The sequence below is a fragment of the Paenibacillus sp. CMAA1364 genome, assembly GCF_054373195.1.
This window is the reverse complement of the sequence record NZ_JBITNB010000002.1, coordinates 1-57671: the sequence shown is the minus strand read 5'-3', so window position 1 is coordinate 57671 and position 57671 is coordinate 1. Positions and strand designations below refer to the sequence as shown.

Below are 57671 nucleotides of genomic sequence, written 5' to 3'. Positions count from 1 at the left end.
AATGGTATACTTCGTGAAGCCAATATTGCGAATCAATGGATGTAGAATCATATAGTCCGCTTCGCGGTCTGCACCCGCAAGACCAAAGTAAGCATGTGAGATATCACTAAGTTCAATTCCAGCCTCCAACATCGCCATGCGTGTCGCCTCTTCGATACTGTTCTCCGCTACCATCACGTTCATCTGGTGATTACCATTACCACTCTTCCCTTTACCAAGCACGTTTCCATACTCGTCTGTGAGGAGGGCATACGTTTTCGTACCCCCACCATCAACTCCTAAATAGTAAGACAAGGATATTCAACCCTTTCATAGATAGTTATTCAGACCCTTCATTCTTGTGAAATTACTCATTTCACTATCAGTCCGATTGAGGACGTAGACTTCCTTACGATTAATTCAGGATCCACTTGGATGCCAGTTGTGCTATTCACCCAACCATCGATGCGTTTGAGCAACATATTAGCCGCAGCCACACCAATCTGATCTGCAGGCTGGCGGATGGTTGTTAGAGGTGGCTGCAATTGTGACGCTATATATTGATCATCATATCCGATGATTGACATTCGCTGTGGAACAGCAATCCCCGCTTCCATCAAAGCGTTAATAACACCAAGCGCGATATGATCATCACCAGCGAATGTTGCAGAAGGTAGAACACCATCTCTTATCCACTTACTACACGTCTCATAACCGAACTTAATCTCGAAATTACCATAGGCCATTTCAAACGGTGTCAGACCTTCTTCCCGTAATGCTTGCAGAAAACCATTCCGCCGTTCATGCGTACTCCTGAACAGCTCACTTCCGCACAAATGTGCTATTGATGTATGACCAAGATCAAGCAAATGTCTAGTAGCTGCATATCCTCCTTTGAAATTATTGATAGTCACGGAGAATTCATCATTCTCAGGCTCTTGATTATCAATCAGTACATAGGGAATATTACGTTTTTTCAATTCTTGAACGTAGCGTCCCTCATCTACAGGTGAGAGAAGAATGACACCATCAACTCGATCCTCCTGAATGAGGTAATGATCTCCATCGAGACTCGTACCCGTTGATACAGAGATCGCAAGATAATAACCATACATGGCAAATACATCGTTAAGTTCTTTCACTACCGCATCAAAGAATGAATCTTGCAACGTTGTCACAATAATACCAATAATGCCGGTCTTCCCACGTGCAAGGCTACGAGCAGAAGCATTCGGTCGATAATCTAACTCTTTCATCGTATCAAGTACCTTTTGGCGATTCTTTTCGCGTACAGACGTCGCACCGTTTAACACGCGAGAAACGGTTACAACAGATAATCCTGATTTTTTAGCCACATCAAAAATACTTGCCTTCATGATTATTTCCCCTTGCAATAGATTCCTTTCAACCAAAAGTTAAAGCGCTTTAACTTTTGGTTTGCGACTTGAGAACATCATAGTAGATTTTTATTGAATAAGCAATAACTAATGGCAATACTTATTCAATATAATCGAAAATTATACCCCGCCTAGAAGAGAATAGGTGTGTCCTAGATAACTGAACTTTTTTAGAACACACCTTATAGTCATACATTTCTACATTTATTTCAAAACATATTGTGATAGAACGCTTTGCACCTCATAGATATTAACATTCTTATTAAATGTCTTCACAATAGGAATGTTACTACTAGAGATATAAATTTTAAGCTCAGCATCCAGATCGAAATGACCTGCTGTCTCAACCGCATAATGTGAGATACTCTTGTAGGGTATAGAATGATACTCCATCTTCTTGCCCGTGATCCCTTGTTTGTCGATTAGAATTAATCGTTTATCTGTAAAAATAAACATATCGCGCACAAGTTTATACGCTCTTTCAATGACTTCTTGTGAAGCTAAAATCTGAGAATATTCCTTCTGAACGGATTGTAAATCTACTTGAGAAGCATTTCCTAGCAACCCATTCAAGAAACCCATGTTCATCACCTCTTACTGTATATTTAATCCATGTGTGATACTACAACTATCATATTACATTTCATCGCTACTTAGCATCATAAATAAGCCAGATGATATTAGGGCTGACCCTGATTTCATCTGACTTACTGATAACAGATTATGAATGACTTAATTCAAGTATACAGCCTTACCTGTTCGGGCAGATTCGTAAATAGCCTCTAGAATTTGAGAAACAACATAAGCCTGTTCAGGCGTTACTACCGGATCCTTATCCTGATCAATAGCTTCAATCCATAGTCTTGCTTCTACATCTGAATCACTCTCCGCATGTCCGTCATAGAATGCTACTCCACCTGCACTCAATTCAATTTCATTCGTATATAAACGACTATGCGACTCTCCGTTTATTCTAAGTCCATTCTTCATATCCGCGCCTGCTTCAGTCCCACTTAAGCTACATTTCGCTTCATCCACATCAAGTGAATTGAGCGCCCAACTTGATTCCAACATGATTGTTGCACCGTTCTCCATAACAATCATCCCGAATGCCGAATCTTCCACTTTAAATTTCTCTGGATCCCAAGGGCCCCATGCGTTCGCAGCATTTTCCTTCTGAGAAAGTTCATGATATTTCGTGCCTAGAACAACCTTTGGCTTATAGTTATCCATCATCCAGAGTGTTAGATCAAGCGCATGTGTTCCAATATCAATTAGTGGTCCGCCACCTTGCTTCTCTTCGTCAAGGAATACCCCCCATGTCGGTACAGCTCTTCTTCTAATAGCATGTGCTTTGGCATAATAAATATGACCAAGTTCTCCAGCTTCACAAGTTTTTTTCATGAAAAGGCTATCTTCTCTAAATCTATTATTATAGCCAATCGTGAGTTTCTTCCCTGTCCGTTTCGCAGCTTCAACCATACTTTGTGCCTCAGCAGCCGTCTTGGCCATAGGCTTCTCACACATGACATGTTTGCCCGCTTCCATAGACGCAATAGAGATTTCCGCATGTGAAATATTAGGTGTAAGTACATGTATAATATCAATGGATTGATCTTTCAATAATTCTGTATAATTCACGTAGACTTTTGCACCATCTACTCCGTATTTCTCAGATGCCTCAACCGCACGTTCCTCTACAATGTCGCAAAATGCAACAAGCTCAACATTCTTCAATTTACTTAAACTTGGCAAATGCTTTCCGTTGGCAATTCCACCACAACCAATAATTCCTACACGATACATTGTACTCATGATATATCATCCTCACTTTTCATTTGTTTGATTTCATTTCGATAGGACGCTGGAGTCTTACCTATACGCTTTCGAAACACGGTATGCAAATAATTTGCATTGGTAAAACCTTCGGCTTGCGCGATTTGCTCAATGGATAAAGACGTCTCCTCAAGCCTTTTACAGACAGCCTGCAATCGAATGTCTTCCAAGGTTCGACTGAATGTTTGTGTCGGATTCACTTGATTAAACACCCTTTGTAGCTGTCTAGAACTAAGATTAAGCTTCTCAGCTACATTCTCCAGTGTAACGATAGTGGAGTGATTGGCTTCCATATATTGAATGGCGAATTCATATCGATAACTCAGCATATCTCGAACAGGGGCTTGCGTTCCTATTCCTCCCGTATCATAGGCTCTGACTACCTTTAATAGAATGTCTATCACCAGATGTTTAATTGAGGTATAGTAACCGGCATATTTGCCTTCGCATAATGAATACGCTTCAAGAAAACACTTCATCGCTTGATGATAATCATGTGAAGGAACTAATGGTATCTCATTCAGCTTCTGCATCGTTTCGTCCGCTTCTGCTATCTCCCAAGGATCCACGTTATCCCTATATTTCTGCTCAATATCAAGATGAAGACATAATTCTTCCATAGATTCTTCTGAACTAGCCTCTTGGTAATGCATTATCCCCGGTCCCGTCACATACAGCATACCCTCAGATAAGGGATGCATGTGATCTTCGAGTATGACTACCCCTTTACCCCTTGGTATACAATGGAATTCGAATTCTGAATGATTATGGAAATCTATAATTCTCCCAGGTGGAAATGATGTTAAATGAAATCGTAGAACTCGAATCTCATAATGACCCCAAGGGATAGATATATCCAGTCTTTCAAGAATGTCTTGTCTCTCAAACATAACCTCAAAGGGAAACTTAGCCAATGTTAAATCCTCCTAAACGCACTACGAACTTCATTCGTCTGACGTAATAACCCGTCCTTCTGAAGCAGATTGATTCGCCATTTCCACTAATCTTGTCAACTCAACAGCCCTTTGAATGTTCTCAACAGCCGTTGTATTCTTCTGAATATGATCCACCCACTGATGGAAGGAACTATCTCGATTGTTCTGTAAGCTAATTTCTGTCCATTGATCGGCTTGTTCAGCTACTTTATTCGTTCTAAGAAGAAGCTTCTCTTCTGGCGTTCCATATAATAGCGTTCCTTCCGTACCGTGGACTTCTATTGTAAATGGTGAATGACTATTCACAAATCCAGCCTCAACGACACCGATCGCCCCTGATTTTGTAAATAAAGTCACGACCGCATTATCTTCAACTTCCCTACCCGTTACATAGCCATAGTTCGCACTTACCCCTGTTACTTCTTGATCTAGGAAAAGCTTTGTAAGATACATGGGATGACAACCAAGGTCTATAAGCGCACCACCTAAACATTGATCCATATGATAGAAATGTTGAGGTAACCAGTCCGCAATAGCCCCATTATGAGATAATCGAACCCTTACATAAGTAACCTTACCAAGCAATTCTTTATTTAACACATCTTGAATAGATAATGTGTACCCATCATTTAGACGAGGTAACGAGACGGTTAACTTCACTTGATTGTTGTCTACTTCCGAGATAATCTCATTTACTTCTTTTAACGTAGGCGCTATAACCTTCTCTGTAAAAATATGCTTCCCTGCCTTAGCACAAGCAACCATAATATCTCTATGTAAATTGGTAGGAGCATTCACAATAACGCCATCAAGATCATCTTGCGCTAGCATGTCATACAGCGATTCGAAATAGGGAACGGATAAGCTTTTAGCAACTTCCATCCCACGCTTAGCATCTTCATCCCAGACTGCAACAATAACCGTATCATCATGCTCCTGTGCTTGTTTCGTATAATCCCAAGCGTGGACATGCCAATAACTGATCATACCGATTCTAATACTCATTTGTCTTGACCTCCAATATATATTATTCTGACACCCACCTATAAAGTATCATATAATAGAACACTTTTTAAGTAGAACTATACGACAATACATATACAATATCACGACAACCTATTCACGAGCATCCTTAGATAACGATAGATGTATTTGTAGACTTAATATACTTCTATATTGACTAAGTAGGTATACGTCATCTACAATAAGTAGAACAAAAATTTAATAGGCAAGGTGAGTCGATCATGTCCCAAGAACAACTTGAGTACAACATATTATTGTATTATAAATTTGTAACTATTCCTGATCCTGAGCAATTTACAGCAGGGCATTTGGAATATTGTAAGACGCTTGGTGTCAAAGGTAGAATTATCGTTGCATCGGAAGGTATTAACGGCACGCTATCTGGAACAGTTGAACAAACACAACAGTATATGAAGGATATGCATGATAACCCTTTATTCTCCGATATGATTTTTAAAATAGATGCATCCCATGAACATGCATTCAAAAAGATGTTTGTCAGACATAAAGCGGAACTAGTAACTTTGCGATATGAGAAACATTTGGACCCTAATGTATATAGCGGCAAAAGATTATCTCCTGTTGAATTTCATGAACAACTTCAGCAGGAAGATGTTCTTGTAATCGATGGAAGGAATGATTATGAATATCAGATTGGTCACTTCCGTAATGCCATTCGTCCTGATGTAGAATCCTTTCGAGAGTTCCCTGAGTGGATTAGAAATAACTTGCACGATTATAAGGATAAGAAAGTACTAACTTATTGTACGGGTGGCATTCGTTGTGAAAAGTTGACTGGATTTCTAATGGATGAAGGATTTAACGATGTAGCCCAGTTGGATGGCGGCATTGTCACGTATGGTAAAGACCCAGAAGTACAAGGTCGACTCTTTGATGGCAAATGTTATGTGTTCGATGAACGTATATCTGTGCCCATTAATCATACGGATGAAGATATTGTAGTGGCACATTGTCATCATTGTGGCAATTCCGAAGATCGTTACATTAACTGCGGTTATACATTATGTCACGCCAAACACATCTGTTGTGAAGCGTGCGAGGAATTGCATCATGGATTCTGTACGGATGCCTGTGAGGAACATGCTCAGGATATGCTACACAAACAAGCTTAATGATGGAGGTCTCCAATGAATAAGCCAGCTGAACTCTCCACGCGAGACCAAATTGTTCACATGTTGAAGACAAAGGCACCTTTAACAGCAAAAGACATTACGAACGAACTCAACATTACTGAAATGGCAGTTCGTCGACATTTGGGTACACTTGAGCGAGACGGGTATATTCAATACAACATGATTCGTCAATCTATGGGTAGACCAACAGCAGTCTATCGGTTGAGCGAATTAGCAGAAGGTTTCTTTCCAAAGACTTATCATAACTTAGCGATTGATTTACTCGGTGAACTTGAATCTGAATCAGGTCAAGGAATGATTGATATTCTATTTGAACGACGTATGGCTACACTTGAGCAGAAATATGAGAGCAGTATGAGCGGTCTTACCATTTCTGAACGAGTGGTTAAACTTACACAAATTCAGAATGAGAATGGGTATATGGCGGAATATGAAGCATTAGAAGATGGGACTTATGTTATTAAAGAACATAATTGTCCAATCTCTCAAGTCGCTAATCAATATCAACATGCTTGTCGCTGTGAGTTGGATTTATTCAAATCCCTATTACAAGTTGATGTGGAACGAACCGAATGCTTGTCTGAGGGTGGAACCAAATGTTCCTATAGTATTGCAGCCTCTACAGATTAATGTGTGCACATCATAATAAAGGAAGATCCCAAGTCATGATCATGACTTGGGATCTTCTTTTATTTCAAATCTTAATCATGCTCATCACTGAAGAATACAAGGAGATACTATAGTAATTCTTTACGTAATTGTTCAGCAGATTTCGGTGACAATAGGCCAAAAGGAATATCAAATACCGTTTTTGCACCCGCCTGACCAAGTTTCGCAAGTTTATAAGCTGCACGAGCATACGCTACTAGAACACTAGCTGTAAATTCAGGATTACTATCAAGTTTCAGACCAAATTCAATAATTTGTGTATTATTGTCGCCTGTCCGACCACTGCGAAATACATTTCCTCCGTGTGGCATCGTTGCGTGCTTGTCTTGCAACTCTTCTTCCGTAATGAACGTGACCGTTGTATCATAATCAGCGAAATAGTTAGGCATCTCGATGATTTCCTTTTTAATACGTGAGCGGTCAGCACCTTCTTCAGCTACAATGTAACAATCCCGTACATGTTTGTCACGAATAGATAGTTGCGGATTCTCACCAGCGCGCACTTTCTCTAAAGCAGCATCCACAGGAATCGTATATTGAATACCATTCTTCACACCATCTACTCGACGAACGGCATCTGAATGACCTTGGCTAACGCCACGTCCCCAGAACGTATATTCTTTACCATCAGGTAATATCGCTTCAGCCAACATCCGATTTAAGGAGAATAATCCTGGATCCCAACCCGTTGATATGACATTTACATGCCCATTCTCCATAGATACAGCATCTACAGTTGCGAAATAATCAGGAATTAACGCATGTGTATCGAAACTATCAACCGTATTGAACATCTTTGCGAAATAAGGACCTTGCTCAGGTAAATCTTTAGCAGATCCACCACATAGAATCATGACGTCAATAATTCCTTTGTATTTCTCTGCTTCTGAAATCTGAAGAACTGGAACGCTTGCATTTACACCCTGCGGATCACGACGAGTAAATACAGCCTCTAGCTTCATATCTGGATTTTGCGAAATAGCTTTTTCTATCCCTTTACCTAAATTACCATACCCTACAATTCCAATTGTAATTTGTGTCATAAGTACCTCCTATTGATTATGGCCGAACAGATTAAATATACGATACTCTGTAATTCATTATATACAGAAAATAGACTGAAATCCATTTTTTTTGAACACTAGTGAATACAATATACCCCCAGCTGTAATAGCCAGGGGTACGTTATACTACAATTTATAATAAACCACTTATGATTACTTTGCTACTTGCGCCTCAACCTCTTGCACTTCTTCTCCTTCAATCGCAACACGTGGTGCTGCAACTAACGCGAGTAATAGATCTTCACTTGTTGGGACTAATGTAATGCCCTTCGGCAGCTTCACATCAGATGCCATAAGCTTGTCACCGATCTCGAGCTTCGAGATGTCGATATCAATCGTAGATGGTAAATCTGCTGGCAATCCCTCTACTTCCAATTCTGTTACTAAGTTCTGAACAACTCCGCCAAACTTACTACCTGCTGCAATACCTATGAAATCAATAGATATCGCAATTCGAAGAGGCTCTGTCTCTGAAATTCGCAAGAAGTCTACATGTGTCCACTTATCAAATTTCTTTTGATAATCTTTTATAATAACGGCAAGATCCTTCATACCTTCAACATGTAATTTGAACATCTCAGAACGGCCTGTACGAGCAACTCTCATTAATTCTTTACCTTCTACATGAACTGAAATTGCCTCTTTATTCAAACCATATACAATAGCAGGAACCCTCCCGCTTGCTCTTAAATTGCTGATTACAGATGGTGAAGCATTCTCCAATCTTCTTTCTGCTGTAAGTTCTAGTAATGTCATTATTATTCCTCCAATTATAGAATGTATTGTTACACGCCAAATTACAGGCATTCCTAACTATTACCCATACTATCATAAAATGAAACATATCTCTCTTATTCCAATGATTGTTATCTATGTAATAGTTCTGGTTGTCACAAATTTGTAGCATTTGAAACCAGTTACTCTAAGTGCAAGTATGCTGTGACTATGATATGATATCGAAGGTTGTTCAGGATTTCTGTAAAACGATCACGCACACTATTATCATTTATTTGGAGGCAACCATGTCACTTCAAGCAAAACAATCCGTACAAATTATTACAGCAGATCCTAGTGGGATAGGCCTATTTGGTCTGGCTATCGTAACACTTGTTGCATCGACACAGAAGCTTGGACTGACATCAGGGTTCAGCTATATTATTCCATGGGCTATTTTTCTTGGAGCTTTTGCACAACTGTTCGCTTGTGTTCAAGATGCCAAGCATAACAACACCTTTGGTATGACTGCTTTTGGCGCATACGGTCTTTTCTGGCTTGGCGTTGCTAGTAGCTGGTTAATGAAACTAGGTGTATTCGGTCCGCTACTCGCGGCTGACATCGATGGTAAACAGTTAGGCTTTGCTTTTCTAGGTTATCTCGTATTCACATTATTTATGACTATTGGTGCTATGGAGACACATAAAGTCCTTTTCACGATTTTTGTGTTAATTGATATCCTATTCCTAGGATTAACGTTCGATGCTTTTGGAATAGCAAGTCATGTATTTCATACCCTTGCAGCTTACGCTGAAATGGGAATTGCCATCGTATCTCTATATGGTTGTGGTGCATCCGTTCTAAATGCTCATTTCGGACGAGCCTTTCTCCCTTTAGGCTCACCTTTAGGAATTATCAAAAAAAACACGGCGAACTAAGTTCAATACTTAGTCTGCCGTGTTTTTCTTTGAACTTATAGTCATTTCATTTCTCATGCAATATCATCATCGATATTCTTGGAACCAGCACAGCATGCCCCATGATCCTACCTAATGATGTCGTTCCAGCTATTTTGTCATTGACCGTTATATTCCAGCCCTCTTTAATCTCTGGAATCCTAACTTCAACTGATTCCATGTTAGCGTTATAGATAACCACAATATTTCTCCATGTATCTTCATTCGCATAATCCTTCAGCTGATATGCAACGATGTTATGACTGCATGCTAACATTTGGCTATGCTTCTCAACTTGCACCCTTGTATGCATACGAAATGCAGGATGTTTCCTTCGCAGCTCAATCAGACCTCGATAATAATCAAATACCGGTTGAAATTTACGCTTATTATCCCAACGGATGGCATTGATCCAATCCCCACTTTGGTAACTATTATAATCACCAAATTTAGAACGAAGTATCTCATCCCCTGCATGAATTAATGGAATCCCTTGTGATGTTAATACAATCGCATTAGCAAGAATGCTTCGACGGACCGTATCACTTGTCAAAGGCTCAAGTAAATTTACACTTTGGTATGGGTTGGCAACCATAGTAGATTTCACTTCCATGCTGTCGCCAGATAACCCCCCGAAATTATATAACAATCCCGCATCCTGTAATAACCCTTGTGTCATTAAGATTTTATCCCATAAATTCAAGTTATCATGCACAGTTACGTAGTTGATTGTCTCCTTCGGTGATTCTGTGAAATCATGAATCGATCCGCATACGCCTTTCCATACTAACCATTCCTTACCGCACTCTCCTGTGGCGAACCCGCGTCCTACTCCGTCACTATCTCCTTTAATTGCGCTACGAAAGTTATCATTAAACACGGAGATGGCTGTACCTTTTTGTGTTCCTTTTAGAGTCTGCTCTATAAGTGGTGAGAACCCACCAGTCCATGGTTCTCCATAGATTAAGAGACTGTGATCCACTTCTTCATGTAGCTCTTGAGCAATTTCCTTCATCGTCTGTGTATCTATCAGACCCATAAGATCAAATCGAAATCCATCGATATGGTATTCCTCGGCCCAATATCGTAATGAATCCTTAATATATTTCCGTACCATCGGACGTTCTGTAGCAAGCTCATTGCCCACACCTGATCCATCCGAATACTTACCAGAGCTATCTACTCTGTAGAAGTAACCAGGTACAACGTGCTCAAATGGACCATCTTTGATGGTATAAGTATGGTTATAAACAACATCCATAATGACTCGTATGCCTTTTGCGTGCAAAGCTTGAACCATTTCCTTGAGTTCAATTATTCGGATCGTTGGGTCACTTGCATTGGTGGCATATGATCCTTCCGGCACATTATAATTCTGAGGATCATATCCCCAATTATATTCTAAGGTGAGGCCATCGAGAGGTTCTCTGTTCAACTCATCTACTGTTTTATAATCAAATATAGGCATCAATTGAACATGTGTTATACCTAACTCCTCTAGATGATCAATTCCAAGCTTGTTCCCGTTGGCATCTTTTACCCCAATTTCTGTAAAAGCCTTATATCCACTTTTTTGAAGTATACCTGAATCTGAATGTATCGAGAAATCACGGACATGTAGTTCATAAATGATGCTATCCGTTGGATGACACAAGGGTGGTCTTACATCTTCTTTCCAGCCAGGAGGATCTGTAGATTGAATATCAACAATTGCTGTTCTTTTTCCGTTAGCAGAGACCGCTTTTGCATATGGATCCACAACATAATGAATGGTCTTATCTTCGAACTCTGTTTTATACATGTAATACATACCATTCAAATCACCGAGACGGTATGTTGACCACACCCCATCTTGATCTATACACATTACGATCTCCATACCGTCATTATATTGTTCCACTTGACCCAACTGATTATAATGACCATCATCTTGATATATCACTAAAGATACACGCAGTGCTGTAGGTGCCCATATTTTAAATATGCTTCCATTAGGAGCATAGCAACATCCCAAATCTCCACCATCGTAAATCATTGATATGTTGACCATGTAATTTCACCACCATTGTATGTCATTGTGAGTGTCTAACGACAAACCAAACCATATGTTTTATTTATCATATGTGATCACGGACTGTAATGTTAGAACTTTCTTCATTATTCTTACCTTATATCCACATATTAAAAATCCATACCCCATAGATAGGGTATGGATTCTTCAATTAAATCATCAGACGAGTTATTCTTCGCTTGTATTCCTTAACATAGGTTCTTCTTTCAACGGTTTATCATTACTTACGATTTCTAACCCTGACAATGGAGCAGATGGTTGAACAACCGTATTCTTCTGCGTAAACCCTTTAATCAATTTCTCAATATCAAGCCCCGAGACATTCTTCAACATCGTTGGTGCCGTAGCCATCAGTTCAGTTACGTAATTACTTACACGAGCGGCACCTTCACCCTTACCTGTATCCACTACGGTTAGTGAATCAATGGAAGACAACGGTTGTGCAATCTTACCCGCAAGTTCAGGCAACATTTTCATGACAATATCTAATATGGCCGCTTCTCCATACATTTGGAATGCTTGCGCCAACTTCTCTTTCGCTTCTGCTTCCGCAAGACCTTTAAGACGGATCACATCTGCATCCGCACTTCCTCGTGCACGTTCAGAGTCTGCCATTGCCTCACCATCCAACCGCTTCTGCGTTGCAGATGCTTTGGCCTGTGTCTCAATGGAATACTGCATAGCATCTGCTTCAAGCATTCTACGAGCTTTATCTGCTTCTGCGCCGATCTCAACAGAATACCGATCAGCATCTGCCTTTTTCTTCACATCCGCATCGTATTGCATTTGGCGTACTAATATTTCCTTTTCTTGTAGGTCAATCTCACGATTCTTACGGACAATTTCTACTTGCATCTGCTCTTCAACCATAGTCTGTTTAGCACGCGCCTCTTGGATATGGTAGGCTTGATCGGCTTCTGCCTTTGCTGTATCTTGTTCTTTCTTAAAAGAAGCTACCTTTAATTCTTTATCTTTCGATGCTTCCGCAATATTCGTATCTCTTAATAGTTCTGCCTTCTGTCCCTGTTCTTCCGCATTTGCCTTTTGAATACGAGCATCACGTACGGCATCCGCTTCAGCAATTTCTGCATCACGTTTCACTGTAGCAATACGAGGTTTACCTAAAGCCTCTAAATAACCATGTTTATCACGCAAGTCTTTGATCGTGAAGGAGACTATTTGTAGACCCATTTTCTTAAGATCCCTTGCAGCCACACCCTGTACTTCTTGCGCGAATTTGTCACGGTTCTTATACACTTCTTCTACAGTCATCATACCCAAGATCGCTCTGAGATGACCTTCAAGCACTTCCTGCGCTTCACTTCTAAGCGATTCCACTGGCTTACCAATGAATTGTTCAGATGCGGTTACCACGTCTTCAATCGAGCCGCCCACCTTAATAATAGCAACACCGTCTGCCATAACAGGCACACCTTGTTCTGTGTATACTTCTGGTGTGGAGACATCTAATTTATGTGAAAGTAATGAAATGAATTGTGACTGCTGAAACACAGGGAGGATGAATGCTCCACCACCGCGGATAATTTTTATTCTACGACCATCTTCTTCTGATATATTCTTACTCCCCAAGAAAGAACCGGTTACAATCATGGCTTCATCTGGTCCTACCGTCTTATAACGAGCCCAGAATGCCAATCCAAGTACAATTATGACTCCAATAACGATTGCTGGAATAAACAAATAATCAGGTATAGATTCCATTAGACATCATCTCCTATTCGCTCTTCAAATTGAGTAACCTGCAACACACCATCCACTATTTTTACAATAACCACACGTATACCAGCGGGTATTTCTACTTTTTCAAGACTAGATGCAATATGTAATACATTCCCCGCTCCTACCTTTAACATCACTTCTCCATAACCAAGGGTAGGCAACGTAATGGTAACCACGCCAATTCTCCCTATTAAATCCTGTATGGAATATCCAGTAGAATTCTCACTATTCTCCATTGGCTTGACATACAAATAAAACACTAACACTGAGATAAATACTGCAATCAAAATGGAAAGCAGCATATTGGTCATACTGCCGAGATCTGAATAGCGTGATAGTAATATTCCGGATCCCCCGAATACCGTTATCGCACTCGTTATGACCATTGGTTTCAAGAAATCGACCGACATGAAATCAAGCATGCCATCAAGCATATCGCTAAGTATATCTCCTAGTACAACACTCACTAAGGCAAATAATACACCTCCTACCAGACAGCCTAAATATAGTGCATCCATACATGCATCCTCCTGTCAGAATTGTATGTTCATATTAATTAATACGCAGCATTGTTACATTTGTTCCAAATATATCTATATATTCAAAAAGAGGATGCACGAATAGTCACGTACATCACTACTCGAACATCCCATTAAATTATCTGCTCTATGGTCTATAATACTTACAACGACATTCTATAAATTTCAACAACAGCTTCTTTATCAAGTGAATTGAAATTACCAAACGGGCCAAAACGTAATGCCTTATCCGCCATCACTTCTATCTGGCTCTCATCTATATCGTAATCAGCTAAGCGACTTGGTGCGCCAATGCTGTTCCAGAATGTACGTAATGCTTCGATTCCTTCCAAGCCTACTTCCTCATCGCTCTTGCCTGTTGGATCAACATTAAATACCTCAATGGCAAGACGCTTGAAACGTGCTACATCGACATTATGATTATATTTCATCCAATTCGGAAACAAGATAGCTAACCCACCGCCATGTGGAATATCGTATACTGCAGAGACTGCATGCTCAATATTGTGTGTAGCCCAATCTCCATTCATCCCCATATTTATCATGCCGTTTAATGCCATTGTTCCACAATACATAATAGTAGAACGAAGTTCATAGTTCTCAAGGTCATCAATTAGTTGTGGTGCTGTGTCGATCACTGTTCGAAGAATTGTCTCACAGAATCCATCCTGAACGGGTGTATTATCTTCTTTATGGAAGTAATGCTCAAGTACATGAGACATAATATCTACCATGCCATAGACCGTCTGATCCTTGGGAAGTGTGAATGTATTTACAGGATCAAGAATAGAGAATGCCGGATAAGCATACGGACTACCCCAACCCATTTTTTCTTGTGTCGCTTCATTGGTGATGACAGAGCCACCATTCATTTCCGATCCGGTTGCAGCCATCGTCAATACTGTTCCTAATGGAAGTGCTGCTTGTGGACTAGCTTTACGTTCTATGAAATCCCACATGTCTCCATCATATTTCGCACCTACTGCAATCGCCTTCGCACAGTCTAGTACACTTCCGCCACCGACAGCTAGTATCAGTTCGATACCTTGCGTTTTACATATATCCACACCTTTATGAACGGTGGATAACCGTGGATTAGGTTCAACGCCGGCTAGCTCGACTACATCAACATTAATCTCATTCAACAAGCTGATCACTTGATCATAAAGACCACTACGCTTAATACTTCCGCCACCGTATATAAGCAATACCTTTGTTCCGAATTTAGGAACTTCCGTTAGAAGTGAAGCAAGCTTTCCTCTTCCGAAGATTAACTTTGTAGGATTATTAAATTCAAATGCTATCATTAAAGTCATCGCCTCCATTTATCTGATATCGATACAATCCTTTTTAGTATAAACCTTTGATCTCAATAGAACAAACCGCCCTCTATATGTAAGAGGACGGTTTGTAATTTATAACTATTGCTTATTATAATTCATATGTTCCAAGAAACGTATAAATGCTTGTTGTCCTGTTTCTGTACGCTTATACACGCCAGCATGACCCAGAATCTCTACGAATTTCTCTCCGACATTATTCTGGATCATTGCGATAGCTTCTTCTTTAGATCGTTGATTGCCATGTTCAGCAATGAGTAACTTAATCCAATCTAAATGTTGTCCAAGCATAGGAACTTCACCTGCTATGGCAGAAGCATATCGTACTTCATCACCACTAAGAATATCTGCAACTAAGTCTAACTCTTCCTTCAGTCTTCCAGGTAAGATAGCTAGTCCCATGACTTCGATCAAGCCAATATTCTCTTTCTTAATATGATGCATTTCTGGATGTGGATGGAATATCCCATCTGGATACTGTTCATCCGTACGATTGTTACGAAGAACTAGATCCATTTCATATGCCCCATCATCTGTACGATGTACGATTGGAGTCACCGTATTATGAGGAGTATCTTCCCCGGATTCATTCTTCGTAAATGCCATAATATCTGCCTCAATATCACTATATTGCTTCCATGATTCATAGATATCATTAGCACATTCAAGCAGAGCCTGACTGTCATGGGACGTGATACGAAGTACAGACATTGGCCATTTCACAATACTAACCGTTACACCTGTATAATTAGGATGTGTGAATGTGGCTTCTTTGGGTGCATTCTGAATTGGGAATGTATGACGCCCACCTTGGAAATGATCATGCGTTAGAATAGATCCACCAACAATAGGTAAATCCGCATTCGATCCGATGAAATAATGCGGTACCACTTCTACGAAGGATAGCAGTCTTTTCAACGTATCTTTCGTTAACTTCATAGGTACGTGATCGCGATGAAAGATGATGCAATGCTCATTGTAATAAACATAAGGTGAGTATTGGAAGTACCATGGTTCATTGTTCATCTCTATAGGAATAACGCGTAGATTCTGACGTGCTGGATGGTTGATCCGTCCGGCATACCCCACATTTTCACGACATAATTGGCACTTAGGATACACTGGAGGCGGAAGCAATTTTGCCATAGCAATTTCTTTTGGGTTCTTCTCCGGTTTAGACAAGTTAATCGTCATTTCAATATCGCCATACGCAGTGGACTGTTTCCAATATACATTCTTAGATACACGATCCATCCGAATGTAGTTAGAGTCTATACTTAATTTGTAAAAGGAATCTGTAGCCGCTTCAATGCCTTGTTCAGCTGATTTCACTTTAAAGTCTGCAATCACTTCCGAAGGGCGGGCCATCAAAAGTCCCATGATCTTAGCATCTAACAGATCGCGATACGTATCACTATTCTCAGGAATTAGCCCAATCTCATAACCATAATCAATCAATATATCTATCATGGTTTGAGGACTACTTTCAGGTGTATATACCACTTCCCCTAGAAATGGCTCACTGAAACCAAATAGATCCATCAACATATTACGGCTATAATCGAAATCTTCCTGCATGATTAAGTGATGGTTTAATGCATAGTGGACCAGCATCTCCATGGCATACAACACTTTTTCTTGTTCAGAAGTACTTGTTGTGATTTCCATGTTCATCCCCCTTATTCTTTGTACCCTTCTGGGTGAGACTGATGCCAGCTCCATGCACTTGTAATAATTTCTTCTAGATCATCATGTGTTGGATTCCAACCTAGAATCGTACGAGCTTTCTTCGAAGAGGCAACCAAGACCGCAGGATCACCCGCACGACGCTCTTGCATAACAACAGGAATATCAAGGCCTGTGACTTTTTTAGATGTCTCGATGACTTCTTTAACCGAGAATCCTTGTCCATTCCCTAGATTAAATACGTCGCTATCCTTACCGTCTCTTAAATAAGTAACCGCACAATAATGAGCTTCTGCAAGATCACTAACATGGATATAATCACGAATACATGTACCATCTGGTGTTGGATAATCTTCCCCAAATACGGCAATGTTCTCCCGTTGTTTCAAGGCAGCTTGCAATACTAATGGAATGAGATGACTCTCTGGACGATGGTCCTCACCAATACGACCGCTATCATGTGCACCAGCAGCATTGAAATAACGAAGTGCAACATATTTAATACCAAGTACCTTATCGAACCATGACATCATACGTTCCATCATCAATTTCGTCTCACCATACACATTGGTTGGCTCTGTGCGATCACCTTCTACGATAGGCACCTTCTCAGGCTCACCATACGTAGCAGCAGTGGATGAGAACACAATTTTACGAACATTAGCGGCATCCATCGCTTCAAGCAAACATAATGTACCGAATACATTATTATCATAATATTTAACAGGCTGCTGCATGCTCTCACCTACAAGAGAATTAGCTGCAAAATGAATGACTGCATCAATATTATTCTCACTGAACAGCTTCGCAAGCAGTTCCTTATCACGGAGATCTCCTTCATAAAGCTTGCCGCCTAGCAATGCATCGCGATGACCTGTTTGTAAGTTATCAATGACAACAACCTCTTCACCACGATCCAATAATGCTGCTACCGTGTGTGAACCGATATATCCTGCTCCGCCAGTTACTAGAATAGCCATATTAGTTCTCCTCCTTTAATTCTTTCACGCCGTCACCTACACCGCACACGTAGAACTCGCCTTCAATTCCAGTTCTCGCTTTGTATTGTTCTCCGACCTGTTGTAAGAATAGTTCTACAGAATCTTCATGTACTAATGATACTGTGCAACCACCAAATCCAGCACCTGTCATACGTGAGCCTAACGTGCCCGATATTTCACGTGCTTCATCAACCATGACATCTAGCTCTACGCAAGACACTTCATATAAATGTTGCAAGGAATCGTGAGATTGATTCATGTACTTTCCGAATGTCTCCAAATCATTTTTACTTAGAGCATCTACCGAATCAAGAACACGTTGATTCTCTTCAATAACATGTTGTGCACGCTGTCTTACAGTTACATCTTGTATACTATCTTGTATCGCTTCGAATTGATCTGGCTTCAAATGTGCTAGGTATTCCAAAGTTGGAACCTTTTGTTGTAGAATTCTCAATGCTTCTTCACATTGTTGACGACGTTCATTGTATGCAGAATCGACCAATCCTCTGCGTTTGTTCGTGTTTCCGATGATAAGCTTATATGCCCCAGTACGGAATGGAACATGTTTATATTCTAATGTATCGCACATTAATAGAATCGCGTGATCTTGTTTACCATTAGCAACAGCGAATTGATCCATGATGCCGGAATTCACACCAACGTATTGGTTCTCTGCTCTTTGGGATAGACGTGCAATTTCTACGGTGTCCGTTTCTTTACCTTCCATTGTTAAAAGAGCATAAGCGGTTACAACTTCAATCGATGCTGAGGAAGATAATCCTGCACCATTTGGAATTTCTCCATAGAAGTATAAATCATAACCTTTCGTTAATTTACATCCTATCTTGCTCAGTTCTACAATGACGCCAACAGGATAATCTACCCATTCATCCGTCTTATGATCACCAATACCATCCAATTCTAGCGTAGCTTCATATGGAATATTCCCAGATACTAGACGGATCTTGTGGTCATCTCTTTCGCGGATGATCAGTGTCGTTCCGAATTCAAGTGCTGCAGGCAGAACGTAACCACCATTATAATCAATATGTTCACCAATCAGATTTACTCGACCTGGCGCATTAAATACACGCTCTTGCTTCTTAGCTTCTCCATACTTACTAATGAACGTTTGCTTCAATTCTTGTATAGTCATGAACAATCACCAGTCCCTTCAACATCGTTACGATCTATACTTAGTATAAAATAATCCTTCTATTTTGATAATGCAATCATGTGTGCTTAATATGGATAAATGTGACCTTTACGTCTATAATGAACTCATATCATACACATTAATAGTAGATTGATCGTAGGTACAATGGGAGGAGCAACATTCTAATGGACATTCATTCAACGTATTCTGTCGCCGCTAACCCCGTTTACCCTGATGGGAATTCACTTCATGTCCTATATGCTGGCGAGAGCCAGACCGTTCCCCTACATGCATTGGGTCCCAAAATATATGATTATTATTTATTACATTATGTGGAACAAGGTAAGGGGATATTCAAAACGGAGCAACGCACATACGAACTACATGCTGGATCATGTTTTCTCATTCAACCAGGTCAGTTAGTTAGCTATATCTCAGATGAAGAAGATCCTTGGAAATATCGTTGGATCGCCTTTCTTGGACAAGAGGCACAGCAAAAAGTGGAAGCCTCTGGTTTCATTTCGAATCAGTGTGTCTTCACTTCTTCGAAGGATCAATCCATCATTCCTTCTGCTATAACCTTTATGCAGGAAGCATTTCATACTAAAAAAGAAAGTGCACATATGACAGCACTTGGCTATTTATATATCATACTAGCTGAGGCACAAGATGAATTGTCCAATCCATCACGTCTCACAGGCACAGAATCCCAAATACAGCGTACGGTGAAACAAATGATTCTATATATGTCCACACAATTTGCGCATCCTGTATCTATCGAGCAAATGTGTGAGAGTCTCGGATATAATCGGGCATATCTTTCTCGAATATTCAAAAAGGAAACGGGTACTTCACCCGTCACCTATCTACTAAAGCTACGAATTGATAAATCCCGTCATCTTTTACGTGAACGGCCAGAACTCTCGATTGAGCAGATCTCTTCTTCTGTCGGTCTGACCGACGCCTTATATTTCTCACGTCAATTCAAACGATTCTACGGTATCGCACCTAGTAGCTATCGGAATCAAACACTCAAACAACAAACGATCAAACAAGATCATTCATAAATATCCTAAATAGGATTTATAATATCTTACTAACCCGCTCCATCACTTTTCCAATAGGATCAGTAATTAATAAATCTGCTTGATTATCATAAAAGGTTGGGTCAATATTTAGAAGAATTGTTCGTTTCCCCTGGAAATAAGATATCAGATTCGCTGCAGGTTGTACTGTCAAGGAGGTACCCCCAATGATGAGCAAATCTGCTGCTGCGATCGCTTCCATAGATTGGTACAGTATTTGTTGATCTAACGATTCTTCGTACAATACAACATCTGGCTTAATGACTGCATGACAGGATGAACAACGTGGAACTATTTCTTCACTTGAAACGACGGCTTCCAATCCATAATACTGCGAGCAACCCATGCAATAATTACGATGAATAGAACCATGTAATTCTAATACATGTGAACTTCCAGCCTTTTGATGCAATCCATCAATATTCTGTGTAATGACAGCCATTAATTTTCCTTGGTTCTCCAGATTAGCTAACACATGGTGACAAGCATTGGGGAGCGCGTTCTCATGAATCATTTTACTGCGATAGAAATCGTAGAATACTTCTGGATGTTCAACAAAGAAATGATGACTTAGCATCACTTCAGGTGGATAGGGGGAATGTTGTTCGCTCTGATATAATCCTGCTGCAGAACGGAAATCGGGAATTCCACTCTCCGTTGACGTACCTGCTCCTCCAAAAAAGACAATGTTATGGCTTTCTTGAATCCAAGATGCCAACGTTTCAATTTTTGACATACCAGTTGTACCCCCTTTTCGAATGATCACTAACCTTATTGTTGAACGAACTCATAAAGATGTCAATATTTGAGATGCAATAATTATTTCGCAACTTAGACACATTTTTAATGAATGATAGCGTTTTCCATTGTGATATAAATCACAAGGACTATCCATGAATAATAGTAACTTTACATTAGAGATAAAAAACCCTTTGGATAGGATGATGGAGGAGACACCTATGGATGCAAGAATAACCCCACATGAGGAAACTTATTTTCTCAATTTAAGATTCCTACTTATTGTGACCGTTTTTGTTGCTAACGCAATTGAACCTTTAATACAACAGATGAGTGGCCTCCATCAAATATTTCTATGGATTCTAACTTTTCATATGCCATTATTCGTATTGGTTACAGGGTACTTCGCTAAATCTAACCTAACAGGTTCCGCTGGACGCAAGATATTAACACAAGTCGCAATACAATATATTATTTTTCAGACCATCTATTCACTTCTTGATTACACTGTGTTTCACGTACCAAACGTACATCAGTCTTTTTTCGCGCCCTATCTGTTACTATGGTTTCTAGCTAGCCATTTCTGTTGGCGTTTAATCGCAACTTGTATGGCTAAAATATCACCCATTCATCAGATCACTTTATCTATCCTGCTAGGTGTGTCCGTTGGTTATTTACCATTAGATGGTGTATGGCTCAGTATTAGTCGAACATTCGTCTTTCTCCCTTTCTTTTTTATAGGCTACCATTTAAATATTGCTAAGTTCCATGAATGGTTGTCTTTATGGATTAACAAGGGATTCTCCTTCGTTACCGTTGGGTTATTTATTATTCTAGGTGTATGGGGTTCTAATCTTCCCACGGGTTGGTTGTTTGGGAGTATGACATTTATGCAACTTGGTCACCACGAATGGTATGCCGGCCTATTTCGAATCGCTATATACATTCTACAATTCATCTCTGCAGCTGCCTTTATGGCTTGGGTTCCTAGAATCGAAAGCCGAATCACTGATTTGGGACGTCGTACGCTCTATGTATTTCTTTTACACGGATTCATTATTCGATTATTTGCTATTTCCGGGCTATATGAACATATACAGACCGTTCAAGCATCCATGCTTCTGATTATCAGCGCTGTTGCACTAACGATTCTATTAGCACAGCCTTTCGTTCGACGTCTTACACATCATATAGTTGAACCCTCTATTCATTGGATTATTCAATTGGAGAATCGAACCATAAGACGTTCCAAGGTATAGCTCCTATATTAAATTATAGGCTATGCCTTTTTTTATCTCTCATTGCTAGAAAAACCATATAACATATGATAGACTCGTTTACAACCGACTGTGTTTACTCTCTTGCACAACCGTGCTAACGTGAAAATACTAGCCATTTAATTTTAGGAGGAAATAGACAAGATGCGACCAAAAAAAATGCGTTCAGACATGATTACCAAAGGTTTCGACCGTGCTCCTCACCGTAGTTTATTGCGTGCAGCAGGCGTTAAGGAAGAGGATTTCGGCAAACCATTTATAGCTGTATGTAACTCTTATATTGATATCGTACCCGGACATATTCATCTACAAGAGTTCGGTAAGATTGTGAAACAAGCGATTCGTGAAGCTGGCGGTGTACCTTTTGAATTCAATACGATTGGCGTAGATGATGGTATTGCTATGGGTCATATTGGTATGCGTTATTCTCTTCCAAGCCGGGAGATTATCGCTGATTCCGTAGAAACCGTTGTTGCTGCTCACTGGTTCGATGGGATGGTCTGTATCCCGAACTGTGACAAGATTACACCAGGTATGATGATGGCTGCACTTCGCTTGAACATTCCAACGATATTCGTTAGTGGTGGACCGATGAAGGCTGGTAAAGATAGTAATGGTCGCTCAATATCTTTAACATCTGTATTTGAAGGCGTTGGAGCACACTCCGTTGGTGCTTTATCTGATGAAGGTCTGTTAGAGCTTGAACAATTCGGCTGTCCTACGTGCGGATCTTGTTCTGGAATGTTCACTGCCAATTCAATGAACTGTCTGGCTGAAGGACTAGGTCTTGCCCTTCCAGGTAATGGAACCATTCTTGCAGTAGCTGAAGAACGCAAAGATTTCGTTAGACAATCCGCTACACAATTGATGGAATTAATTAAGCTCGATATTAAACCTAGAGATATAGTTACCATGGATGCCCTAGATAACGCCTTCGCACTTGATATGGCTATGGGTGGTTCAACAAATACGGTATTACACACACTAGCTCTTGCACAAGAAGCTGGTCTTGATTATCCTATTGAACGTATTAATGAAGTAGCTAATCGCGTCCCACATCTAGCTAAGCTTGCACCTGCTTCAGACTGGCATATCGAAGACCTTCATAATGCAGGTGGCGTAAGTGCTATTATTAATGAACTTCTGAAGAAACCAGATGCTATCAAAGGTGACTGTATTACCGTATCAGCCAAAACACTTCGTGAAAACGTTGTGGGTTGTGAAATCCTAGATCACAATGTCATACATTCTCTAGAGAATCCACACTCAGAACGTGGTGGACTTGCTGTTCTTTTCGGGAATCTAGCGCCAGGTGGCTCTATTATCAAAGTAGGTGCCGTTGATGAATCCGTCGGTGGCTACCACAAGGGACCAGCCATCTGCTTCGATTCTCAAGATGACGCTTTACATGGCATTACCAATGGTAAAGTAAAAGAAGGACATGTCGTTGTTATTCGCTATGAAGGACCTAAAGGTGGACCAGGTATGCCAGAAATGCTCGCGCCTACTTCTCAAATTGTAGGGATGGGTCTCGGTGCCAAAGTAGGACTCATTACCGATGGCCGCTTCTCAGGCGCCTCTCGTGGAATAAGTATTGGTCACATCTCTCCAGAAGCTGCTGAAGGTGGACCAATCGCATTTGTAGAAGATGGCGACATCATTGAATTAGACCTTAACAATCGTACAATCCAGCTTCAGATTGAGGACGAAGAGTTCGAACGTCGTCGCGCACTATGGAAAGGCTTCGAACCAAAAGTGAAAACGGGCTATCTTGCTCGTTACTCCAAGCTCGTAACCAATGCAAGTTCCGGTGCTGTTCTCAAAATCTAGTTGTTAAATCGATTAAGGGGTTGCTCCCTGAGTAGAATTCTACTCAGGGAGCAACCCCTTTTATATTACAGATCTGATATTGCAGGTGGTGTACTAGTCCCTAGGGATTGTGAGGCTGTTCTTACGATATCGACCAATAACTCCGGATGTGTAGACAGCCCACTTTTATCTTCTAGGTAATGTTTAAATAGATATTCTACAGGCATAATAATCATTTTGGGAACCAGCTTTTCTGGCGATTGTTTCAATCTATCTTCTCCAGCCGGGTGAATCACACGCATCAGTATTTTCAAATAGTATGTTGTTGCTATTGCGAACCAACCGTCAGGTAATCCTCGAATGCTGAAGCCGAACTTTTCAGGACCTCGATTGATCATGCTCACCCCGTAAAGTGCTTTAATATCCTTTATGTTCTTATCTTTCTTGATCTGTTTAGCCAAGGTCGGTAATTCCTTCTCCATAGAACGTATCATCTGAATCGCCAAATGAACCATCGATCTTGATTGGATTCCCAGTTGAAATAACTTACGATTGTCGAAATGTAACTCCACGATGGATTCACCCGAGACCAAGGAAGAGCCATCATCTAGCAAGAGTGTTTCTCCTTTATATCGACGAATTCTATAATGTAGAAACGGATGCGTTGGTGTAACCGTCTTGAGTTGGAATATGAAATGGAATATAGCTTCCCATATTAACCAGAGTTTCACCATAATAAACTTCCCCATTGAAGGCTTCTTCGAAGAGGCATGCTCCCTCTCCTTGATCATCTCATCAACACGAATACTATGTAATTGTCGCTCATCTGCCTCTTCTAAAAGTTGCTTCAGCGCAATTAACATTTGCTTAGGTGCATTCACATCAGCGCCAATCGTTGAACCACAATCATGTAACAACATAACCTCACCTGGTTTTAGTTTATCTAACATTCGTCTAAATAATTTGTCTGATCCCGTTTTTTCACGCCAATCACCAAACATAGAGGACCATAAAATTATTCTAAATTCATTACGTCTATAGAAATCAAATAAATTCACAATACCCCAAGGTGGACGATAGTATGCCGTACGTTCGCCCGTAATAGAATAGATGATGTCAGCAGTTCTCTCGATTTGTTTGCGCACTGACTTAGGACGCATAAACCAATTGGACTTGTGCACGTAATTATGAATACCAATAAGATGGCCTTCCTTATGCATCCTTTGAATGAGATCAGGATGTTGTTCAGCATTTCTACCCACAACGAAAAAGGTTGCCTTGGCGCTGTACTGCTTAAGTAAATCTAATAATAGAGGCGTATATCGTGGATCTGGACCATCATCAAAGGTAAGTGCAAAATTGCATTCACTTTTCCCCTTACGAAAAACTCTAAAGCCAAATATTCGCGTAATCATGCCTGGTATAAATGCATAGAAGGATGAAATGTAAAATAACCATAACATCAAAGTTTGCACACAAATTCACCTTCATTTCTCTGATTAACATTGATCCTATAACATACATATGGCAATTCCTGATTCAAAGACACTAATTCTTATTTTATCATATTTAGCAATTAAATAGTTGTTTCAGAACAATTCATGTACAATAAGACGAACGAGTTTCATTCGAATTCCATGAAGGAGTTGAACATCAACCATGCTTCCCCTATATAAAAAGTATTGGCGTACGATTTTTGATATCGCGCTCATTGTTCTAACCGTTTACTTAATCATGTTCGTCTTCAGCAAACTATATCAATTAGCAACACCTGTATTTCTATCCTTCATTATATTCTTATTTATCGAACCATTGGCAAAGTTTCTGCATCGAAAAGGATTGAATAAGGCGGTTTCTTCTGCTATCTCGGTTCTATTATTCGTTCTGGTTATCTTAGGAATTCTGCTTGGAATTGGAGTTATTGTCGTTTCCCAGATATCGAATTTACAAGATAACCTACCTGAATATACCATGATGATTCAAAATCAATTCACCAACTCTATGGTTTTTTTACAAAGCAAAATCAATCTCCTACCACAAGATATTGTTGAAAAAGTGGATGAGTACTTTAAGTTAATCACAGATTTCGCTTCTGGATTAATGGTCAACTCATTCAAGTATTTCATTTCTATATTCAGTTCCTTCTCATCGTTTATGGCTAACTTTGGCATTGGAATTATTCTAGCATTCTTCCTCAGTGCAGAAATAGATAATTGGCGCCGCAGCGCGAAAGAGAAATCCCCTAGAACGATCAAAAAGTCCTATGCCTTTTTACAACAACATGTCTTTACATCCATTGGTTCGTATCTTCGCGCACAACTCATGATGGTGCTCATTTCCTTCGTTATTTTATATATTGGATTTCTGATTTTGAACACAGGCAATTCATTAACATTAGCTCTGATCTGTGCCGCACTTGATATTCTCCCTCTAGTTGGGGTTCCGGTTATATTCATACCATGGATTATCTATTTATTTATCGCGGGAAATACTAGCCTAGCCATTGGTTTAAGCGTTTTACTTATTATTGTTTTGATCACAAGACAACTGCTCGAACCCAAGATTTCAGGTAATTCTATCGGTGTAACCTCTGCCTTCTTAATGCTTTCCTTTATGATTATCTCATTGTCCTTATTCGGTATTGCTGGATTAATTCTTTCTCCAATACTTCTTATTCTTATCAAAGAGCTATTGCAACAAGGTTATCTCAAAAAGTGGATCCGACTTCCAAAGGAAGAATTCGAAGTATCTCCATTTGAGATGAGTGTGCCTGTAGAACCAGAGGAGAACTCTCTTTCAGACAATAATACACCCATAATTTGACCAAAGAGTGTCGTTGCTTGGTTGTTCGTTTCAGGTGTAACATTCTGTAACATCACAGCAACGGCATACTTCGGTTGATCTGCCGGACCGTATCCTATGAACCATTGATTATTCTTAACGCTTCCCTTCCATACCACTTGCGCTGTTCCTGATTTGCCAGCCAGTGGCCATTCAGCCTGAGACAAGCTCTTTCCAGTTCCCTCCGTAATGACTGTTCTCATCCATGAACTTATAAGTTGTGCCGTTACAGGTTGGATTGTATGTATGGTTCGCTCCGACGCGTGGGGTTTGAATATTCTCATCACTTGACCATTATGATAAGAGATCCGTTCTAGAATTCTGGGTTCTAATAGCTGACCTTTGTTAAGAAGAGTGACTACCAAATTAGCCGCTTGCAATGGCGTCATAGCAACATCTCGCTGACCAATGCCCGTCTGTGCTCTTACCCCTCCATCCTTAGATGAAACATTAAATATTCTACCTTCCTCCTCATTATCCAAAGGTTTAAACAAGGGGTATCCAAGAATATCTCGCTCTTCCCATCCCACTCTTCTTCCCATACCTAGTGCTCGTGCAGTCTCTTCAATCTGGTTAGATGTAAGTCTCTCAGCAAGCGTTGCAAACACAATGTTACAAGATTGTGCATAAGCTTGTTCAAGCGATAATATGCCATGTCCTCCCTCTTTCCAACAAGACAGTCCATATTTCCCGTAATCGCCATTACACATGAACTTCTCTTTCGCAGATGTGACACCAGCTTCTAATGCAGCGGCTACAATAACTGTTTTGAATATAGAGCCTGGTGTTGTAGATTGGATTGCTTTGTTATTCCAAGCTTCTTGCTCAGGATGAATATCTAATGGATGATAGAACGGCTTAGACATCATGGCTAAGATATCTGCATTATTCACATCTAGTACAACTACAGCACCTTGCTTCATGCCCGATTGGATAGAAAGTTGCTCAATTTTTTTTTGGAGGTACTTGTCAATCGTGGTGGTAAAGCGTAAAGGATAATATGGATTGTTAGGTGCCTTCATAGAGATACCCTTCTTTGCAATTGGAATACCCTTTCCATCTACTTCATAATAAGCAATCGTTGATCCGATCCCCTTGATTAATGGTTCTAACGTCTTTTCTAGTCCTGATCCACCAACTTTTGGACTCCCTTTCGAATTTGTACTCGATTCCTTCAAATCTGTATATGCTAAATATCCCAGCCATTGCATCCCTGAATAATTGTCGCTATATCTATTTCGAAAAGGTAACACCATAACTCCACTCATATCCATTTTACTGATCACGCTAGCTTGAGATTTCGTTATTACCAGAGGGCCGTTACCAGTAGTATTTCTCCACATCGAAGGCTCCTCTAAATGACTCCACACCTGAAGAAATGAGTTCACTGTCGTTCCAAGACTATCCGATATTCTCTTTATTTGTGTTTCCATTATTTCATTTTCCAACAAGTGACTTGGAGTAGGGAATAATACAAGTGCTGGAATCGTCTCATCCGTTAAAGGCTCTCCATTTCGATCTCTAAATGTTCCACGTCCTGAATCAAGCATGATAGATCGTTCTCTTTGGATTACTGACTTCTCTTCTAATGAATATTTGCTGTTAGGCAATAACATTGTTCTCATATAGATTTGAATATATGCCAGACGACACATAAGAATGAACATGGACATAGTTACAAGAATTAAAGTATAGAAAACACGCCTCTTTTGCTTGAGATTCATAATCAATCCTCATTCACCTTTTTACACCTATTGTATCCCTAACCATACATTCACAATCCATTCATGTTGAAGTTCCTCATCTAGTGCTAATCCCAACACATCACTTCATGAAAATAGGGCTGTCTACTAAGTCATATCATGACTTAGCGGACAGCCCCACGATTGCATTGTATTACATGGACGTTAAAGCGTAAATTTGGACAATGTTACCTTGAGTTCAGTGGAGACATTCTCTAATTTACTCGATAACTGAACCAATTGATTACCAATACTTTGTTGTTCATTACTTAACGAAGCAACTTCTTCAGAAGTAGCGGAAGACTCTTCTGCCACAGCACTAACATTTGACATCGCGTCAGATAATATGGATTGTGTCTGACTTAAGCCTTCAATTGATACCGTTACAGAATCTAAACGCTGAATGAAATCACCCATTTGTGCTTGGACAGATCCGAAGATATCGTTCGTTTCTTTCACTGCAGTCATTTGATGTTGAAATAATGGATATGCTTCGGCCAAAGCATCAACCGTTTCATTCATTTCACCCATAATACTACCCGTAATCTGACCTACCATCTCAATTGACTTTCTAGATTGATCAGCCAACTGTCGGATTTCATCCGCAACGACCATAAATCCTCTTCCGGCTGTACCCGCACGTGCTGCTTCGATCGTAGCATTCAAAGATAGAATGTTGGTTTGTTTCGTAATGTTCTGTAATACTTCTAACACTTTGTTAACAGACATTGTAGTTTCTTTTAGACCATCAACCTTTTTCATCAACGAGCCAATCATTTCCTCTGTCTGATGTGTCTTACCAAGCAATTCATTCAGTTGATTCGCTCCTAACTCACTGGAATTCTCAACTTCACGAGCAGCTTTCCCCATCTCGTTATTGGCACCTATCACCGTTTGCATCTGCATGGCGATATGCTCCGTTAGCTCATTACCACGTTCTGCTTCTGTTGCAAGACTACTTGCACCATTTGCAATCTCTTCTGTAGCAACAGCAATCTCACGTGCTGAAATGGCTGTTTTGTTAGATGCATCTGATAGTTCACCGGCTGTATCTAGAACATCTTGTGCCGTATTATTGGTCTGTTTCACGAGATTCGTTATCTGCTCCATCATCATATTAAAGCTAACGGAGAGTTCCCCAATTTCATCATTGGAAGTATGAGTTGAACGCACCTGTAGATTACCTTTAGAACCCTCAATTAATAGATTCCGCAAATTAACAAGTGGACGAGCAATCATACGGACTAATAACAATCCAATTAAAATAGCTATAATAGCTACTGATATAGCAGAAATAATAGTGAAGTTAAGAATACCTCGAGCATCTTTGACTAATTCTGAGGTAGGCGTGGCTGCTACAAGTACCCAATCTGCTGTTTTTAGCTTGTTATATACCGCTAGTACATTCGTACCATGATCATCCTTAGCGTTCAAATCTCCTGATACATCTTTCTGATCCAGTAAGAATGCGTAATCTGTTCGGTCACCAGGTAAATCATCGCCACTTGATACAACAATGCTACCATCGCTCGTATTTAGTTCTAACTTACTACCAACACCTAGATCGACACCTTTTAACTGATTTTGAAGTTCTTCTGGGTTGAATTCAATGACAATGACAAATGGTTCTGTTTTTACGGATAAACTTCTAAGTGATCTTGCCATTTTGAAGTTCATTGCTCCGTCTTTACCTACTTCAGTTGGGATCCAAGTTCCTTTGGACTTATCTTTCAATTGCCCATACCAAGGCAGAGAGCGCACTGTAGTAAGATCTGTTGATACTGTCCCACTACTAAAAGGCGCCATTTCTGAATCTGGTGGCACAACGAACAATCCCTTAATTGCACTATTGGCGTTTGCTTGATTGGATAATTTGGAGATAACCTTCTGTTTAGCTGAAAATTTATCATAATCTGAAGTTTCTGGATTTGTTATACTATCCATTAAAGTCTGTAATTCCATGTCATAGAATAATTGCATCGCAACTTCTTCATATTGTCCAAGAATAATATCAACCTTATCAGATGTTTGAATAATGGTCTGTTTGTTGGCATTAGCTGCCGTATTCTCAATTGTATTCTTAGCCTTTATGTATGACATGATACCTACGAGCAATACAAATGTAACAATTGCTATGAAGAACATCAGGAACAACTTAACGCCTACCGATCTCTTCGGATTAAACTTTCGCATTAATCCCCATACTGTATTATTCTTCACTTCATTTGAAGTGTTTTCTTTATTAATTCGTGTTTTTATCTCCTCCTTTAACATAGCTGCTTTTCCTAATGACTTCTGGACTAGATTCTTTTTTGACTTATCTTTATCCTTACCCATTCATTCTCACCTACCAATAAATAATGCATAGCGTGTTCTATATCTTCTAACGCTATGTTACTACGACTTATTAATTCGACAATATCATCCATAATCCTTTAATATTAATAAAAAAAATACAGCAACGGATGAATCTCGACAAAAAAACTGACGATACTAGCATCGTCAGTTCATTTAGGACATAAGTTGCATGTCATTATCTTTTAATTCGCATCATATCATAATAATGGACAGGCTGATCTACCTTCATCGTGATACGTTGTAATGGGTGACGTGCAGCATCCAATTCATTCCCATTGTCATCCCATATTTTATCCACTAATTGTTTAAAGAAGATACCCCCTGGACCGAAGAATTCTATTTCTTGACCAGGCTTGAAATGATTACGTTGTTGAACCACAACCATTCTAGTCTCCGCATCATATTCTAGCACTAGACCTGCAAAGTCGTAAGGTGTAGCCTTCTCTTCAGGTTCATAAATATGATCTTCATGATCAGGTGTATCATAGAAGAACCCAGTGTTTAGTGGTCGATTTGCTGCCTTATTGATCTCTTCTACCCATTCAGGCTTCAATACATAATGTTCTGGATCTTCCATATATGAATCAATAGCTTGACGATAAGCGTTAACTACAGTTGCGACATAATGTAACGATTTCATCCGACCTTCAATTTTGAAGCTATCTATGCCTACTTCAATAAGTTCAGGTATACTCTCTAACATACATAAATCTTTAGATCCCATCGTAAAGGCATTATCTTCTGGTTGGAACAAAGGAAGGTGCGCTATACTTGGTTCCTGTGATTCCACGGCTTCTCTATCTTCCCTATTCTCTTCAGATATCCACGCGTCATTCTCGTGGTTATCTTCGAACAAGTCATATGCCCAACGACAGGACTGACAACATCCTCCACGATTGGAGTCCCGATCCGTGAAATGATTCGATAGCACGCAACGTCCAGAATATGATGAGCACATAGCTCCGTGAACAAATGCTTCAATCTCAATATCAACATGCTGCTTAATTTCAGCAATCTCTTTCAGACTAACTTCACGACCTAGCACGACGCGAGGCAGTCCTTCTTCCTTCCAATATTTGACTGATTGCCAATTCACAGTCGATTGTTGCGTGCTTAAGTGCACCTCTATTTCAGGTACCACACGCTGTGCAATTTCAATAATAGCAGGATCTGCAGTGATAATTGCTGCAATACCCGCTCCATGAAGCTGTAATAAATAATGCTCTATGCCTTCCAAATCTTCATTATGTGCATATATATTGGTAGCCACAAATACCTTTGCCCCATATTGTCGAGCAAATTCAACGCCCTCACGCATTTCCTCAAATGTGAAGTTATCTGCATTCGATCTTAATCCATACTTCTGCCCACCGATATAGACCGCATCTGCACCGTAATGAACTGCAAACTTCAACTTTTCTAAATTACCTGCTGGTGCCAAGAGTTCTGGCTTCTCCAAGCGGCTTCGTTTCCCTTTGTACTTAGGTTCCATTTCCATATTGTTTGCCACCTCATTTATAACCATCATTAATATACCTGTTCTTTATAAAAGAATCCAAACGTAAGCTCTCGTTCAGGATCTTGAATCTTCCGTATGTTCTCTATATATTCTTCTTGATACGTATAGCTGTGTGGGTCTGTCATATAATCATCAATTAGTTGTCTATACGTCCTAACAACCGTCTCATTGTAGCTTAAAGGTTTGAGAATCCCCTCAATCTTGAAACTATTCACACCTGCTCCGATCAGCAAATGTAAGTCCTCTAGAATACAAATGTCATTAGAACTCATGATATGCGTGCCGTTAATATCTTCATATATAGGGTACTTTTCACCTGCGCGATCGGCCTCTTTAAGAAACAATCCACGTTCTTTACCAAGACTTCCCCCTTCAATCGGTCTGCCTTGGTGTTCCATATAACTTCCTACTAACTTTCGTTTGGAATGATAAATATTTGTCATTCCATGAACCTGAATCTGTGCTTCTATATCAAGATGACCGTTCATTCCTGTAATTTCATCCATATTTAACTCTCTAGCGAATACGGCTCGAGAAGCACCTTTACGTCCCCAATAATTCGCTGTTGCATAATTGGTTGTCGTCATCTCAGCATTCCAATGAAGTTTCACATGCGGGGCATGCTCCTGGATAGCAAATAACACAGCGGGATCATTGAATTCAACAGCATCTACGCCTGCATGACCTAGACCTTTCACATATTCAGATAAAGAATCAATAATATCATTTGTTATTATATTATGAAGACTTACATACACTTTAACTTGCTGTGCATGTGCCTGCTTTACCGTTTCTTCAATTTCATCTAAGGAGAAACTTCCTGCTAGTCTCATTCCGAATTTATCATTTCCGATCAATACAGCATTAGCCCCCGCATCAATCAACGGATTGATCTCTTGCATAGAAGCAGCAGTAACCAATAACTCTGGCTTTTTAACCATTTGTGCACCTCTTTTATTGTGTCTTACTTTTCTCTATATTCTTCAAATGTTCTTTATATGTTTTTGCAAATAAGTGTTCCTTTGATCCGTCCTTTTTCGTTACATAAAAGAAATACTCAGACGTTTGCGGTTCTAGAGCTGCTTCAATAGATGCAAGACTTGGATTACATATGGGTCCTGGTGGTAGCCCTTTAACTAAATACGTATTATATGGACTATCAATCTCCAAATCTTTATAGAAGAGGCGCTCCTTCGGTTGATCTAGCGCATATTGAACCGTCGCATCAATCTCCAGCTTCTGCCCTGCATCTAATCGATTATAGATGATTCCTGCCACGAGTGCACGTTCTGAATCTACTACAACTTCACGTTCAACCAATGATGCAATCGTTAATAATTCATGTAATGTAAGGCCTTTATCCTTCATCTTTTGTTCCCAATTCTCTAACGTAGCCAGCTTCTGCTGTAACTGCGCTGTCATCGCCTTGATAATATCAGCCTCGGTAATCCCTTTCTTCAGCTCATAAGTTTCAGGAAACAGATATCCCTCTAACACATGTTTAATCTCTGGTTGGGTTGCTATCGAATCTAGAAAGACTGGATCAGCATTAGATGAGTGGTTAGCCAGTTCTAATAACACTTCTGCATCTCCTACGCCATCTTTATCTAGCTTTTTGGCTATTTGTTCAACGGTGTAACCCTCAGGTATGGTGAACTTAACCATCTCTTCTTTGACTACATCACCATTGTTAAACATTGCTATGAGTTCATCATTTGTCGCACCAGGTGCAATGCTATAATTACCTGCTTGGAATCGACTTCCTTGCGCTTTCCACTTTAAATAAGCCATAAATAGGAGATCATTCTTGATTAATTTCTTTTCTTGAAGCAATTCGGCAATTCGAATCGTTCCCATCCCACGCTCTATGGTAAAGGCCACAGGATTATCGGTTTCTTGAACCGGTTCGAGGCTGTTCTTTACATATAATGCCGCTACACCTACGACTAAAATTAGTAGTGCAACCATTATACCGACTACTTTCATTCTAGTTTTCAAAGATGAACCAGTCCCTTCACAGCCAAAAAGAGCGGACTAATCCGCCCTCTCAGCATTTCATATTGGAATGTGTTATCCGTAAGCACTCGTTAGAGGTTCTAAATATCAATTTCATGAGGGAACGTCATCTCGTCATATAACTCGGCAATGTTCTCCCATTCCTCATCGTCATCAATAGTAATAAGCTCTAATTCTCCTTCTGGTGAAGTGATGATTTTGAGAATCTCATATTCATCACAATCCTCATCAACGCTTAATAGAACGGCGTAGCTTTGATCACCCACTACAAACTCAGCTGTCAGATCATATACGGATGTCGTACCGTCTTGATCCTCCAACTCGACTGTTGGTCCAAACGCTTCCTTCAATCGATTACTCCAATTGGCTTGATGACTAGAGATTTCACTCATCGTATTATTCCCCTCCGTCGAGTTCAGCAACAAGCGTATTAAATGTTTCTTCAACGATTGCCCATTCCTCGTCATTGTCGATCATATATAACTTGATATCGTCCCCATCTTCGTCTTCTTCATAACGGAATGCATAAACTTCATCCGTATCTTCGTCCTCAGAATTCATGGGTACAACCATCATATACTTAGCATCAGAATCATCCACTTCAAATTTCATGATGACTTCAAACTCTTCTTCATTGCCCTCATCATCAGGAATATAAATAATTTCTGGTTCGTCTATCATTTCAATATTATCATTAGCCATTGATATCACCCTCACCTTATACTCTTAGAATCTAAATAGTTTTGCAAAATTAAACTAGCTGCCAACTTGTCAACGACTTGTTTACGCTTCTTCCTACTCATATTGGCTTCAATTAACGTCCGTTCTGCAGACACTGTAGTTAACCTTTCATCCCATAAATGAACTGGTAGTTGTGTAAGTTCTTTCAATTGTTCAGCGAAAGCTATACAAATATCTCCTCTGAAACCTACCGTTCCATCCATATTCTTAGGTAAACCAACAACAATCTCCGTTATCTCATTCTCACGGATTAGAACAGCAATTCGCTCAAATTCAACACCTTCACGAAGCCGCTCAATAACCTCAAGCCCCTGACCAGTCCAACCAAACACATCGCTAACTGCTACTCCAATTCTGCGATCCCCATAATCCAACCCCATGATTCTCATTAAGCTCTCCTAACGGTGATTGGCTAAATAAAACCGAACCAACTCTTCAATCAACTCATCACGTTCTTTTTTTCTCACCATGCTTCTTGCATTGTTGTGACGTGGTATATACGCTGGGTCTCCGGATAAAAGATACCCTACCATCTGATTGATTGGATTATACTCTTTCTCTACCAGTGCGTCGTATACCGTTAGAATTATATCTTTTGAAGAAGCTTCTAACTCATCACCATTCACATTGAATTTGACTGTCATATCCATCGAATCCATTCACACACCTCGCTTCTTAAGAAACATGTCTAGGCATATTTGAGCGAACAACCTATTGAATCATTGTATCTTTCACTATCATAACATATTCACTACGATGTAAGGAAATCCATAGGAAAAAATAAGCGAATATTCCCATTATTAATGGGGCTATGACTATCACATCATTTTAATTTTGTACACTTTGAGTCACCAGTTCATTAGCAAGTCTTAATGCATCATCTAGCTTCTCGACATCTTTACCTCCGGCTTGCGCCATATCCGGACGCCCCCCGCCGCCTCCACCACATACAGAAGCAATTTCTTTCACCAATTTACCTGCATGCAGACCAGACTTCACTAGAGGTTGAGGTACAGCAACAACAAAGTTCACTTTCTCCTCCATGATTGCACCCAATACGATAACCGCATTTGGAAGCTTGCCTTTTAATTCATCAGCTATAGATCTTAGACCATCCATATGATTTGCATTCACACGTGTAACGAGAAGATCAATTCCGTTCACAGTAACAACCTGCTCACTGAGTTTACCCGCTTCTACCAGACTTAGTTTACCTTGGAGAGATTCATTCTCACGTCCTAAATCTTTCAGTTGAACATGTATAGCATCGATACGTTTAGGTACATCATGAACATTAGATTTAAGCAGTTCTGCGGATTGCTTGAGGATATCTAATTGTCCCTCCATATACAGATAGGCCAAACGTCCGGTTACAGCTTCAATTCTTCGTATACCCGACCCAATACCACTCTCACTTACTAGCTTGAACACACCTATTTGTGATGTATTCTTCACATGACATCCACCGCATAGTTCAAGGCTGTAATCTCCAACTTGTACCACTCTTACAATATCGCCATATTTCTCACCGAATAAAGCCATTGCACCTGAAGCTTTTGCTTCATCAATAGATTTGAACTCTGTATGAACATCAAGTGCATTCCATATTTGCTCATTAACGCGTCGTTCAATATCCATTAGTTCTTCTTGCGTAATACTACCAAAATGAGAAAAGTCAAAGCGCAAACGTTGCACATCAACTAAAGACCCTGCTTGATTCACATGTGTTCCTAAGACTTCTTTTAGGGCTTTATGCAGCAAATGAGTTGCTGTATGATTCTTGATGATATCAGAACGTTGTTCACGATCCACCTCTGCTTTGATGACATCCCCTACCTTAAGTTCACCTTCTTCAACAAGCACACGATGAATAGGTTGACCTAACGGAGCCTTAAACATACCTATTACCTTGGCCGTACTATGTGCACCACGCAAGATTCCTTGGTCACTTATCTGGCCTCCACTCTCCGCATAGAATGGTGTTGTATCGAGTATAAGCTGACAAGACTCGCCTGCTGAGACCGTATCCACCAAAGCATCATTGACGATAATCGCCATGATCTGGGACTCTGTCTGAAAATCATGATATCCAACAAATTCACTTTTAAAAGTAAGATCTCCAAGAATACCTCCCTGAACCTGCATACTTCCACCATCATGTCTTGCAGCACGTGCCCGTGTACGCTGTTCCTGCATCGATACATCGAATCCGTCCCGATCCACACGCAACCCATGCTCATTCGCATAATCTTCCGTTAGATCGAATGGGAATCCATAGGTATCATATAGTTTGAATGCATCCGCACCACTAATGACACTCAGTCCATCTTCTAACGCTTGCTTTGTGAGTCCTTCAAGAATGGATAGACCATCCGATAATGTCTCGTGGAATCGCTCTTCCTCCGTAAGAATGACCTTCGTAATAAACTCCTTTTTCTCAACGACTTCAGGATAATATCCTCCCATGACATCGCCAATGACATCTGTCAATTGATATAGAAACGGTTTATCTAGACCTAATACTTTTCCATAACGAACTGCCCGGCGCAGGAGACGACGAATAACATACCCTCGACCTTCATTGGAAGGCAATACGCCATCAGCCACTGCAAATGAAACGGTTCTTACATGGTCAGCAATTACTTTTAGCGCCACATCCTGATCTACATGATCATTATATTTCACATTGGCTAGTGCTGCGGTCTGTTGAATAATCGGCTGGAACAAATCCGTATCAAAGTTAGAATCAACATTTTGAAGAATCGATGCAAAACGCTCTAATCCAGCACCTGTATCTATATTCTTATTAGGTAGTGGGGTATAGCTGCCATCTTTATTATGATTGAATTGTGAGAATACGAGATTCCATACTTCTAAGTATCGTTCGTTCTCTCCACCTGGATACATCTCCGGATCTGACATGTCATTTCCATAAGCTTCTCCTCGATCATAGAAGATTTCAGTACAAGGACCACAAGGACCTTCACCAATGTCCCAGAAGTTATCTTCTAGCTTCACGATCTGCTTCTCCGTAAGCCCAATCTTCTCATGCCATAGCTTATAAGCCTCTTCATCTTCTGGATATACCGTCACGGATAACCGATCAGGATCAAATCCGATCCATTTCTTATCCGTTAGAAATTCCCAAGCCCATGTGATGACTTCTTCTTTGAAATAATCACCAATAGAGAAGTTCCCTAACATTTCAAAAAAAGTGTGATGTCTGCGCGTCTTACCTACATTCTCAATATCATTCGTACGAATACATTTCTGTGAATTGGCGATTCGTGGATTATCTGGCTTCTCGCGTCCATCAAAGTATGATTTCAGTGGTGCCATACCTGCATTAATCCATAATAGCGATGGATCATTATGAGGCACTAACGGTGCGCTGGGTTCGATCTTATGTCCCTTTTCTGCAAAGAATTCTAGCCATTTAGAACGTATCTCACTTGCTTTCATATCTAACGCCTCCATTATCATTATTCGAATTATACATGCTTTTAAACACAAAAAAGCCCCTGAATAGTCAGGGACGATTATCTCGCGGTACCACCCTGGTTATCGTCTATGTACAATGCAGTCCAACGACTGGTTGTCCATATTAACGATCGCCTTAATTACGGCTTCTAACGGGCTCCACCCGGTGAATTTGTCTCACACTCCGAAATTAGCTTTCCGCTAGGCACGCATTCAGACTCTCTCAGCCTTTATGAATCCATATCATAAAGGAGTCTGTTCTCTGGGCAAGGTACTCCATCGTACTTCATTTCATCGTCGTTTTGTCCAATTTATTGCAGATTATCAGTCAAGTATATATAGCTACCAAGCTTCTGTCAATCCATCTTCATACTGTCTTTCGCTTGATATAATATGTGAAGAGATGTTGAACAATCACTTTAAGAGTGGCTAAAAGAGGTACCGCTAGAATCAGACCTATAATGCCAGCTAACTCTCCACCCACTAACAGTGCAAATATAATAAGCACTGGATGTAAATGTAGCTTTCTTCCAACAATTTGAGGTGAAATAACGTTGCTCTCCATCATTTGGCACACTGTGTTCACAACGATAACGAACAGAACCATTCTGAATGAAACAGTCGATGCCATGATAACAGCGGGAGCAGCACCTAAAAAAGGACCAAGATACGGTATCACATTAAAGACCGCAACGACACTCGCGAGTAATAGCGCATAGGGCATACCTATAATCATGTATCCTATGTAAGCTAGAACACCAATAATGAGGCACACCATGAATTGACCACGCACATAGCTCCCTAGAGCACCATCAATTTCTTTCAAGGCTACAACAATAGTCTTTCTACCAGATCTAGGTAGATAGGATACGACCACTTTCTCAAACACATCAAAATCCTTCAAAATATAAAATATCAGAAATGGAACGATAAATATATTAAGTACCACATTAATCGTATTGCCAATATTATTCATGAAATCGGATATGCCGTGCGCAAGTCGATCTTCCCATTGAAAGAACCAATCCATCACGCCATTCCTAACCCCTGATGGTAAAAGATTAGAATCTAAATTGGTCACAAAATATTGTGCATTCATCGTCATCTCCGGCAAATGCTCATTCAGCTCATCCAATTGGTCGATAAACATAGGGATTATATTCATTAAAATAACGACAAGGCTTGAAATGAATACTGCATAAATTAATAGAACAGCAATTAATCGGGGAACTTTACGATTCTGTAACATGCACACCACAGGATTTAGAACATATGAAATGATCATTGCAACCACAAAGGGTGCAAGAATGATTTTGAGAAACTGATATGCATGAATAAATAATGGACGAAGGAGCCACACGAAGTACACAATAATCAACCCCAGCAATATCCAAATCATCAATCTAAACCATTTGTTATGAGACATCGATTCCAATTCATTCTCCACCTTCCGGGATGGACTAGCTTTTCACTTAGTATATGTTGAGTCTACGAATATTAATCTACTTGAAGAATTACATTTTCATTATGTTGTATGTGTAACCATCATGCATTAAAGATTCCTATGAAAAAACACCTCTATTCCAAGGCTCTCTAAGAGCAATGAATTAAAGGTGTTGTAAACATTTTCCTCATCCAACGTTTAAGAAGAAGCATGAATATGTGGTAAATCCGATACGATCTCTTCACCAAAAAAAAGATCGTCTAACGAACTTAATGTTCCATCTTCTTCAACTTGATAGACGGACATCTTTTCTCCGTTCACCGTCAGCTCGATAAAACAGCCCCAGCAATAGAACTGGTGTGATCCAATCTTTCCTATATCTTTCGAATTGCAATTTGGACATTTCATTTCATTAATCACCTATCCGTTTACAGATTGAATAGCGTTATCCAGACACTCCTCACTCATTGCCGGAACAATGACAGAATGTTCTCCAATGATCATATTGGAAGTGCAAGGTAGCCACTTTCGGCCTTCAATGATATCCGTGACAAAACCGTCACTTATTTCTAGACCTATTATTGTATTGCCCATTTGTTGGTCAAAGTAAACATCGGAGATGCGCCCAAGTAGGAGTCCATCTTCCGTTAGTACAGGTACATCATGCAGTTTGTTCTTTCCCAAAGCATACGTGTAAGGGATGTTCTGAACTTTGATCTTACGTATAACTTGTTGATTACGAATCATGATTGCATCCTCACCATATGCAATAATATGATCCCAATCAATGGTCAATTGTGAATTAGAGAACAATGCTTTACGCTCAAGTTCAAGCCCAAGGATTCTCCAACCATTACCAATGATGAAGTCATGAACTTTTCCAATCTTCTTCCCCGCCTCTATATCGAATACCGGGAGACCTATCATTTCATGAAGTTTCAAGGTGAGAACCTCCTATTCGCAACTCCATCTAGCGAATGACTAAGACAAGCTGCTTACGTTCTATTACGAATACGATGTAGAATAGTTCCAATAATATGAGCCGTATGCTCCATTTCTTGAGTCGTATTACCCAAGCCAAAACTAAACCGAATCGCTGAACGCATGATTGACTCATTAAGACCCATAGCGATAAGTACATGCGATAATTCTAAAGAGCCTGATGTACAAGCAGAACCACTAGCTACCGCAATATTCTCCATATCTAGTCCCATCAGTAAAGTCTCTGTATCTACCTCAGGAAAGCTTATATTCAGGATGTGTGGCATAGATGTCGTGGAATGGCCATTTACTACAAATGAATCTTTACCGATCGTTTGCTCTAAAGCAAGAAGAAACGTACTTCTCAATAATACATAGAACTTCGTTCTTTCATTGAATTCCTCAGTAACTAGCTCAATCGCTTTGGCAAACCCTACAACGCCTGCAATATTCTCTGTTCCGGCACGACGTTTCTTCTCTTGAAGCCCACCATACAACTGTGGGTTCAATGGTATACCTCGTCGAACATAGAGTACACCAACACCTTGTGGTCCATTAAGTTTGTGCGCAGAGAAACTCATGAGATCTACAGGCAACTCCGCACAAGAGATTGGAATAACTCCTAACGCCTGTACAGCATCTACATGAAAAAGAATACCCCGAGTCCGAGCAATTGCTCCTATCTCCTCAATCGGTTGTAGTGTTCCTACTTCATTGTTACCATACATAATACTGATCAGAACGGTCTCATCTGTCATTGCATCTATTACATCTTGCACGTTAACTCTCCCCGTTGAATCAACAGGTACATATGTAACTGTAAAGCCCTGACGCTCCAATTGCGTGCATGAATGCAATATCGCATGATGTTCAATGGATGAGGTAATGATATGTCTACCTTTACGTCCTACTATAGAAGATGCCCCAAACAATGCTAAATTATCACTTTCTGTACCACCGCTTGTAAATACCAGTTCATCTGGGTAGCAACGTAAGAGTTGGCTTATACGATCTCTCGCTTGATTAAGCGTTCGCCTGGCATCTCTACCAAAGGAATGCACACTAGATGCATTCCCATAATGCTCAGTCATCGTTGTGATCATAGTCTGTACAACCTCTGGATGAATAGGAGTCGATGCCGCATGATCTAAATATATGGAGTTCATCCTGTCACCACCACCTATTAAATATAGAACATATAATTATCTGGTGTTGCCTTTTCCTCAAAAGAGATCAAATCTGCCAACGTCGTTGAATCTAACGCTTGAGCAATTCCATCTCTAATTCTAAGCCATAGATCTCTCTTAGCTGGATCATCCTCTTCCGTAAAATCTACCGGTGAAATCGGGCCTTCAAGAACACGAATCACATCACCCGCAGTGATACTTGAAGGTTCATTAAATAATATATATCCACCATAAGCACCACGAACACTCTTAACTAATCCCGCATTTCGCAGTGGTGCAATCAATTGTTCAAGATAGTGCTCGGATAGTTGATTCTTCTCGGCAATACTTTTTAATGAAGTGGGACCTTCCCCAAATTTAATTGCAAGTTCCATCATGATCGTTAATCCATAACGCCCTTTTGTTGATATCTTCATGGATAACACCTCTTTCTATTATTCATAAATTATTGTATGATTATTTATTATTTATTTGAAGTTAATCCTGGAACGATAAGGTATGAATGGTATCCATTCAATCAATACCTATCTATTCCGATCATTAGCCTCTGTTTATCCTACCATACTCCATTCAATTAGGGAAAAGAAACTATTACAAATCACCCAAATGACCGCGTGGAGTGGACACTTTATCATGTGTACCATCCTCCTGAATATGTTAGACTACAGTTATGGACACAATTTTAGTAAAAAGATGGTGAATGAATTGTCAAAAGAAAATAGTAATATACGTGTAGTTGTTGGCATGTCTGGTGGTGTGGATTCATCCGTCACTGCATTACTTCTCAAACAACAAGGGTACGACGTCATCGGTATCTTTATGAAGAACTGGGACGATACGGACGATCTTGGCAATTGTACTGCAGAAGATGATGCGGAGGACGTACGCCGCGTGTGTGAACAGATTGATATTCCGTACTATACAGTTAATTTTGAAAAGGAGTACTTCGATAAAGTATTCTCCTATTTCCTAGATGAGTATAAATCTGGCAGAACGCCGAACCCAGATGTTATGTGTAATCGCGAGATTAAATTCGGCGAATTCCTAAATAAGGCACTCAATCTTGGTGCAGATTATGTAGCCACAGGACACTATGCAAGAGTAGTGAATGATCATGGCACATACCGATTATTACGTGGATTAGATAGCAACAAAGATCAATCCTATTTCCTAAATGCGTTGAATCAGACCCAATTCAGCAAAGCTATGTTTCCAATAGGACACTTACCTAAACCTGAAGTACGGCGTATTGCAGAAGAAGCTGGTCTATCTACCGCGAAGAAAAAAGATAGTACAGGGGTATGTTTCATAGGTGAACGCAACTTCAAAGAGTTCCTTAGCCAGTATCTGCCCGCGCAAACAGGAACCATGGTGGATATAGCAACTGGAGATGTGAAGGGACAGCATGACGGCTTAATGTATTACACTTTAGGTCAACGTCAGGGGCTTGGCATTGGAGGCTCTGGTTCAGGCGAACCTTGGTTTGTAGCTGATAAGAACCTAGAACACAATATCCTTTATGTTGTACAAGGAGATAATCATCCTAGCTTGTACTCCACTGGTCTCATAGCAACGGGCGTCAATTGGATTGCAGGTGAAGATCTGTTTCCTTCTGAAGCCATGACATGTACAGCGAAGTTCCGCTATCGTCAGCCAGACCAAGAGGTCACCATCCAACGGCTTCCTAGTGGAGATGTACATGTTAATTTTAATAAACAACAAAAAGCGATTACGCCAGGACAAGCTGTTGTATTCTACGAAGGTGAAGTTTGCCTTGGTGGTGGAACAATAGACATCGTGGAGAAAGTCCCTTACATTATCCCTCCAGTGAAGCGCAGATAATCGTAAATGATATATAAACGTAAAGTACCCTACTTGCTATCAATAGCAAGTAGGGTACTTTACGTTAATTAATCAACAAACATATGACTGCGACTATAATCGACGCCGTTCTTGGTTTTGCTTGATCTTCGATTCATTTCCCTGTTCCGTTGCCTGATAGAATACTCTACGTGAGATCTCCTTCGGCAAATACTCTTGTTTCACATAATGACCAGGGTAATCGTGAGGGTATTTATATCCACCATGGCCTAATTTCGCAGCACCTTGATAATGTGTATCTCTTAAGTGTAACGGCACTTCTGCTGATCTTATATCTTCCATAGCACTCATTGCACGCGATATCGCCATAATAACCGCATTGGATTTAGGGCTCTCAACAGCAAATAATATAGCTTGTGTGATGTTCAACTTGCCTTCTTGCCAGCCATTATTACGGTAAGCATCCAATGCACTTACAGCCTGTACCATCGCTTGTGGATTGGCAAGTCCAATGTCTTCACTACAAGCAGCTAGTAATCTACGTATGAATACCATTGGATCCATGCCAAGCTTTTCCACACCATATAGAAGCCAGAAGACAGCTGCATCGCTGGAACCTCGAATACTTTTATGAAAGGCGGAGATTACATCATATTGTGTCGATTCATCTGCCTTCACGATCGGTCGACGAATCGATTCTTCCGCCACTTCAATCGTTACATGTACCGTACCATCATCTTCTGGTGTTGTAGTCAACACTGCCAGTTCAAGTGCATTAAGAGCACGGCGTATGTCGCCGTTCGCCATCGTCGCAATATGCTCCAATGCATCATCGTCCACATTAAGCTTCATGAAGCCAATTCCCTTATCCTTATCAGCAAGTGCTCTTTTCATTGCAATTAAAGAATGTTCCTTCGTCAATGAATGTAATTGAAATAAGGTAGATCGACTCATGAGTGCGCCATTAACATAATGAAAGGGATTCTCCGTTGTAGCACCAATAAACACAATGGTTCCTTTTTCGACGGCAGGTAACAACGCATCTTGACGGGAACTATTGAATCGATGTACTTCGTCTAAGAATAGAATCGTCTTGGTTCCATACAAGCTTTTACTCGTTTGTGCTTGTTCTATCACTTCACGTACATCCTTAACTGAAGCCTCCACAGCATTTAATCTCACAAATGTAGCCTTCGTATGATGCGAGATAATATGGGCTAACGTTGTCTTACCGGATCCTGGAGGACCATATAGAAGAATGGATGAGACTTGATCTGCTTCAATTGCTCTACGCAGTAACTTCCCAGGACCAACAATATGTTCTTGTCCAATATACTCATCCAGATTCACTGGTCGCATCCTATCGGCCAGAAGTCTTGAATCCGTGTTGGATTCCTGCTGAAACGAGAATAAATCCATATTATGTTCACTTCCTTTATCGATTACATTGGTATCCTTGTTCTATTCAGGCCAACCTTGAATTGCAATATTCTTATCTACATTCACTAAGTAATCGGGTATAACTTCCCCTTGTAGAATCCATAGTTCATGAAGTGCACGCGTGCAACCAACGTACATTAGCTTCGCATCCCAGACTCCTGGACCGTAGTGATCCACATCTGCGTCCACAACGATAACCGCATCGAATTCTAGACCTTTCGAGAGATATACTGGAAGTATCGATAGCCCACCTTCATACATTTGTTTGCTTCCATCAATCAGATGAATATGCGCTCCATCGATCCTTAGTTGTTCTTGTAATCGTTTCGCTTCATAGAGCGTTCTCGTCAGAATAGCTATCGTTCGGTACGATTTGGAAGACAGCCTTTGTAATGCTTCTTGCACATTATTGAGCCTTGTCTCCTCACTTCTTCCATATGGAATCAATCGAACAGGATCTCCACTACGAAATACTGGAAACGCTAATAGGTCACTTTGTACCCCTTCCCTAAGAATACCATTCGCAAATTCAATAATCTCCATCGTAGAACGATAACTTCGAGTTAAAGCGAAGTATGCTGTATGTTCCATTGGAAATAACGAGCTCATTTCTTCCCAACAATGGATACCACGATAAGCATGTATACCCTGCGAGAGATCTCCTAAGATAGTAAAGGAATGTCCTTTTACGAAGAAATCCAGCAATGCCACTTGTAGCGGCGAGAAATCTTGCGCCTCATCAATGACGATATGATCAAATCGTTGTTCACTAGTGATATCATGAAGAAGATAGTGAATATAGAGGAGTGGTGCCAAATCTTCCTCGCGGATCATATCCTTCTTCAGATCTTGCTGTGTTGATGTTAGAACATTTAGCGGTATATCCTTCTGTAACTTTTCTAGAGAATCCGTTGTCACTTTTAAGGCACCAAATAATTGTTTATATAAGATCAATGGATCATATTTAGGCCACTTGCTTGCGTAACTCTTCTCCCGTTGTGATCCTTTCCTCCTGCGTTCATTTAATATCTTTTCACTATTCGACTTCTTCAATTCCATCTCCATCCAACGATGGATTCTCGCCATAACGCGTTCTTTTCTTTTGGCAAGAGGGTATGGCTTATATTCTTCATTATACCAATAGAGGATCTGTTCGTGCGAACATATAGCACCTTCCCAGGGGATAAAGTCTCCGTCAGGGACGGAAGCCATCTCCAATGTTTCGATGAAGCTAGCTATTAATTGCATAAGAAGGATAGAACCTTTAAATCGACCTGACACTTCATCATTAAGCTCTCGCATACCCTCTGAATATTCGAACCAATAATCTAACGTCTGCGTTACATCCGCAATAGGCAGCGTTAATTCAAGTATGGTAAGCGCCCAATCTGTAAATGTACTCTGCTGAATATCTCCAACACCTAGTTCAGGTAATACATCAGAAATATAATCTAAGAACATATGGTTTTGAGCAAAAATAATCATTTTTTCTGCGGTTACTTGCTCCTTATACTGATACAGTAAAAAAGCTAATCTGTGTAAAGCAACTGTCGTCTTCCCGCTACCCGCTACGCCTTGAATGATCAGTGCCGTATTCTTCGCTGCACGAATAATTTGATCTTGTTCCGCTTGAATTGTTGATACGATATCACGCAGACGATTATCTTTGTTCTCCCCTAAACGATAAACTAGGAATTCATCGGATACAACAGGTTGTTCACTTTCTCGATTGTACGTATCCGCAACCCGTTCTAGTAATTGTTTGCGGATGACAATATTTCTTTTGAGAAACACGAGCCCTTCAATTATACCTTCTGGGGCTTCATAAGCTGTTGCTTCTTGACCACCTGTGAAGGAGTAGAATAGGCTTGCTATAGGTGCTCTCCAATCAATAACGAGTGGTTGTTCCGCTACAATCTCTCGGTCCACGCCTATTTTGCCAATATATAAAGGTTTACGATCTTGATCCTGTATTGCTTGGAAATCTAACCGTCCGAAATAAGGCTCATTCACACTCTTCGCCAATCCTACGCGCTTCTCTTCCCTAGCATCTTCGAGAATTTGCTCCGTGAAATCATGGCCATTGTAGACATCCATCTCTTGTAATCGTTTCAGTTGACGATCAATCTCCGAGGCGGCCTCTAGTAACCTATTCTCTTCCTCTTGATAGGCACTTTGAAAACCCTTTTCCATTTCAGTTACCTCCTAAAAGTTTTGTGAAGCATAGCTTCCTGTGTTACGTTGCAACAAAACTTGCTTCGTAAGCATATCCTTTATTTTATGAAGTGAAAAATGGCATGGACACCAACTTGCGGTAGCCATGCCATACTTATTATGATGTGAGACATTTACAATCAGGTTATTATCCCTTGATTTGCAAGCAATTCACGAACAGCGACACTAGACATAATTAAACCTACGACTGGAGGTACGAAGGCATTACTTGCTGGTGGCTGTTTTGCTTTTCTGATATTGGGAGCGTCATCCGACACAATCTTCTGAGTGATATCTTCACGTGGCTTAATTGGTGTCTCTGTCGAGAACACAACCTTCACCCCTTTTTTTATACCATCCTTACGAAGTCTAGTTCTGATCACTCGCGCCAACGGATCGACCGTGGTTTTTGAAATATCAGCAACTTGGAATCGTGTTGGATCCATTTTATTGGCAGCACCCATACTCGATATCATCGGAATCTTTCTCTTTAGACACTCTTTTATAATATGAATCTTGTATGCAACAGTGTCTGATGCATCTAATACATAATCTAAATCATACTGGAACAACTGCTCATACGTTTCATCTGTATAAAACATATGCAGTGCGATTGCTTCACATTCTGGGTTAATCAACTTTACACGTTCAACCATTAAATCTGCCTTCCTCTGCCCGACAGTCGTCGTTAAAGCATGGATTTGACGATTTATATTCGTGATATCTACGACATCTTTATCAATCAGTATGATTCTTCCAACACCTGTACGGGCAAGGGCCTCAACAGCAATACCCCCTACCCCACCAATGCCAAGAACCGCTACCGTACTATTCTTCATGATCTCAAGACCTTCAGTACCAATCGCAAGTTCTGTACGTGAGAATTGATGTAACATGGTGTAGAAATCCCCCTTTATTATTTCTTGTCTTCAACAGGTTTTTTCGACAATTTAATATGGAGTTGTTCCAGTTGTACTTGTTCTACTTCAGATGGAGCATCCATTAACAGGTCTGTAGCGCTCGCTGTCTTTGGAAATGCAATCGTCTCACGAAGGTTAGTACGACCTGCTAACAACATAATCAAACGATCTAAACCAAAGGCGATTCCACCATGTGGAGGCGTTCCATATTCAAAGGCATCCAGAAGATAACCAAATTTATCATATGCTTCCTCAGGTGATAAACCAAGGGCATTGAACATCTTCTCTTGAATTTCACGTTTGAATATCCGCATCGAACCGCCACCTACTTCGTAGCCATTCAATACAATATCGTAAGCTTCCGCACGCATTTTCAAAGGATCGGTATCGAACAGTTCCACATCTTCATCCTTCGGACGAGTGAACGGGTGATGCTCTGCAATATAACGTTTCTGATCCTCATCATAACTAAGTAACGGGAAGTCTAATACCCATACGAATTTGAACTCTTTGTCATTAATTAATCCGAGTTGACGACCAATCTTTAATCGCAATGCACCTAGAACGTCGGCAACAACTTTACTATTGTCCGCAGAGAACAATAATAAGTCACCTTCTTCTGCTCCAGTACGTTCCTTAATAGCTTCAATCTCTTGCTCCGTGAAGAATTTAACGATAGGTCCTTTGAACTCGCCTTCTTTGACCTGAACCCAAGCTAATCCCTTCGCACCATATCGTCCAGCATATACGCCTAATTCATCAATATCCTTACGGCTCCAAGTTCCGCAACCTTTTGCGTTAAGACATTTCACTTCTCCACCTTTTTCAACGACAGAAGCGAATACTTTTACTCCACTGGTTGCAACTATATCATTTAATTCAACAAGTTCTAAGCCGAAACGCAAATCTGGTTTATCAGAACCATACTTACTCATTGCTTCTGCATGACTAATCCGTTGGAACGGTGTAGGCAATTGAACACCAACCGTTTCTTGGAAGAGTCGAACCATCAGTTTCTCCATCATATTTAAAAGCGTATCCCGATCAATGAAGGATGTCTCAATATCCACTTGTGTAAATTCAGGTTGACGATCAGAACGTAGATCCTCATCACGGAAACAACGAGCGATTTGATAGTAGCGTTCCAGTCCACTCACCATAAGTAATTGTTTATAAATTTGTGGGGATTGCGGAAGGGCAAAGAATTCTCCAGCATGCACACGACTTGGTACCAAGTAATCTCGCGCACCTTCTGGTGAACTCTTGGTCAAGATTGGCGTTTCAACATCAATGAATCCTTCTTCATCCAAAAAGTCACGGAATATTTTTGTAGCTTTTGAACGTAGCATCAACGTTTTTTGCATCTCTGGTCTACGTAGATCTAGATAGCGATATTTCAAACGAAGCGACTCATCTACTTCAACACCATCTTCAATAAAGAAAGGAGGTGTCTTCGAAGCATTTAACACTTCAATATCAGTGATCTGAATTTCAAGTAATCCTGTAGGTAGATTCTCGTTCACAGTTTCTGCATCGCGTAGCACGACTTTACCTGTTACGGATAATACATATTCACTACGTACTTTATCAGCGATAGCTAGTGCATCACCTGAGAATGCTGGACTACATACAATTTGTACCACTCCACTACGATCACGGAAATCAATAAATAAGACACCACCAAGATCACGACGGGTCTGCACCCAACCATTTAAAGTAACCGTTTCTCCAATATGTTCTGTCGTTATTTTCCCACAATGATGTGTTCTACTCATGTTTATCCATTCCCCTTTTGTGTATAGTTAGCCTTTTCGGCTGATTAAACGATATTTAAGTGAAGCTCGTCCAATTTGACCATCAATTGTTCCCCTGTTTCCATGAACTTTAATGTAATCTCACCACGATCAAGCTCATCATCACCAAGAATAGCGGTATAACGAGAATTGAAACGATCGGAAGATTTCATTTGTGCTTTCATTTTACGACCTAAGTAATCTCGTTCTGCTGAGAAACCTAGTTGACGTAGTTTAAATAACTGTTTCGTGATCTCTTTATCGGCTTTGTCTCCCAGTGCAACGAAATATACATCCAGTGGCTTCTGTTCATTTAGTTCAACCATTTGTTTCTCTAGAATGAGGATAATCCGTTCAAGACCTAGACCAACACCAATGCCTGGTTGATCTGGACCACCAATACCACTCACAAGTCCATTATAACGACCACCGCCACCAATCGTATCAATAGCGCCTATACCCTCTGCCTTGAACTCAAAAGCAGTATGTGTATAATAATCCAATCCACGAACGAGTCGATTATTAATGATGTAATCCACATTCATAACGTCTAAATGTTCTTTCACTTGTTCAAAATGTGTGCTGCATTCTTCATCCAAGCTTTCCAATATCGATGGTGCATCGGCGAATTTCTCTTGATCCACCTTACAATCCAGAACACGCATCGGATTACGGTCTATGCGCGATTGACAGTCTTTACACAAGTGATCTTTCATCGGTGTGAGATATGCAAGCAAGAGTTCTCTATAAGCGATTCTTGTCTCGGATGTTCCCACAGAGTTAATCTCGACTTTCACACCTCGAAGTCCTAACTCCTTACAGAATTGATAACCTAAAGAGATCACCTCTGCATCAATGGCCGGATCGGTTGCGCCAAAAGCTTCGATGCCGAACTGATGGAATTGCCGGTATCTTCCTGCTTGCGGACGTTCATATCTGAACATAGGCCCGATATAATATAACTTGGACACATCAGGCTCGCCAAATAGTTTATTCTCGACATATGCTCTGACCACACCTGCCGTTCCCTCGGGACGTAATGTCATACTTCGATTGCCCTTATCATTGAACGTATACATTTCCTTTTCCACAATATCTGTTGTGTCACCAACGCCACGTACAAATAAATCCGTTTGTTCAAAAAGAGGTGTACGAATTTCACGATAATTAAAGCGTCGACATAGATCTCTTGCCTTCTGTTCGACATATTGCCACTTTTCTACCGCTCCGGGTAACAAATCTTGCGTTCCTGTCGGTTTTTGAAAGCCCATTCCAACTACCTCCTATTACATAATTAACCATATTTTTGAATCAAAAAAATCCCCCGCCCTGTTCAAAAAGAACTAGGGACGAGAGATTATCATTCGTATAATCACCCGTGGTACCACCCACATTTCGAATAACCATGCTATGCTATGATCTAAGAAATCATTTCATGACTATTCGCTCATACGATTAACGCCCGTTCAGCGCAGTCCGGCTAATACCAATGAACGAATACTCTATAGAGTATTTCGCTTGTTTCACCGACTGTTCTCAAGGAAGTCATTCATCCGGTCATCAAGAGAATCCTTACAGCCGTGGGATTCTTCTCTGATCTTGTGGGGCTCGGATTACTTAATCCTATCATCGAATCAATTTTCAACTATTTGTAGATTGTAATGAACTAGCGCGCTAAAGTCAATAGCTAAGGTCTTTTCGGCAAAGAAAAAGACCTACAATCGATATTGTAGGTCCAACATTATATTAAAAAAGGGGGTCATAGGTCTATTATAGTCACACTATGTTATGAGAAGATGTATACAACATTACAGTTATATTACATTTATGAAAGCGCTTCTACATGTGCATTGTTATTGCGTAGTTTCTGAATGATTTCTTCATAATGTTCATCTTCAACCTTAGCAACTAGCACATAATTTAATCCTTCATAATGATCCGAGTTGTTGGTATTTATTACATCGCGATTATCGTCGACATTTGGTCTCGCATCGTTCTCCATGATGATTGGTACACCACTAGTACCAGCGATGCCTCCTGCTGAAGACATTCCACTAGTGCCTAATGCAGTCACATTATCTGAAGAATTGACAGCTACTAATGGTGATAGTAAATTCGTATCACGGCCAATGGCAGTTTCTAGCTTACTTACTTCAAGATTTTGCGTTTTATATCCTAGAAGTGATGATTTGGCACCTTCCGCTTCACTTTCCGTTTGAAAATAGGCTTGAATTTGTTTTGACATTGGAAGTCCTCCTTTTATATAACACATTAATTTGCATTTCATGAATGTATATCTCTTTTGTTATTACCCAATAGGTAGACATTCATAACATTTTTTTAAAAATGTATTATCTATAATTAGTAATAAAGCAGACAAAAATAGACAACTCATTATAAGTTGTCCATTTCAGTAATGATTAATGTCTAGGAATTTGATTCCTCCACAGTCCTTTGGGACAACTCGTCCATAAAGGAAATGATGCTGTATTCATCGATCGATCTTGATGAATAATATCCGCAATATGATTCACTGTTAGCAGTGTTTGTCCTTGGCAAGACGATTGTTTCGGTGAGTGTCGCATGCTATTGAACTCCTTTTTAAAAAAAATGATCCATAACTACTACTCTCATCTTTTCCTAAGAAGTTCATTTTTATGCGTGTGTGTTGCTGTCGATGATTAATGTGACCGGACCCCAATTCGTTAGGGAGACATCCATCATTTCACCAAATCTTCCAGTCTCCACATGAAGCCCTTTTGCTATTAGAGCTTGATTAAATAATTCATATAACCCCTCAGCCACATCCGACTTCGCTGCAGCCATAAAATTAGGTCGTTTCCCTTTACGAGTATCCCCATATAGAGTGAACTGAGATACCGACAATATGGCACCACCTATATCTTCGACGCTATGGTTCATTTTTCCGGATTCATCTTCAAAAATGCGTAAACCCGCTACTTTATCCGCCAAATATTGAGCATCCTTCTGAGTATCCCCATGGGTAACACCAACAAGCACCATCAATCCTTGGCTTATCTGTCCTACAATCACACCATCAACTGTAACCGTTGCTTCTTTGCAACGCTGTATAACTAGCTTCATTTATATTTCGTTACTCCTTTTGTTGTTCAAATAACGATTATTGAATAATCCGATTGACGGTATAGACATCCTTCACTCTTTTGATTCGTTCTACAACAGAATGAAGGTGATCTGTATTACGTATAAGAATCGTCATATGCATCTGAGCCATTTTATTCTTATCTGAACGTCCTGTCACTGCAGAGATATTGGTCTTTGTCTCTGAAACAGCTTGTAGAACTTCATTTAAGAGCCCATTGCGATCATGGCCTGTAATCTCAATATCTACACTATAATTAGCTTCAGCTTGAAATTCCCAGTCCACTTCAATCACTCGATCTGCTTCTTCTCCGTCTACCTCTGTAGGTATATTGGCACAATCTGTACGGTGCACGGAGACACCTCTACCACGTGTAACATAACCTACAATTTCATCCCCTGGGACAGGGTTACAACACCGTGCGAAACGAACCAATAGATTGTCGATTCCTTTGACACTGACACCATTGGTAGGACGGTTCCTCTTTTCAACAGTAGGGGCTTTAATCTCCTTGATTTCCGAAGTCAATTCTATTAGACTCGCTTCTTCCTGTTCCTTACGAAGTTTCTCAGTTAATCGAGAGCATATTTGTGATGCTGTAATACCGCTATATCCTATCGCAGATAGCATATCTTCCAAGTCATGAAAAGCAAATTTCTTTGCTACTTCCATTAATTTATCATCTGTCATCCAATCGGAAGGATCAAGTCCAAGACGCTTCAACTCACGTTCAACTGATTCTCTTCCTTTAATAACATTCTCTTCTCGTCTTTCCTTCTTGAACCACTGTTTGATCTTACTACGGGCATGAGATGACTGTGCAATCTTGAGCCAATCCTGACTAGGACCATAAGAATGTTTGGACGTCATGATCTCAACAATATCGCCGGTCTTTAATTTATGATCCAAGGGTACAATTCTACCATTAACCTTCGAACCGATGGTACGATTACCTACTTCAGTATGGATTCTGTATGCATAGTCTAACGGAACTGAACCTGAAGGTAGCTCCACGACTTCCCCTTTAGGAGTAAATACAAACACTAGATCCGAGAAGAAGTCCATCTTAAGCGACTCAACAAATTCTGAAGCATCTTTCGCTTCATGTTGAAGTTCAAGGATTTCACGAAAAAATGTAATTTTATTATCGAAGTTTCCAGCCGAAGCTACACCTTCTTTGTATGCCCAGTGTGCAGCAATACCAAATTCAGCTGTCCGATGCATTTCTAACGTTCGAATCTGCACTTCCGTTGGTTCACCATTCGGTCCAACGACAGTGGTATGCAACGATTGATACATATTTGCTTTGGGCATTGCGATATAGTCCTTAAATCTTCCAGGCATAGGCTTCCATAACGTGTGAATGATACCTAGTGTGGCATAGCAGTCTTTAATATTGTCCACAATAATACGGATGGCTAATAAATCATAGATCTCATTAAACTGTTTGTTTTTTGTAGTCATTTTATTGAAAACACTGTATATATGCTTAGGTCGACCAGAAAGGTCTCCTTCAATTCCCATCTCTTCTAACTTATCCTTAATCTTAGCGATAACATTCTCAATAAATTGTTCGCGTTCCGCACGTTTCTTATGGATTAGATTAGCGATTCGGTAATACTGTTGAGGATTTAAGTACCTTAAAGAAAGGTCCTCCATTTCTCCTTTTATAGCGGAGATACCAAGCCTGTCTGCAATTGGACAAAAAATTTCTAATGTTTCATACGAAATGCGACGCTGACTCTCTTCGGATTGAAATTTCAATGTTCTCATATTGTGAAGACGATCTGCTAATTTAATGACAATAACACGAATATCTTGTGCCATCGCAATAAACATCTTACGGTAATTCTCATTCTGTTGTTCTTCTTTCGAACCAAATTTAATGCGTTCCAACTTCGTTAGTCCATCTACAAGCATGGCACAAGTCTCACCGAAATGAGTACGTATTTCCGCTAAAGATACCGTTGTATCTTCAACGACATCATGAAGAAGTGCTGCAATAATGGATAACGTATCCATTTGCATACTCACAACAATTTCTGCAACCGCTAACGGATGCAGAATATACGGCTCGCCCGATTTACGCAACTGACCGTAATGAGCCTGGTCCGCAAAATCATACGCTTCACGAATACGGTTCAGATCATTTTCTTTTATGTAGGTTTCGGCCTTTTCAAGTAATCTATCTATGCCCATTCTAGTCAATTCCGTCTCCCGATTCCCTTCTATATAAAATGAAACCCGCACGTCCAATTAACTTTGCAGGTTCCCTCCGTGTGATTTTTTATTAATTATGACGCTTACGACGCAATACGTCAACACTCCACCTAATTAATGGTATTATATTACACTCATTACTCATTCTCGACATCATTAATGACTAAATTCATGGTTTTTCGAGAAAATAGTATTGTAATATTAACAAAATCTATTTAATCTATATAAGATCATTTGTAATTCGCCAAATTAAAAAATATAGGAGTGAAGTTCTTTGCAACGTGAAATTCAAGTAAATGAGAAATTACCATTTGGACCAGGTTTTCTACTTAGTCTACAACATCTTTTCGCTATGTTCGGTAGTACCGTTCTGGTACCAAATCTATTCGGAGTAGATCCAGGCATGATTTTACTTATGAATGGTATTGGTACATTGTTCTACATTCTAATCTGTAAAGGTAGGATTCCTGCTTATCTTGGTTCAAGCTTTGCATTTATATCGCCAGTGCTAATCGTCCTTGCTAAGTTTCCGGATAACGGATATTCTCTTGCACTGGGTGCTTTTATCGTAACTGGGGTCATCTTCTGTATCGTTGCTCTAATTGTTAAAATAGCAGGTACGGGTTGGATTGATATTGTGTTCCCTCCAGCTGTTATGGGAGCTATTGTTGCAACTATTGGACTTGAACTAGTTCCAGTTGCAGCAGGCATGTCTGGTCTCATAGCTCCTGCAGGTGATACAGCATGGACACCAGATGCTGCTACTATTATTATATCCATGACAACTCTGGGCGTGACGGTTATAGGTGCACTCATGTTTCGTGGGTTCCCCAAAATCATACATATTCTCATCGGTATTGTAACCGGATATACGTTAGCCTACTTCATGGGGGAAGTAAATACAGCAGCAATTGCTGAAGCAAGCTTCTTTTCAGCTCCTCATATTACAACACCAAGTTGGAACTGGTCTGTTATTCTGACAATCATTCCAGTCTCTCTCGTTGTTATTGTTGAGCACATTGGTCATTTGCTTGTTACGAGTAGTATCGTTGGTAAAGACCTTAATAAAGATCCTGGACTACATCGCTCGTTATTAGGTAATGGAATATCCACTATTTTCTCTGGATTTGTTGGATCAACACCTAATACCACTTACGGTGAGAACATAGGTGTTATGGCTCTTACCAAGGTGTATTCTGTATTCGTTATTGGTGGGGCTGCAATCATTGCAATTCTACTATCCTTCTCTGGTACATTCTCATCTATTATATCTAACATCCCCGTAGGCGTTATGGGTGGTGTATCGTTACTCTTGTTCGGTGTAATTGCTGCATCAGGACTTAGAATATTCGTAGAACAGAAAGTTGATTTCTCAAAAGCCTCTAATATGATACTAGCTACGTTAGTGCTTGTGATCGGTCTAAGTGGTGCCTCACTTAGCATCGGTAGTGTTGTGCTCAAAGGAATGGCACTTGCAACGATTGTAGGCATAGGGTTAAGCCTATTCATTAAGTTATTAGAAGTGTTGGGATTGTCTAACGAGAAAGACGCTTAAGAATCATTTAATAATCATTATAAAGATCGCTAAAAGCCCTCTTCCAGTATAAAATGTACCCTATAGAATAGACACTTTAAAAAAGTCTACTCTATAGGGTATT

General features: G+C 40.2%; 49 protein-coding genes and 1 pseudogene (1 of these 50 running past the window's edge). 9 read left to right on the top strand and 41 right to left on the bottom strand.

All coding sequences use genetic code 11. From position 1 onward, the window contains the following. The 6 genes from ACH8E3_RS02125 to ACH8E3_RS02100 all read right to left on the bottom strand — a co-directional run. Positions 1-294: the start of an N-acetylglucosamine kinase gene (locus ACH8E3_RS02125; protein ID WP_458630953.1), read on the bottom strand. The gene continues 687 nt to the left of window position 1, outside the view; only the first 294 of its 981 coding nucleotides appear in the window; the start codon lies at positions 292-294; the stop codon falls past the left edge of the window. Positions 295-350: 56 nt separating this feature from the next. Further along, on the bottom strand, positions 351-1355 hold the full coding sequence (locus ACH8E3_RS02120) for a LacI family DNA-binding transcriptional regulator (protein ID WP_458630952.1): 1005 nt from the start codon (positions 1353-1355) through the stop codon (positions 351-353). A gap of 225 nt (positions 1356-1580) precedes the next feature. Next, positions 1581-1958: a PH domain-containing protein gene (locus ACH8E3_RS02115; RefSeq protein WP_458630951.1), complete on the bottom strand. Its 378-nt coding sequence runs from the start codon at positions 1956-1958 to the stop codon at positions 1581-1583. Between the two features lie 150 nt (positions 1959-2108). Beyond that, positions 2109-3191: a Gfo/Idh/MocA family protein gene (locus ACH8E3_RS02110; RefSeq protein WP_458630950.1), complete on the bottom strand. Its 1083-nt coding sequence runs from the start codon at positions 3189-3191 to the stop codon at positions 2109-2111. Continuing rightward, the gene (locus ACH8E3_RS02105; protein WP_458630949.1) at positions 3188-4126 is read right to left on the bottom strand and encodes a cupin domain-containing protein; all 939 of its coding nucleotides are present in this window, start codon (positions 4124-4126) and stop codon (positions 3188-3190) included. Before ACH8E3_RS02105 ends, ACH8E3_RS02110 begins: the two co-directional genes overlap by 4 nt. A gap of 30 nt (positions 4127-4156) precedes the next feature. Further along, the gene (locus ACH8E3_RS02100; protein WP_458630948.1) at positions 4157-5152 is read right to left on the bottom strand and encodes a Gfo/Idh/MocA family protein; all 996 of its coding nucleotides are present in this window, start codon (positions 5150-5152) and stop codon (positions 4157-4159) included. Positions 5153-5391: 239 nt separating this feature from the next. Here ACH8E3_RS02100 and trhO point away from each other — a divergent pair, with 239 nt between their 5' ends. Both trhO and ACH8E3_RS02090 read left to right on the top strand, forming a co-directional pair. After that, positions 5392-6303, top strand: coding sequence for an oxygen-dependent tRNA uridine(34) hydroxylase TrhO (gene trhO / locus ACH8E3_RS02095; protein WP_458630947.1), 912 nt, complete (start codon positions 5392-5394; stop codon positions 6301-6303). A gap of 15 nt (positions 6304-6318) precedes the next feature. Then, positions 6319-6954: a helix-turn-helix transcriptional regulator gene (locus tag ACH8E3_RS02090; RefSeq protein ID WP_458630946.1), complete on the top strand. Its 636-nt coding sequence runs from the start codon at positions 6319-6321 to the stop codon at positions 6952-6954. Positions 6955-7061: 107 nt separating this feature from the next. Here the strand turns inward: ACH8E3_RS02090 and ACH8E3_RS02085 are convergent, their stop codons facing one another. Together ACH8E3_RS02085 and ACH8E3_RS02080 are read right to left on the bottom strand one after the other, a co-directional pair. After that, the gene (locus tag ACH8E3_RS02085) at positions 7062-8036 is read right to left on the bottom strand and encodes a diaminopimelate dehydrogenase (RefSeq protein ID WP_458630945.1); all 975 of its coding nucleotides are present in this window, start codon (positions 8034-8036) and stop codon (positions 7062-7064) included. Between the two features lie 174 nt (positions 8037-8210). Beyond that, the gene (locus ACH8E3_RS02080) at positions 8211-8813 is read right to left on the bottom strand and encodes a 50S ribosomal protein L25 (protein WP_458630944.1); all 603 of its coding nucleotides are present in this window, start codon (positions 8811-8813) and stop codon (positions 8211-8213) included. 266 nt (positions 8814-9079) lie between these two features. Between ACH8E3_RS02080 and ACH8E3_RS02075 the strand changes: the two genes are divergently transcribed. After that, positions 9080-9709 (top strand): acetate uptake transporter, encoded by a 630-nt coding sequence (locus tag ACH8E3_RS02075; RefSeq protein WP_458630943.1) that lies wholly within the window; start codon positions 9080-9082, stop codon positions 9707-9709. A 46-nt stretch (positions 9710-9755) separates the two neighbouring features. Here ACH8E3_RS02075 and pulA read toward each other — a convergent pair whose 3' ends face one another. The 7 genes from pulA to ACH8E3_RS02040 form a co-directional block, all read right to left on the bottom strand. After that, positions 9756-11777 (bottom strand): type I pullulanase, encoded by a 2022-nt coding sequence (gene pulA, locus ACH8E3_RS02070; protein WP_458630942.1) that lies wholly within the window; start codon positions 11775-11777, stop codon positions 9756-9758. Between the two features lie 189 nt (positions 11778-11966). Next, entirely contained in the window at positions 11967-13520 is a 1554-nt protein-coding gene (locus ACH8E3_RS02065; protein ID WP_458630941.1) for a flotillin family protein, read from the bottom strand. After that, positions 13520-14056 (bottom strand): protease, encoded by a 537-nt coding sequence (locus ACH8E3_RS02060; RefSeq protein ID WP_458630940.1) that lies wholly within the window; start codon positions 14054-14056, stop codon positions 13520-13522. The genes ACH8E3_RS02065 and ACH8E3_RS02060 overlap by 1 nt, the downstream gene beginning before the upstream one ends. 164 nt (positions 14057-14220) lie before the next feature. Next, a complete protein-coding gene (locus ACH8E3_RS02055; protein WP_458630939.1) occupies positions 14221-15384 on the bottom strand; it encodes an iron-containing alcohol dehydrogenase in 1164 nt (387 codons plus the stop codon). 114 nt (positions 15385-15498) lie between these two features. Continuing rightward, positions 15499-17085 carry a UDP-glucose--hexose-1-phosphate uridylyltransferase gene (locus ACH8E3_RS02050; RefSeq protein ID WP_458630938.1) on the bottom strand — a complete coding sequence of 529 codons (1587 nt, stop codon included), beginning with the start codon at positions 17083-17085 and terminating at the stop codon, positions 15499-15501. Positions 17086-17096: 11 nt separating this feature from the next. After that, on the bottom strand, positions 17097-18083 hold the full coding sequence (galE, locus tag ACH8E3_RS02045) for a UDP-glucose 4-epimerase GalE (protein WP_458630937.1): 987 nt from the start codon (positions 18081-18083) through the stop codon (positions 17097-17099). A gap of 1 nt (position 18084) precedes the next feature. After that, entirely contained in the window at positions 18085-19263 is a 1179-nt protein-coding gene (locus tag ACH8E3_RS02040) for a galactokinase (RefSeq protein WP_458630936.1), read from the bottom strand. A gap of 185 nt (positions 19264-19448) precedes the next feature. Between ACH8E3_RS02040 and ACH8E3_RS02035 the strand changes: the two genes are divergently transcribed. Beyond that, entirely contained in the window at positions 19449-20330 is an 882-nt protein-coding gene (locus ACH8E3_RS02035; RefSeq protein ID WP_458630935.1) for an AraC family ligand binding domain-containing protein, read from the top strand. Positions 20331-20346: 16 nt separating this feature from the next. Here the strand turns inward: ACH8E3_RS02035 and ACH8E3_RS02030 are convergent, their stop codons facing one another. Further along, positions 20347-21084 (bottom strand): NAD-dependent protein deacylase, encoded by a 738-nt coding sequence (locus ACH8E3_RS02030; RefSeq protein ID WP_458630934.1) that lies wholly within the window; start codon positions 21082-21084, stop codon positions 20347-20349. A gap of 223 nt (positions 21085-21307) precedes the next feature. Between ACH8E3_RS02030 and ACH8E3_RS02025 the strand changes: the two genes are divergently transcribed. Next, entirely contained in the window at positions 21308-22345 is a 1038-nt protein-coding gene (locus tag ACH8E3_RS02025) for an acyltransferase family protein (protein WP_458630933.1), read from the top strand. Positions 22346-22507: 162 nt separating this feature from the next. Continuing rightward, positions 22508-24193 (top strand): dihydroxy-acid dehydratase, encoded by a 1686-nt coding sequence (gene ilvD, locus ACH8E3_RS02020; protein WP_458630932.1) that lies wholly within the window; start codon positions 22508-22510, stop codon positions 24191-24193. 65 nt (positions 24194-24258) lie between these two features. Here the strand turns inward: ilvD and ACH8E3_RS02015 are convergent, their stop codons facing one another. Beyond that, on the bottom strand, positions 24259-25647 hold the full coding sequence (locus ACH8E3_RS02015; RefSeq protein WP_458630931.1) for a polysaccharide deacetylase family protein: 1389 nt from the start codon (positions 25645-25647) through the stop codon (positions 24259-24261). 184 nt (positions 25648-25831) lie between these two features. Here ACH8E3_RS02015 and ACH8E3_RS02010 point away from each other — a divergent pair, with 184 nt between their 5' ends. Then, complete coding sequence (locus ACH8E3_RS02010) at positions 25832-26995, top strand: AI-2E family transporter (RefSeq protein ID WP_458630930.1); 1164 nt, start codon at positions 25832-25834, stop codon at positions 26993-26995. Positions 26996-27045: 50 nt separating this feature from the next. Here the strand turns inward: ACH8E3_RS02010 and ACH8E3_RS02005 are convergent. The 15 genes and pseudogenes from ACH8E3_RS02005 to cymR all read right to left on the bottom strand — a co-directional run. Beyond that, positions 27046-28563, bottom strand: a pseudogene (locus ACH8E3_RS02005) (peptidoglycan D,D-transpeptidase FtsI family protein); the annotation flags it as partial. 357 nt (positions 28564-28920) lie between these two features. Then, positions 28921-31092 (bottom strand): methyl-accepting chemotaxis protein, encoded by a 2172-nt coding sequence (locus tag ACH8E3_RS02000; protein WP_458630929.1) that lies wholly within the window; start codon positions 31090-31092, stop codon positions 28921-28923. Between the two features lie 196 nt (positions 31093-31288). Beyond that, positions 31289-32611: a peptidase U32 family protein gene (locus ACH8E3_RS01995; RefSeq protein ID WP_458630928.1), complete on the bottom strand. Its 1323-nt coding sequence runs from the start codon at positions 32609-32611 to the stop codon at positions 31289-31291. 29 nt (positions 32612-32640) lie between these two features. Next, positions 32641-33573 (bottom strand): peptidase U32 family protein, encoded by a 933-nt coding sequence (locus ACH8E3_RS01990; RefSeq protein ID WP_458630927.1) that lies wholly within the window; start codon positions 33571-33573, stop codon positions 32641-32643. 13 nt (positions 33574-33586) lie between these two features. Beyond that, the gene (gene mltG, locus ACH8E3_RS01985; RefSeq protein ID WP_458630926.1) at positions 33587-34630 is read right to left on the bottom strand and encodes an endolytic transglycosylase MltG; all 1044 of its coding nucleotides are present in this window, start codon (positions 34628-34630) and stop codon (positions 33587-33589) included. A 98-nt stretch (positions 34631-34728) separates the two neighbouring features. After that, complete coding sequence (locus ACH8E3_RS01980; RefSeq protein WP_458630925.1) at positions 34729-35040, bottom strand: DUF1292 domain-containing protein; 312 nt, start codon at positions 35038-35040, stop codon at positions 34729-34731. 4 nt (positions 35041-35044) lie between these two features. Further along, positions 35045-35350, bottom strand: a complete 306-nt coding sequence (locus tag ACH8E3_RS01975) for a DUF1292 domain-containing protein (protein ID WP_458630924.1) — start codon at positions 35348-35350, stop codon at positions 35045-35047. Between the two features lie 11 nt (positions 35351-35361). Beyond that, positions 35362-35778 carry a Holliday junction resolvase RuvX gene (gene ruvX, locus ACH8E3_RS01970; RefSeq protein ID WP_458630923.1) on the bottom strand — a complete coding sequence of 139 codons (417 nt, stop codon included), beginning with the start codon at positions 35776-35778 and terminating at the stop codon, positions 35362-35364. 9 nt (positions 35779-35787) lie between these two features. Then, positions 35788-36048, bottom strand: a complete 261-nt coding sequence (locus ACH8E3_RS01965; protein ID WP_458630922.1) for an IreB family regulatory phosphoprotein — start codon at positions 36046-36048, stop codon at positions 35788-35790. A gap of 169 nt (positions 36049-36217) precedes the next feature. Beyond that, positions 36218-38851 carry an alanine--tRNA ligase gene (alaS, locus tag ACH8E3_RS01960; RefSeq protein WP_458630921.1) on the bottom strand — a complete coding sequence of 878 codons (2634 nt, stop codon included), beginning with the start codon at positions 38849-38851 and terminating at the stop codon, positions 36218-36220. A gap of 385 nt (positions 38852-39236) precedes the next feature. Then, on the bottom strand, positions 39237-40295 hold the full coding sequence (locus ACH8E3_RS01955; RefSeq protein ID WP_458631177.1) for an AI-2E family transporter: 1059 nt from the start codon (positions 40293-40295) through the stop codon (positions 39237-39239). A 216-nt stretch (positions 40296-40511) separates the two neighbouring features. Further along, positions 40512-40721: a hypothetical protein gene (locus tag ACH8E3_RS01950; RefSeq protein ID WP_458630920.1), complete on the bottom strand. Its 210-nt coding sequence runs from the start codon at positions 40719-40721 to the stop codon at positions 40512-40514. A gap of 12 nt (positions 40722-40733) precedes the next feature. After that, the gene (locus ACH8E3_RS01945; RefSeq protein ID WP_458630919.1) at positions 40734-41255 is read right to left on the bottom strand and encodes a PRC-barrel domain-containing protein; all 522 of its coding nucleotides are present in this window, start codon (positions 41253-41255) and stop codon (positions 40734-40736) included. Positions 41256-41308: 53 nt separating this feature from the next. After that, positions 41309-42460 (bottom strand): cysteine desulfurase family protein, encoded by a 1152-nt coding sequence (locus ACH8E3_RS01940; protein WP_458630918.1) that lies wholly within the window; start codon positions 42458-42460, stop codon positions 41309-41311. A gap of 17 nt (positions 42461-42477) precedes the next feature. Then, positions 42478-42897: a cysteine metabolism transcriptional regulator CymR gene (gene cymR, locus ACH8E3_RS01935; RefSeq protein WP_458630917.1), complete on the bottom strand. Its 420-nt coding sequence runs from the start codon at positions 42895-42897 to the stop codon at positions 42478-42480. Between the two features lie 289 nt (positions 42898-43186). Between cymR and mnmA the strand changes: the two genes are divergently transcribed. Then, positions 43187-44323 (top strand): tRNA 2-thiouridine(34) synthase MnmA, encoded by a 1137-nt coding sequence (gene mnmA / locus ACH8E3_RS01930; protein ID WP_458630916.1) that lies wholly within the window; start codon positions 43187-43189, stop codon positions 44321-44323. Between the two features lie 93 nt (positions 44324-44416). Here mnmA and ACH8E3_RS01925 read toward each other — a convergent pair whose 3' ends face one another. The 9 genes from ACH8E3_RS01925 to ACH8E3_RS01885 form a co-directional block, all read right to left on the bottom strand. Beyond that, positions 44417-45721, bottom strand: coding sequence for a replication-associated recombination protein A (locus tag ACH8E3_RS01925; protein WP_458630915.1), 1305 nt, complete (start codon positions 45719-45721; stop codon positions 44417-44419). A gap of 42 nt (positions 45722-45763) precedes the next feature. Then, positions 45764-47935 carry a HelD family protein gene (locus ACH8E3_RS01920; protein WP_458630914.1) on the bottom strand — a complete coding sequence of 724 codons (2172 nt, stop codon included), beginning with the start codon at positions 47933-47935 and terminating at the stop codon, positions 45764-45766. Positions 47936-48096: 161 nt separating this feature from the next. Beyond that, positions 48097-48852 carry a tRNA threonylcarbamoyladenosine dehydratase gene (locus tag ACH8E3_RS01915; protein WP_458630913.1) on the bottom strand — a complete coding sequence of 252 codons (756 nt, stop codon included), beginning with the start codon at positions 48850-48852 and terminating at the stop codon, positions 48097-48099. 20 nt (positions 48853-48872) lie between these two features. Beyond that, a complete protein-coding gene (gene aspS / locus ACH8E3_RS01910; protein ID WP_458630912.1) occupies positions 48873-50651 on the bottom strand; it encodes an aspartate--tRNA ligase in 1779 nt (592 codons plus the stop codon). A 44-nt stretch (positions 50652-50695) separates the two neighbouring features. Continuing rightward, positions 50696-51940, bottom strand: a complete 1245-nt coding sequence (gene hisS / locus ACH8E3_RS01905) for a histidine--tRNA ligase (RefSeq protein ID WP_458630911.1) — start codon at positions 51938-51940, stop codon at positions 50696-50698. 554 nt (positions 51941-52494) lie between these two features. Next, positions 52495-52914, bottom strand: a complete 420-nt coding sequence (locus ACH8E3_RS01900) for a hypothetical protein (RefSeq protein WP_458630910.1) — start codon at positions 52912-52914, stop codon at positions 52495-52497. Positions 52915-53089: 175 nt separating this feature from the next. Then, positions 53090-53254 (bottom strand): hypothetical protein, encoded by a 165-nt coding sequence (locus ACH8E3_RS01895; RefSeq protein WP_458630909.1) that lies wholly within the window; start codon positions 53252-53254, stop codon positions 53090-53092. 70 nt (positions 53255-53324) lie between these two features. Continuing rightward, positions 53325-53774 (bottom strand): D-aminoacyl-tRNA deacylase, encoded by a 450-nt coding sequence (dtd, locus tag ACH8E3_RS01890; RefSeq protein ID WP_458630908.1) that lies wholly within the window; start codon positions 53772-53774, stop codon positions 53325-53327. A gap of 37 nt (positions 53775-53811) precedes the next feature. After that, complete coding sequence (locus ACH8E3_RS01885) at positions 53812-55992, bottom strand: RelA/SpoT family protein (RefSeq protein WP_458631176.1); 2181 nt, start codon at positions 55990-55992, stop codon at positions 53812-53814. A 295-nt stretch (positions 55993-56287) separates the two neighbouring features. Between ACH8E3_RS01885 and uraA the strand changes: the two genes are divergently transcribed. Continuing rightward, on the top strand, positions 56288-57568 hold the full coding sequence (gene uraA, locus ACH8E3_RS01880; RefSeq protein WP_458630907.1) for a uracil permease: 1281 nt from the start codon (positions 56288-56290) through the stop codon (positions 57566-57568). The last annotated feature ends 103 nt before the right edge of the window (positions 57569-57671 follow it).

Bases quoted from the DNA above. Each gene is read 5' to 3' on its own strand.
- ACH8E3_RS01995 (WP_458630928.1), bottom strand. From the start codon at position 32,611: ATGGAAATGGAACCTAAGTACAAAGGGAAACGAAGCCGCTTGGAGAAG.
- ilvD (WP_458630932.1), top strand. From the start codon at position 22,508: ATGCGACCAAAAAAAATGCGTTCAGACATGATTACCAAAGGTTTCGAC.
- pulA (WP_458630942.1), bottom strand. From the start codon at position 11,777: ATGGTCAACATATCAATGATTTACGATGGTGGAGATTTGGGATGTTGC.
- ACH8E3_RS02035 (WP_458630935.1), top strand. From the start codon at position 19,449: ATGGACATTCATTCAACGTATTCTGTCGCCGCTAACCCCGTTTACCCT.
- alaS (WP_458630921.1), bottom strand. From the start codon at position 38,851: ATGAAAGCAAGTGAGATACGTTCTAAATGGCTAGAATTCTTTGCAGAA.
- ruvX (WP_458630923.1), bottom strand. From the start codon at position 35,778: ATGAGAATCATGGGGTTGGATTATGGGGATCGCAGAATTGGAGTAGCA.
- ACH8E3_RS02085 (WP_458630945.1), bottom strand. From the start codon at position 8,036: ATGACACAAATTACAATTGGAATTGTAGGGTATGGTAATTTAGGTAAA.
- ACH8E3_RS01940 (WP_458630918.1), bottom strand. From the start codon at position 42,460: ATGAACTCCATATATTTAGATCATGCGGCATCGACTCCTATTCATCCA.
- ACH8E3_RS02010 (WP_458630930.1), top strand. From the start codon at position 25,832: ATGCTTCCCCTATATAAAAAGTATTGGCGTACGATTTTTGATATCGCG.
- ACH8E3_RS02040 (WP_458630936.1), bottom strand. From the start codon at position 19,263: ATGACTATACAAGAATTGAAGCAAACGTTCATTAGTAAGTATGGAGAA.
- ACH8E3_RS01895 (WP_458630909.1), bottom strand. From the start codon at position 53,254: ATGCGACACTCACCGAAACAATCGTCTTGCCAAGGACAAACACTGCTA.
- ACH8E3_RS02080 (WP_458630944.1), bottom strand. From the start codon at position 8,813: ATGACATTACTAGAACTTACAGCAGAAAGAAGATTGGAGAATGCTTCA.
- trhO (WP_458630947.1), top strand. From the start codon at position 5,392: ATGTCCCAAGAACAACTTGAGTACAACATATTATTGTATTATAAATTT.
- ACH8E3_RS01965 (WP_458630922.1), bottom strand. From the start codon at position 36,048: ATGGATTCGATGGATATGACAGTCAAATTCAATGTGAATGGTGATGAG.
- cymR (WP_458630917.1), bottom strand. From the start codon at position 42,897: ATGAAGATATCAACAAAAGGGCGTTATGGATTAACGATCATGATGGAA.
- ACH8E3_RS01980 (WP_458630925.1), bottom strand. From the start codon at position 35,040: ATGAGTGAAATCTCTAGTCATCAAGCCAATTGGAGTAATCGATTGAAG.
- ACH8E3_RS02100 (WP_458630948.1), bottom strand. From the start codon at position 5,152: ATGAGTATTAGAATCGGTATGATCAGTTATTGGCATGTCCACGCTTGG.
- ACH8E3_RS02065 (WP_458630941.1), bottom strand. From the start codon at position 13,520: ATGGAATCTATACCTGATTATTTGTTTATTCCAGCAATCGTTATTGGA.
- ACH8E3_RS02050 (WP_458630938.1), bottom strand. From the start codon at position 17,085: ATGGAAATCACAACAAGTACTTCTGAACAAGAAAAAGTGTTGTATGCC.
- hisS (WP_458630911.1), bottom strand. From the start codon at position 51,940: ATGGGCTTTCAAAAACCGACAGGAACGCAAGATTTGTTACCCGGAGCG.
- ACH8E3_RS02115 (WP_458630951.1), bottom strand. From the start codon at position 1,958: ATGGGTTTCTTGAATGGGTTGCTAGGAAATGCTTCTCAAGTAGATTTA.
- ACH8E3_RS02075 (WP_458630943.1), top strand. From the start codon at position 9,080: ATGTCACTTCAAGCAAAACAATCCGTACAAATTATTACAGCAGATCCT.
- ACH8E3_RS02030 (WP_458630934.1), bottom strand. From the start codon at position 21,084: ATGTCAAAAATTGAAACGTTGGCATCTTGGATTCAAGAAAGCCATAAC.
- ACH8E3_RS02025 (WP_458630933.1), top strand. From the start codon at position 21,308: ATGGATGCAAGAATAACCCCACATGAGGAAACTTATTTTCTCAATTTA.
- ACH8E3_RS01925 (WP_458630915.1), bottom strand. From the start codon at position 45,721: ATGGATTTATTCTCGTTTCAGCAGGAATCCAACACGGATTCAAGACTT.
- ACH8E3_RS01950 (WP_458630920.1), bottom strand. From the start codon at position 40,721: ATGAAATGTCCAAATTGCAATTCGAAAGATATAGGAAAGATTGGATCA.
- ACH8E3_RS02055 (WP_458630939.1), bottom strand. From the start codon at position 15,384: ATGATAGCATTTGAATTTAATAATCCTACAAAGTTAATCTTCGGAAGA.
- ACH8E3_RS01955 (WP_458631177.1), bottom strand. From the start codon at position 40,295: ATGTCTCATAACAAATGGTTTAGATTGATGATTTGGATATTGCTGGGG.
- ACH8E3_RS02060 (WP_458630940.1), bottom strand. From the start codon at position 14,056: ATGGATGCACTATATTTAGGCTGTCTGGTAGGAGGTGTATTATTTGCC.
- ACH8E3_RS02090 (WP_458630946.1), top strand. From the start codon at position 6,319: ATGAATAAGCCAGCTGAACTCTCCACGCGAGACCAAATTGTTCACATG.
- ACH8E3_RS01920 (WP_458630914.1), bottom strand. From the start codon at position 47,935: ATGGAAAAGGGTTTTCAAAGTGCCTATCAAGAGGAAGAGAATAGGTTA.
- ACH8E3_RS01990 (WP_458630927.1), bottom strand. From the start codon at position 33,573: ATGGTTAAAAAGCCAGAGTTATTGGTTACTGCTGCTTCTATGCAAGAG.
- dtd (WP_458630908.1), bottom strand. From the start codon at position 53,774: ATGAAGCTAGTTATACAGCGTTGCAAAGAAGCAACGGTTACAGTTGAT.
- ACH8E3_RS01915 (WP_458630913.1), bottom strand. From the start codon at position 48,852: ATGTTACATCAATTCTCACGTACAGAACTTGCGATTGGTACTGAAGGT.
- ACH8E3_RS02120 (WP_458630952.1), bottom strand. From the start codon at position 1,355: ATGAAGGCAAGTATTTTTGATGTGGCTAAAAAATCAGGATTATCTGTT.
- ACH8E3_RS01900 (WP_458630910.1), bottom strand. From the start codon at position 52,914: ATGTCAAAACAAATTCAAGCCTATTTTCAAACGGAAAGTGAAGCGGAA.
- ACH8E3_RS02110 (WP_458630950.1), bottom strand. From the start codon at position 3,191: ATGAGTACAATGTATCGTGTAGGAATTATTGGTTGTGGTGGAATTGCC.
- ACH8E3_RS01975 (WP_458630924.1), bottom strand. From the start codon at position 35,350: ATGGCTAATGATAATATTGAAATGATAGACGAACCAGAAATTATTTAT.
- aspS (WP_458630912.1), bottom strand. From the start codon at position 50,651: ATGAGTAGAACACATCATTGTGGGAAAATAACGACAGAACATATTGGA.
- ACH8E3_RS02000 (WP_458630929.1), bottom strand. From the start codon at position 31,092: ATGGGTAAGGATAAAGATAAGTCAAAAAAGAATCTAGTCCAGAAGTCA.
- galE (WP_458630937.1), bottom strand. From the start codon at position 18,083: ATGGCTATTCTAGTAACTGGCGGAGCAGGATATATCGGTTCACACACG.
- ACH8E3_RS01885 (WP_458631176.1), bottom strand. From the start codon at position 55,992: ATGGGCATAGATAGATTACTTGAAAAGGCCGAAACCTACATAAAAGAA.